The 56197-nt window shown below is 51.0% G+C and carries 54 protein-coding genes, 7 tRNA genes and 1 riboswitch; of the genes, 26 read left to right on the plus strand and 35 right to left on the minus strand.

Annotated elements, in window-relative coordinates; translation table 11 throughout:
• Positions 1 to 234 precede the first annotated feature (234 nt).
• Genes ilvC through ACO0LK_RS13965 form a run of 3 tightly spaced genes read right to left on the minus strand, consistent with a single transcriptional unit; the run spans position 235 to position 3517 of the window.
• Complete coding sequence (gene ilvC / locus ACO0LK_RS13955; RefSeq protein WP_110253979.1) at positions 235 to 1251, minus strand: ketol-acid reductoisomerase; 1017 nt, start codon at positions 1249 to 1251, stop codon at positions 235 to 237.
• A 59-nt stretch (positions 1252 to 1310) separates the two neighbouring features.
• The gene (gene ilvN, locus ACO0LK_RS13960) at positions 1311 to 1802 is read right to left on the minus strand and encodes an acetolactate synthase small subunit (protein ID WP_162059361.1); all 492 of its coding nucleotides are present in this window, start codon (positions 1800 to 1802) and stop codon (positions 1311 to 1313) included.
• Positions 1802 to 3517, minus strand: coding sequence for an acetolactate synthase 3 catalytic subunit (locus ACO0LK_RS13965; RefSeq protein ID WP_186949033.1), 1716 nt, complete (start codon positions 3515 to 3517; stop codon positions 1802 to 1804). Before ACO0LK_RS13965 ends, ilvN begins: the two co-directional genes overlap by 1 nt.
• 542 nt (positions 3518 to 4059) lie before the next feature.
• Here ACO0LK_RS13965 and ACO0LK_RS13970 point away from each other — a divergent pair.
• From ACO0LK_RS13970 to rarD, 11 genes are all read left to right on the plus strand, one after another.
• Entirely contained in the window at positions 4060 to 4632 is a 573-nt protein-coding gene (locus ACO0LK_RS13970) for an RNA polymerase sigma factor (RefSeq protein ID WP_186949032.1), read from the plus strand.
• Positions 4629 to 5045: a DUF3619 family protein gene (locus ACO0LK_RS13975; protein WP_422975993.1), complete on the plus strand. Its 417-nt coding sequence runs from the start codon at positions 4629 to 4631 to the stop codon at positions 5043 to 5045. Before ACO0LK_RS13970 ends, ACO0LK_RS13975 begins: the two co-directional genes overlap by 4 nt.
• A gap of 2 nt (positions 5046 to 5047) precedes the next feature.
• A complete protein-coding gene (locus ACO0LK_RS13980; RefSeq protein ID WP_422975995.1) occupies positions 5048 to 5794 on the plus strand; it encodes a DUF3106 domain-containing protein in 747 nt (248 codons plus the stop codon).
• 4 nt (positions 5795 to 5798) lie between these two features.
• Complete coding sequence (locus ACO0LK_RS13985; RefSeq protein ID WP_422975997.1) at positions 5799 to 6317, plus strand: RDD family protein; 519 nt, start codon at positions 5799 to 5801, stop codon at positions 6315 to 6317.
• Between the two features lie 62 nt (positions 6318 to 6379).
• Positions 6380 to 7051: a TetR/AcrR family transcriptional regulator gene (locus tag ACO0LK_RS13990; RefSeq protein ID WP_186949030.1), complete on the plus strand. Its 672-nt coding sequence runs from the start codon at positions 6380 to 6382 to the stop codon at positions 7049 to 7051.
• A gap of 8 nt (positions 7052 to 7059) precedes the next feature.
• Positions 7060 to 7641, plus strand: a complete 582-nt coding sequence (locus tag ACO0LK_RS13995) for a TIGR00730 family Rossman fold protein (RefSeq protein WP_422975999.1) — start codon at positions 7060 to 7062, stop codon at positions 7639 to 7641.
• Between the two features lie 119 nt (positions 7642 to 7760).
• Complete coding sequence (locus tag ACO0LK_RS14000; RefSeq protein ID WP_422976001.1) at positions 7761 to 7970, plus strand: DUF3460 family protein; 210 nt, start codon at positions 7761 to 7763, stop codon at positions 7968 to 7970.
• A gap of 54 nt (positions 7971 to 8024) precedes the next feature.
• Entirely contained in the window at positions 8025 to 8882 is an 858-nt protein-coding gene (locus tag ACO0LK_RS14005) for a segregation and condensation protein A (RefSeq protein ID WP_186949027.1), read from the plus strand.
• A 77-nt stretch (positions 8883 to 8959) separates the two neighbouring features.
• Entirely contained in the window at positions 8960 to 9799 is an 840-nt protein-coding gene (gene panC / locus ACO0LK_RS14010) for a pantoate--beta-alanine ligase (protein ID WP_422976003.1), read from the plus strand.
• Positions 9799 to 10719, plus strand: coding sequence for a cobalamin-binding protein (locus ACO0LK_RS14015; protein ID WP_422976005.1), 921 nt, complete (start codon positions 9799 to 9801; stop codon positions 10717 to 10719). The genes panC and ACO0LK_RS14015 overlap by 1 nt, the downstream gene beginning before the upstream one ends.
• A gap of 105 nt (positions 10720 to 10824) precedes the next feature.
• The gene (rarD, locus tag ACO0LK_RS14020; RefSeq protein WP_422976007.1) at positions 10825 to 11721 is read left to right on the plus strand and encodes an EamA family transporter RarD; all 897 of its coding nucleotides are present in this window, start codon (positions 10825 to 10827) and stop codon (positions 11719 to 11721) included.
• A 73-nt stretch (positions 11722 to 11794) separates the two neighbouring features.
• On the opposite strand, the gene ACO0LK_RS14025 is transcribed toward rarD, so the two are convergent.
• Complete coding sequence (locus tag ACO0LK_RS14025) at positions 11795 to 12313, minus strand: hypothetical protein (RefSeq protein WP_422976009.1); 519 nt, start codon at positions 12311 to 12313, stop codon at positions 11795 to 11797.
• Positions 12314 to 12504: 191 nt separating this feature from the next.
• Positions 12505 to 12604, plus strand: a riboswitch (TPP riboswitch).
• Positions 12605 to 12671: 67 nt separating this feature from the next.
• On the opposite strand from ACO0LK_RS14025, the gene ACO0LK_RS14030 reads away from it, so the two are divergent.
• Together ACO0LK_RS14030 and ACO0LK_RS14035 are read left to right on the plus strand one after the other, a co-directional pair.
• Complete coding sequence (locus ACO0LK_RS14030; protein WP_422976011.1) at positions 12672 to 14792, plus strand: TonB-dependent siderophore receptor; 2121 nt, start codon at positions 12672 to 12674, stop codon at positions 14790 to 14792.
• A gap of 151 nt (positions 14793 to 14943) precedes the next feature.
• Positions 14944 to 15453: a hypothetical protein gene (locus ACO0LK_RS14035; RefSeq protein WP_422976013.1), complete on the plus strand. Its 510-nt coding sequence runs from the start codon at positions 14944 to 14946 to the stop codon at positions 15451 to 15453.
• 87 nt (positions 15454 to 15540) lie between these two features.
• On the opposite strand, the gene ACO0LK_RS14040 is transcribed toward ACO0LK_RS14035, so the two are convergent.
• The 8 genes from ACO0LK_RS14040 to ACO0LK_RS14075 all read right to left on the minus strand — a co-directional run bounded on the left by ACO0LK_RS14040 (position 15541) and on the right by ACO0LK_RS14075 (position 22156).
• Positions 15541 to 16998, minus strand: a complete 1458-nt coding sequence (locus ACO0LK_RS14040) for a Ppx/GppA family phosphatase (RefSeq protein WP_422976015.1) — start codon at positions 16996 to 16998, stop codon at positions 15541 to 15543.
• A 144-nt stretch (positions 16999 to 17142) separates the two neighbouring features.
• The gene (locus tag ACO0LK_RS14045; protein WP_186949020.1) at positions 17143 to 18015 is read right to left on the minus strand and encodes a class I SAM-dependent methyltransferase; all 873 of its coding nucleotides are present in this window, start codon (positions 18013 to 18015) and stop codon (positions 17143 to 17145) included.
• 253 nt (positions 18016 to 18268) lie between these two features.
• Positions 18269 to 18344 (minus strand) — tRNA-Lys (locus ACO0LK_RS14050).
• 55 nt (positions 18345 to 18399) lie between these two features.
• Positions 18400 to 18475 (minus strand) — tRNA-Lys (locus ACO0LK_RS14055).
• Between the two features lie 79 nt (positions 18476 to 18554).
• Positions 18555 to 19316: a tol-pal system protein YbgF gene (ybgF, locus tag ACO0LK_RS14060; RefSeq protein WP_186949016.1), complete on the minus strand. Its 762-nt coding sequence runs from the start codon at positions 19314 to 19316 to the stop codon at positions 18555 to 18557.
• Between the two features lie 103 nt (positions 19317 to 19419).
• On the minus strand, positions 19420 to 19950 hold the full coding sequence (gene pal / locus ACO0LK_RS14065; RefSeq protein WP_186949015.1) for a peptidoglycan-associated lipoprotein Pal: 531 nt from the start codon (positions 19948 to 19950) through the stop codon (positions 19420 to 19422).
• Positions 19951 to 19993: 43 nt separating this feature from the next.
• Entirely contained in the window at positions 19994 to 21280 is a 1287-nt protein-coding gene (gene tolB, locus ACO0LK_RS14070; protein ID WP_186949014.1) for a Tol-Pal system beta propeller repeat protein TolB, read from the minus strand.
• Positions 21281 to 21286: 6 nt separating this feature from the next.
• On the minus strand, positions 21287 to 22156 hold the full coding sequence (locus ACO0LK_RS14075) for a TonB C-terminal domain-containing protein (RefSeq protein WP_422976018.1): 870 nt from the start codon (positions 22154 to 22156) through the stop codon (positions 21287 to 21289).
• A gap of 232 nt (positions 22157 to 22388) precedes the next feature.
• On the opposite strand from ACO0LK_RS14075, the gene ACO0LK_RS14080 reads away from it, so the two are divergent.
• Positions 22389 to 22793: a hypothetical protein gene (locus ACO0LK_RS14080; protein WP_422976020.1), complete on the plus strand. Its 405-nt coding sequence runs from the start codon at positions 22389 to 22391 to the stop codon at positions 22791 to 22793.
• Positions 22794 to 22860: 67 nt separating this feature from the next.
• A complete protein-coding gene (locus ACO0LK_RS14085) occupies positions 22861 to 23367 on the plus strand; it encodes a GNAT family N-acetyltransferase (RefSeq protein ID WP_422976022.1) in 507 nt (168 codons plus the stop codon).
• An 80-nt stretch (positions 23368 to 23447) separates the two neighbouring features.
• On the opposite strand, the gene ACO0LK_RS14090 is transcribed toward ACO0LK_RS14085, so the two are convergent.
• Genes ACO0LK_RS14090 through ACO0LK_RS14115 form a run of 6 tightly spaced genes read right to left on the minus strand, consistent with a single transcriptional unit; the run spans position 23448 to position 28753 of the window.
• Positions 23448 to 23945 (minus strand): lipocalin-like domain-containing protein, encoded by a 498-nt coding sequence (locus ACO0LK_RS14090; protein ID WP_422976024.1) that lies wholly within the window; start codon positions 23943 to 23945, stop codon positions 23448 to 23450.
• Between the two features lie 33 nt (positions 23946 to 23978).
• Positions 23979 to 24203 carry a hypothetical protein gene (locus ACO0LK_RS14095; RefSeq protein WP_186949009.1) on the minus strand — a complete coding sequence of 75 codons (225 nt, stop codon included), beginning with the start codon at positions 24201 to 24203 and terminating at the stop codon, positions 23979 to 23981.
• Positions 24200 to 25462 (minus strand): PQQ-dependent sugar dehydrogenase, encoded by a 1263-nt coding sequence (locus ACO0LK_RS14100; RefSeq protein ID WP_422976026.1) that lies wholly within the window; start codon positions 25460 to 25462, stop codon positions 24200 to 24202. Before ACO0LK_RS14100 ends, ACO0LK_RS14095 begins: the two co-directional genes overlap by 4 nt.
• Before the next feature lie 9 nt (positions 25463 to 25471).
• On the minus strand, positions 25472 to 26011 hold the full coding sequence (locus ACO0LK_RS14105; RefSeq protein WP_422976028.1) for a manganese efflux pump MntP family protein: 540 nt from the start codon (positions 26009 to 26011) through the stop codon (positions 25472 to 25474).
• Between the two features lie 7 nt (positions 26012 to 26018).
• The gene (locus tag ACO0LK_RS14110) at positions 26019 to 27701 is read right to left on the minus strand and encodes a PQQ-binding-like beta-propeller repeat protein (RefSeq protein ID WP_422976030.1); all 1683 of its coding nucleotides are present in this window, start codon (positions 27699 to 27701) and stop codon (positions 26019 to 26021) included.
• A gap of 17 nt (positions 27702 to 27718) precedes the next feature.
• A complete protein-coding gene (locus ACO0LK_RS14115; protein ID WP_422976032.1) occupies positions 27719 to 28753 on the minus strand; it encodes a ferritin-like domain-containing protein in 1035 nt (344 codons plus the stop codon).
• 684 nt (positions 28754 to 29437) lie between these two features.
• Here ACO0LK_RS14115 and ACO0LK_RS14120 point away from each other — a divergent pair.
• A complete protein-coding gene (locus ACO0LK_RS14120) occupies positions 29438 to 30238 on the plus strand; it encodes a MipA/OmpV family protein (RefSeq protein WP_422976034.1) in 801 nt (266 codons plus the stop codon).
• A gap of 275 nt (positions 30239 to 30513) precedes the next feature.
• Here ACO0LK_RS14120 and ACO0LK_RS14125 read toward each other — a convergent pair whose 3' ends face one another.
• From ACO0LK_RS14125 to ACO0LK_RS14140, 4 genes are all read right to left on the minus strand, one after another.
• Complete coding sequence (locus ACO0LK_RS14125; protein ID WP_422976036.1) at positions 30514 to 31455, minus strand: DMT family transporter; 942 nt, start codon at positions 31453 to 31455, stop codon at positions 30514 to 30516.
• Between the two features lie 103 nt (positions 31456 to 31558).
• Positions 31559 to 32398: an AraC family ligand binding domain-containing protein gene (locus ACO0LK_RS14130; protein ID WP_422976257.1), complete on the minus strand. Its 840-nt coding sequence runs from the start codon at positions 32396 to 32398 to the stop codon at positions 31559 to 31561.
• Between the two features lie 80 nt (positions 32399 to 32478).
• On the minus strand, positions 32479 to 32913 hold the full coding sequence (gene rnhA, locus ACO0LK_RS14135) for a ribonuclease HI (protein WP_422976038.1): 435 nt from the start codon (positions 32911 to 32913) through the stop codon (positions 32479 to 32481).
• Positions 32906 to 33679: a class I SAM-dependent methyltransferase gene (locus tag ACO0LK_RS14140; RefSeq protein ID WP_186949000.1), complete on the minus strand. Its 774-nt coding sequence runs from the start codon at positions 33677 to 33679 to the stop codon at positions 32906 to 32908. The genes rnhA and ACO0LK_RS14140 overlap by 8 nt, the downstream gene beginning before the upstream one ends.
• Positions 33680 to 33687: 8 nt before the next feature.
• Between ACO0LK_RS14140 and gloB the strand changes: the two genes are divergently transcribed.
• The 3 genes from gloB (at position 33688) to ACO0LK_RS14155 (ending at position 36398) form a co-directional block, all read left to right on the plus strand.
• Positions 33688 to 34470, plus strand: coding sequence for a hydroxyacylglutathione hydrolase (gloB, locus tag ACO0LK_RS14145; protein WP_422976040.1), 783 nt, complete (start codon positions 33688 to 33690; stop codon positions 34468 to 34470).
• Between the two features lie 17 nt (positions 34471 to 34487).
• Positions 34488 to 35708: an elongation factor P maturation arginine rhamnosyltransferase EarP gene (gene earP / locus ACO0LK_RS14150; RefSeq protein ID WP_422976042.1), complete on the plus strand. Its 1221-nt coding sequence runs from the start codon at positions 34488 to 34490 to the stop codon at positions 35706 to 35708.
• Between the two features lie 114 nt (positions 35709 to 35822).
• The gene (locus ACO0LK_RS14155; RefSeq protein WP_186948997.1) at positions 35823 to 36398 is read left to right on the plus strand and encodes an elongation factor P; all 576 of its coding nucleotides are present in this window, start codon (positions 35823 to 35825) and stop codon (positions 36396 to 36398) included.
• 97 nt (positions 36399 to 36495) lie between these two features.
• Here ACO0LK_RS14155 and ACO0LK_RS14160 read toward each other — a convergent pair whose 3' ends face one another.
• The 3 genes from ACO0LK_RS14160 to ACO0LK_RS14170 are packed head-to-tail and all read right to left on the minus strand — an operon-like array spanning position 36496 to position 39041.
• Positions 36496 to 37308: a MetQ/NlpA family ABC transporter substrate-binding protein gene (locus ACO0LK_RS14160; RefSeq protein ID WP_422976045.1), complete on the minus strand. Its 813-nt coding sequence runs from the start codon at positions 37306 to 37308 to the stop codon at positions 36496 to 36498.
• Between the two features lie 30 nt (positions 37309 to 37338).
• A complete protein-coding gene (locus ACO0LK_RS14165; RefSeq protein ID WP_186948995.1) occupies positions 37339 to 37998 on the minus strand; it encodes a methionine ABC transporter permease in 660 nt (219 codons plus the stop codon).
• The gene (locus tag ACO0LK_RS14170) at positions 37998 to 39041 is read right to left on the minus strand and encodes a methionine ABC transporter ATP-binding protein (RefSeq protein WP_422976047.1); all 1044 of its coding nucleotides are present in this window, start codon (positions 39039 to 39041) and stop codon (positions 37998 to 38000) included. Before ACO0LK_RS14170 ends, ACO0LK_RS14165 begins: the two co-directional genes overlap by 1 nt.
• 128 nt (positions 39042 to 39169) lie before the next feature.
• Between ACO0LK_RS14170 and ACO0LK_RS14175 the strand changes: the two genes are divergently transcribed.
• Positions 39170 to 39604 carry a hypothetical protein gene (locus ACO0LK_RS14175; RefSeq protein WP_422976049.1) on the plus strand — a complete coding sequence of 145 codons (435 nt, stop codon included), beginning with the start codon at positions 39170 to 39172 and terminating at the stop codon, positions 39602 to 39604.
• 158 nt (positions 39605 to 39762) lie between these two features.
• On the opposite strand, the gene ACO0LK_RS14180 is transcribed toward ACO0LK_RS14175, so the two are convergent.
• Together ACO0LK_RS14180 and ACO0LK_RS14185 are read right to left on the minus strand one after the other, a co-directional pair.
• Complete coding sequence (locus ACO0LK_RS14180; protein ID WP_422976051.1) at positions 39763 to 41016, minus strand: DUF1501 domain-containing protein; 1254 nt, start codon at positions 41014 to 41016, stop codon at positions 39763 to 39765.
• A 64-nt stretch (positions 41017 to 41080) separates the two neighbouring features.
• Positions 41081 to 42682: a DUF1800 domain-containing protein gene (locus tag ACO0LK_RS14185; protein ID WP_422976053.1), complete on the minus strand. Its 1602-nt coding sequence runs from the start codon at positions 42680 to 42682 to the stop codon at positions 41081 to 41083.
• A gap of 352 nt (positions 42683 to 43034) precedes the next feature.
• Between ACO0LK_RS14185 and ACO0LK_RS14190 the strand changes: the two genes are divergently transcribed.
• Positions 43035 to 44612: an ABC transporter substrate-binding protein gene (locus ACO0LK_RS14190; protein ID WP_422976055.1), complete on the plus strand. Its 1578-nt coding sequence runs from the start codon at positions 43035 to 43037 to the stop codon at positions 44610 to 44612.
• Positions 44613 to 44735: 123 nt separating this feature from the next.
• Here the strand turns inward: ACO0LK_RS14190 and ACO0LK_RS14195 are convergent, their stop codons facing one another.
• On the minus strand, positions 44736 to 46295 hold the full coding sequence (locus tag ACO0LK_RS14195) for a thioredoxin family protein (protein ID WP_422976057.1): 1560 nt from the start codon (positions 46293 to 46295) through the stop codon (positions 44736 to 44738).
• Positions 46296 to 46545: 250 nt separating this feature from the next.
• On the opposite strand from ACO0LK_RS14195, the gene ACO0LK_RS14200 reads away from it, so the two are divergent.
• Positions 46546 to 47601 carry a sulfate ABC transporter substrate-binding protein gene (locus ACO0LK_RS14200; RefSeq protein ID WP_186948989.1) on the plus strand — a complete coding sequence of 352 codons (1056 nt, stop codon included), beginning with the start codon at positions 46546 to 46548 and terminating at the stop codon, positions 47599 to 47601.
• Between the two features lie 149 nt (positions 47602 to 47750).
• On the opposite strand, the gene ACO0LK_RS14205 is transcribed toward ACO0LK_RS14200, so the two are convergent.
• The 4 genes from ACO0LK_RS14205 to gltX form a co-directional block, all read right to left on the minus strand.
• Positions 47751 to 47826: transfer RNA gene (locus ACO0LK_RS14205), tRNA-Glu, on the minus strand.
• A gap of 60 nt (positions 47827 to 47886) precedes the next feature.
• Positions 47887 to 47962 (minus strand) — tRNA-Glu (locus ACO0LK_RS14210).
• Between the two features lie 31 nt (positions 47963 to 47993).
• Positions 47994 to 48069, minus strand: a tRNA-Ala gene (locus tag ACO0LK_RS14215).
• A gap of 65 nt (positions 48070 to 48134) precedes the next feature.
• Positions 48135 to 49529, minus strand: a complete 1395-nt coding sequence (gene gltX, locus ACO0LK_RS14220; RefSeq protein WP_422976059.1) for a glutamate--tRNA ligase — start codon at positions 49527 to 49529, stop codon at positions 48135 to 48137.
• Between the two features lie 209 nt (positions 49530 to 49738).
• Here gltX and ACO0LK_RS14225 point away from each other — a divergent pair, with 209 nt between their 5' ends.
• From ACO0LK_RS14225 to ACO0LK_RS14235, 3 genes are all read left to right on the plus strand, one after another.
• Positions 49739 to 50623, plus strand: coding sequence for a pseudouridine synthase (locus ACO0LK_RS14225; RefSeq protein WP_422976061.1), 885 nt, complete (start codon positions 49739 to 49741; stop codon positions 50621 to 50623).
• A gap of 83 nt (positions 50624 to 50706) precedes the next feature.
• Positions 50707 to 50783: transfer RNA gene (locus ACO0LK_RS14230), tRNA-Pro, on the plus strand.
• Between the two features lie 142 nt (positions 50784 to 50925).
• Positions 50926 to 51002 (plus strand) — tRNA-Pro (locus ACO0LK_RS14235).
• Between the two features lie 66 nt (positions 51003 to 51068).
• Here the strand turns inward: ACO0LK_RS14235 and ribD are convergent.
• Both ribD and apbC read right to left on the minus strand, forming a co-directional pair.
• The gene (gene ribD, locus ACO0LK_RS14240) at positions 51069 to 52196 is read right to left on the minus strand and encodes a bifunctional diaminohydroxyphosphoribosylaminopyrimidine deaminase/5-amino-6-(5-phosphoribosylamino)uracil reductase RibD (protein ID WP_422976063.1); all 1128 of its coding nucleotides are present in this window, start codon (positions 52194 to 52196) and stop codon (positions 51069 to 51071) included.
• 13 nt (positions 52197 to 52209) lie between these two features.
• Positions 52210 to 53298, minus strand: a complete 1089-nt coding sequence (apbC, locus tag ACO0LK_RS14245; RefSeq protein ID WP_186948986.1) for an iron-sulfur cluster carrier protein ApbC — start codon at positions 53296 to 53298, stop codon at positions 52210 to 52212.
• 181 nt (positions 53299 to 53479) lie between these two features.
• Here apbC and ACO0LK_RS14250 point away from each other — a divergent pair, with 181 nt between their 5' ends.
• Positions 53480 to 54172 carry a methylamine utilization protein gene (locus ACO0LK_RS14250; RefSeq protein ID WP_422976066.1) on the plus strand — a complete coding sequence of 231 codons (693 nt, stop codon included), beginning with the start codon at positions 53480 to 53482 and terminating at the stop codon, positions 54170 to 54172.
• A gap of 55 nt (positions 54173 to 54227) precedes the next feature.
• Here ACO0LK_RS14250 and ACO0LK_RS14255 read toward each other — a convergent pair whose 3' ends face one another.
• Positions 54228 to 55799, minus strand: coding sequence for a phage tail sheath C-terminal domain-containing protein (locus tag ACO0LK_RS14255; RefSeq protein ID WP_422976068.1), 1572 nt, complete (start codon positions 55797 to 55799; stop codon positions 54228 to 54230).
• Positions 55800 to 56197: the final 398 nt, after the last annotated feature.

Genomic DNA, 56197 nt, shown 5'->3' on the forward strand with positions numbered 1-56197 from the left:
AAAAGTCGTCCAAGTGGACGACTTTTAGCCTTCGAGCTGCGTGCGCCTACCAGCGCACGCTGGATGATGCCCGGCGATCTCAGCAATTAGTTTTTGCTTTGATCAACCAGTTTGTTTTTAGCGATCCATGCGCACTTGAAGGCGTAAAAAAAGTCGTCCAAGTGGACGACTTTTAGCCTTCGAGCTGCGTGCGCCTACCAGCGCACGCTGGATGATGCCCGGCGATCTCAGCAATTAGTTTTTGCTTTGATCAACCAGTTTGTTTTTAGCGATCCAAGGCATCATGGCACGCAATTTCGCGCCCACTTCTTCGATCTGATGTTCGGAAGTCAAACGACGACGGGAGATCAGTGTCGGTGCGCCAGCTTTGTTTTCCAGGATGAAGCTCTTCGCGTATTCACCAGTCTGAATATCTTTCAGGCATTGGCGCATGGCGTTTTTGGTGTCTTCTGTAACGACTTTAGGGCCAGTCACATATTCGCCGTATTCTGCATTGTTGGAGATCGAGTAATTCATGTTGGCGATACCGCCTTCATAGATCAAATCAACGATCAGTTTCAGTTCATGCAGACATTCGAAGTAAGCCATTTCTGGTGCATAGCCAGCTTCAACCAGGGTTTCGAAACCGGCCTTGATCAGCTCAACCGCACCACCGCACAGAACTGCTTGTTCACCGAACAAATCAGTCTCTGTTTCTTCACGGAAGTTGGTTTCGATGATACCAGCACGGCCGCCGCCGTTAGCCATCGCATAAGACAAGGCGATGTCACGGGCAGAACCGGATTTGTCCTGATACACAGCGATCAGGTGAGGCACGCCGCCACCCTGGCTGTAAGTACCGCGCACTGTATGGCCAGGTGCTTTCGGAGCGATCATGATCACGTCCAGATCGGCGCGTGGTACGACTTGACCGTAATGCACATTGAAGCCGTGAGCGAATGCCAACACTGCGCCTTGTTTGGCGTGAGGGGCAACGTTTTCAGCGTACACCTGAGCGATGTTTTCATCTGGCAGCAAGATCATGATGACGTCAGCTGCTTTGACTGCGTCGTTGACTTCAGCCACGTTCAGGCCGGCGTTTTTTGCCTTGTCCCAGGATGCGCCGCCTTTACGCAGGGCGACAGTTACTTTACAGCCGGAATCATTCAAGTTCTGTGCATGGGCATGACCTTGAGAACCGTAGCCGATGATAGCAACGTTTTTGCCTTTGATCAGGGAGAGATCACAATCTTTGTCGTAGAAAACTTTCATTTTGTATCCTAATAATTAAATATTTTTGTAAGAGAATGGCGTATGCCTGAAACTATTTTTTAAACCTTGAGGATGCGTTCGCCGCGTCCTATGCCTGAACCACCGGTACGTACCGTTTCCAGAATTGCCGTGCGGTCGATGGAATCAATGAAAGCGTCCAACTTACCTTTGTTACCGGTCAATTCTATGGTGTAGGTCTTTTCGGTGACATCAATGATGCGGCCACGGAAAATATCTGCGGTGCGCTTCATTTCTTCGCGCTCCTTGCCGACCGCTCTTACCTTGATCAGCATCAGTTCACGTTCTATGTGCGCGCCCTCAGTCAGGTCCACCACCTTGACTACCTCGATCAGGCGGTTCAAGTGCTTGGTGATCTGTTCGATGATGTCATCGGAACCGGAAGTCACGATCGTCATACGCGACAGGGTCGCATCTTCAGTCGGCGCAACGGTCAGGGTTTCAATGTTGTAACCACGGGCAGAAAACAGACCGACCACACGTGACAAGGCACCGGCTTCATTTTCGAGAAGGATGGAAATAATATGTCTCATCACAGATCCTCCGAACCCAGCAACATTTCAGTCAAGCCCTTGCCTGCCTTGACCATAGGCCAGACATTTTCGGTTTGATCAGTAATGAAATTCATGAACACCAGTCTGTCTTTCATGGCAAAAGCTTCGCGCACTGCGCCATCGACATCTGCCGGGTTTTCTATCTTCATGCCGACGTGACCATAGGCTTCCACCAGCTTGGTAAAATCAGGCAGGGAATCCATATACGATTCAGAATAGCGTGAACCATAATCAATCTGCTGCCACTGCCTGACCATGCCAAGGAAGCGGTTGTTCAACAAAATGATTTTTGGTGTCAGGTGGTATTGCTTGCAGGTTGCCAGTTCCTGTATGCACATCTGTATCGAGGCTTCGCCAGTGATACAGGCAACAGTTGCATCCGGATTCGCCATCTGCACCCCCATGGCATACGGCAAGCCGACACCCATGGTACCCAGGCCACCGGAATTGATCCAGCGACGTGGCTTGTCGAAGCGATAGTATTGCGCAGCCCACATCTGATGCTGACCAACGTCAGAAGTTACAAAGGCATCGCCCTTGGTCACTTCCCAGACTTTTTCAACAACTGACTGCGGTTTGATGACTTCAGTAGAAGTCGGGTATTTCAGGCAATCGCGACCACGCCATTCATTGACCTGCTTCCACCAGGCGGCCAGCGCCTTGGGATCAGGACGCGTCTCCACTGCACTCAGTTGTGACAGCATTTCCTGCAACACGTCTTTGACATTACCCACGATAGGAATATCAACCTTGACGCGCTTGGAAATCGACGATGGATCAATATCAATATGAATGATCTTGCGCGGATGTGACGCGAAATGTTTCGGGTTGCCGATCACACGGTCGTCAAAACGCGCACCAATGGCGATCAGCACGTCACAGTGCTGCATGGCCATATTGGCTTCGTAGGTGCCATGCATGCCTGGCATGCCGACGAATTTTTCATCGCTGGCACGGTAGGCGCCCAGACCCATCAGGGTATTGGTGCACGGAAAACCGAGTGTATCGACCAGTTTATTCAGTTCCGGTGCTGCATGCGCGAGAATTACGCCGCCACCGGTATAAATCATGGGACGTTCAGCCTGCAACAGCAGTTGCACAGCCTTGCGAATTTGACCTGCATGCCCTTTGTCGACTGGCTTGTAAGAGCGCATTTCGACTTCTTTAGGGTAGCTGTAGGTAGTTTTGTGCATGCTGATATCTTTGGGGATATCCACCAGCACAGGGCCCGGACGACCTGTCGTCGCAATATAGAATGCCTTCTTGACGGTTTCGGCCAGGTCTCTGACGTCTTTCACCAAAAAGTTATGCTTTACGCAGGGACGGGTAATACCAACAGTGTCGCATTCCTGGAAGGCATCCTGGCCGATAACGGCACTGGGAACCTGACCTGAAATGATCACCATGGGAATCGAATCCATATAAGCAGTTGCCAGACCAGTCACCGCATTGGTAACACCAGGTCCGGAAGTGACCAGAGCCACGCCGACTTTATTGGAGGAACGGGAATAAGCATCGGCAGCGTGTACCGCAGCCTGCTCGTGACGCACCAGGATATGTTGAAACTTGTCCTGATTGAAAATCGCATCATAGATATAGAGTACAGCACCGCCCGGATATCCGAATACGTGCTCAACACCCTCTTCGGCCAGACACTTGACAAGTATCTCTGCGCCTGTAAATTCTGAACTCATAAATTGTGTCCTTTCAAGGTCCATAGGAGATTGATCGGATGTTCTTTCCTGGCGAAATCGACATGTAAATACCGGAAAGCTGAGATCCCTTTACGTGCGGTCACATTCCCCTTTACACATCCGTTGGATATGGTACCAGGCAAGGCTTAGTGCACTCGTTCAATCAGTATTAAGGCTTTACAACGACAGACTTCTCACGCTTGTGGCATGGGTCAGAACAAACAGCTTCTTAAAGCGAACTCGTCGGTGTCAGCATTGTGGGCTGTTCCAGACAAGCATTTTGTGCTCCGAGATTTTGGAGCGGACTCACACGGTACTGTGTTGCAGCATTTTGGTCAAGGGAAATTCACCGTAAAAAGCAAGTTAACAGGATAAATAGGATTGTCAGAAAAACCATTTTCAACGAAATACAGGACATAAACGCGTATTTTTGCTAGCATGTGCGCAATTTTGAGCGCTGGCATCTTCCTAAAAAAGTCCAATCAGATCAGGAACTGGCGCCTGCTTAACAAATGCAACTACCTGCAACATAACTGCCAACGATGGCCACAGACAAAGAATTATCCAGCTTTTTGGAAGGTGTAGAGCGTCGTGCTTTCAAGCATGCCGTGTACACCGTCCGCAATGAGGAATCTGCTTTAGACATTGTTCAGGAAGCAATGATCAAACTCGCGGAAAAATACGGTGACAAGCCTGCCGCAGAATTGCCCATGCTGTTTCAGCGCATACTCCAGAACACCATACTGGATTTTTTCCGCAGGGAAAAAGTGCGCAATACCTGGGTCAGCCTGTTTTCCAGCATCACCCCGGCCAATAACCAGGATGATGACAATTTTGACTTATTGGAAAGCTATGCGGCAGAAGATGGCACGGAAGCATCAGAATCCAGTGCAGACAAGATAGAACGTGAGCAAGTTCTTAATATAATTGACGAAGAAATAAAAAAGCTTCCTGCGCGTCAACGGGAAGCCTTCCTCATGCGTTATTGGGAAGACATGGATGTAGCGGAGACCGCCGCTGCAATGGGTTGCTCAGAAGGCAGCGTCAAAACACACTGCTCCAGGGCAACACACGCATTGGCCGTCACACTAAAGGCTAAAGGAATACACCTATGAATTATTCAAAAGAAGCGAAAGACCTTGAGTTTGCTTACAAGGTAAGACGGGCGCTGAATGAATCAGCCGAAAGTCTCCCTGCGCCAACTCTGGATAGGTTAGCACAGGCCCGCAAAATGGCCATGGCACGCAAGAAACAGGAAGCACCTGTTGCCGTATTGGCATTTAAGGGCGTATTGGCCGGTAATTCCGGTTTTTCCTTCCAGGGGCCTGGTTCCTGGATGGGCAAGCTGGGTATCGCCCTGCCACTGCTGGTACTAGTGGCTGGACTGATAGGCATTTATGAATATGAACAACAGCAAAACATCAATGAACTGGCAGATATTGACACGGCCGTCCTGGTTGATGAATTGCCGCCAGCCGCTTATGTTGATACCGGATTCACTGCCTATCTGAACAAAACGGAGGAATAGGCGTGACGTTGCACCTGATACGAGATTTGTTGTGCCTGTCTGTTGTACTTTTCTCATTATCACCGGCTTTTGCCGGTGGTAGCGCTGCGCCTGCGCCACAAACCAATGCCAAGCCAGCCAATGGCCTCGCAACTTCCAGCTATGCCAAACCTTTATGGGTAGAACTCAGCCCTGCGCAAAAGCTGGCATTGGCACCGCTCAACCCAGAATGGGACAGAATGTCCGAACTGGGCAAGAAAAAATGGCTGGAAATCGCCAATCGCTATGCGACCATGAAGCCGGATGAGCAAGCCAGGTTGCAAGAACGCATGCGCGGCTGGGTCAAACTGACGCCAGAGCAACGCATGGCCGCACGCGAAAATTTTGCAAAATCCAACCAGCTCAAGCCAGAACACAAGTCTGCCCAGTGGCAGCAATACCAGCAACTGAGTGAAGAAGAGAAAAAACGCCTCGCCTCGGAAAACGAGAAAAAGAAAAGCGTCACCAATCTTCCGGCTGATGCGGTGAAAAATCCAAAAATTCTGGCGCCCATCAAAATAGGCCCAAAACCTGCTACCGCAGCAACAGGGACTACCGCTACGGCTGCCGCAGTCAAAACCACGCCGCCAGTAGCTGCGCCGTTGGCAGTACAGCCTGCCAGCGCTTCGTTACCTGCCATTTCACCTGCCGTACCTGCCCCGGCATCTGCCGCGACAGTGACAGACGCTGCCCCTGCCAGCGCCGCTGCATCTCAGGGCCCTGCCAAATAAATCTGTGAATTCTGAACTTACTGCCCCGCCATTACGTCGCCGCCTGATTTGCATGGTCTATGAAGGAATGCTGTTGTTTGGCATTGTTTTTGTCTCTGACTGGATTTTTGATGTGCTGACACAAAGCCGGCATGCGCTGGTATTACGTCACGCGCGCCAGGGCTGGCTGTTTCTGGTCATTGGCGCCTATTTCGTCTTTTGCTGGTGCCGCAGTGGCCAGACTCTGGCAATGCAGACCTGGCGTATCAAGGCAGTAGATCTGGATGGCGGCAAGTTGCCCTTGGTAAAAGCCATCGTGCGTTATTGCCTGTCATGGATGTGGTTTTTGCCTGCCATGGCACTGAATTATCAGCTGGGCCTGAAAGAATGGCCCATGGTTCTGGTCATCGCTGCCGGCGTCGTCGGCTGGGCCATGACAGCACGGCTGGACAAACACGGACAGTTTCTGCACGACAAACTTGCCAAGACGCGATTGATCCACATTCCTTCCGAAAATGAACTCAAAGCGAGTTCTGACGCCTGATCTGCTTTTGATGTTGGCTTTTCAATGTTATTCTTATGAAATAATTTATCGAGAAGAATGACATGCAACACAAAGCTCCTCGTCGCACCAGGGAACGCATACTGGAATTATCCCTGCGCCTTTTCAATGAATTCGGTGAGCCGAACATCACTACGACAGTCATTGCGGAGGAAATGAATATTTCCCCCGGCAATCTGTATTACCATTTTCGCAACAAAGATGATATCGTCAATTCCATCTTTACCCAGTTCGAAATGGAAATCAATAAGAAGCTGTCCTTCCCTGAAGGCCGCAAGGCGAATATTCAGGACATCTGGACCTATCTGCACCTGACGTTTGAACTGGTATGGCGGTATCGTTTTTTTTATCGCGACCTCAATGACCTGCTGTCCAGAAACCGCAAGCTGGAACTGAATTTCAAGCAGATCCTGACGCACAAGATCAAGGTTGCCACCGAGTTGTGCAACGGCTTGCGCACGGATGGCGAGTTTGAAGCCAGTGATATGGATATCGATGCCCTGGCCACCAACATGGTCGTGGTAGCCACTTACTGGCTGTCGTATGAATATGTACGTAATCCGCGCAAGTACACCGAATTGCAGACCATGTCTGACTCGCTGGCGCGCGGCTGCTATCAGGTGATCGTATTGATCAGCCCTTACCTGCGTGGCGAAACCAAGAATGTATTTGAAAAATTGTCGCAGGATTATCTGCGCAAGATGAATCCCGCATGACATCAGGTATGAAAGCAATCTGCGTTTATTGTGGCTCTTCGCCCGGCATCACGACGGAGTATGCCGCTGGTGCCCGTCAACTGGCGGCACAACTGGTCAGCCAGCAACTGCGTCTGGTCTACGGCGGTGGCAATGTCGGCCTGATGGGCATCATTGCCGATGAGGTGCTGCGCCTGGGTGGACAGGTCACAGGCGTCATCCCCAAGGCATTGATGGACAAGGAAGTCGGCCATACCGGCCTGACTGACTTGCATATCGTCAGCAATATGCATGAACGCAAGGCCATGATGGCAGAGCTGTCAGATGCCTTTATTGCCATGCCGGGCGGCATAGGTACCTTCGAAGAACTGTTTGAAGTGCTGACCTGGTCACAACTGGGTTTTCATGAAAAACCGGTTGGTTTATACAATATCAATGGTTTCTACCAGAAGCTGCATGATTTCTTGCTGCATACGGTAGAACAAGGCTTCCTGCGGGCAGCACACTTGGATTTGTTGTATATCGACAGTGATGCTGCCAGCCTTTTGCAAAAATTTACCCAATATCGCCCTGTCCATATCAAAAAATGGCTGGATGTCAAAGACCTGTAAGCTGCCCGGTATGATCTGCAGCCTGTTCTGAACGCTTACTCCATAGGCAAAAGCCGTTTTCCGGCCAAAACCGGAGTAAAATGCGACTTTACCCGACCTTTTCGTGTTTATTTCAAATTATGAAATTTTCCAAGCAATTCCCGTTATACGAATCCGAAGCAACTCAGTTCATCAAAGACCTGAAAAAAACCAACCCTGCGCTGGAACAAAGCCAGCGTGATGGTCGTGCCCTGCTGTGGGATAAAAAACCGGTCGACCTCGATACCCAAAAGCGCCAGCTTGAATCACGCATCAATCAGCAAGCTTACGTTTATCAAAACAAGGGCTAACACCGCCCAATACCACCCGATATCGCCCACATCAGCCTGTAGACAGAGAAGCCTGTGACAGCCACCAATGCGTTGCCGCCAACCGAGTTGCCACTGGTTGGTGCCGTTGACAGCACACCTGATGTTGTCGATGGGTTGGCCTTTGCCAAATTATATGGCGAACCGCTATTCAAGCTTCCTACCGATCTGTACATCCCGCCGGATGCACTGGAAATTTTTCTGGAAGCATTTGAAGGCCCGCTGGATTTGCTGCTGTATCTGATACGCAAGCAAAACTTCAACATACTCGATATTCCGATGGCGCAAGTCACCTTGCAATATCTGCAGTATGTAGATCAGATACGCAAACACAATCTGGAACTGGCCGCAGAATACCTGCTGATGGCCGCTATGCTGATTGAAATCAAATCACGCATGCTGCTACCATCGAATAAAAGTGCCGATAGCGATGAAGCCGACGATCCACGAGCCGAACTGGTACGCCGCCTGCTTGAATATGAGCAAATGAAACTGGCAGCCTATGACCTGAATGCCGTGCCACAGTTGGGGCGCGACTTTTTGCATGCACAGGTTTTCGTCGAACAAAATACGATCCTGCACTGGCCGCATGTAGAGATTGCCGATTTGCAGTCCGCCTGGGCCGATGTACTGAAACGGGCGACGCTGGTGGCACATCATAAAATCAGCCGGGAAGAATTATCTGTGCGCGAACACATGACCGGCATTTTGCGCAAACTGCAGTCCGCCAAATTTGTAGAATTCTCTGACCTGTTCGACCCCAGCCGGGGTGCGCCTGTGCTGGTCGTCAATTTTGTCGCCCTGCTTGAACTGGCCAAGGAAACGCTGATAGAAATTACCCAGGCCGAAGCCTTTGCACCGATTTATGTGCGCCTGGCCTATTCGCCAGCCTGATTGACAAATCACGATACGTCTTGACACCTTATCCATTGGCACCGACCACAACCAATTTATTACTATAGAGCTGCACCATGAAAATCGTTTCCTCCATTGAAGAGTTGCGCGACCAGTTAAGCGGACAATTGCGTACTGCATTTGTACCGACCATGGGCAATCTGCATGAAGGGCATTTATCCCTGATGCGCCTGGCAAAAAAACATGGCGACCCAGTCGTCGCATCAATCTTCGTCAACCGCCTGCAGTTTGGTCCGAATGAAGATTTCGACAAATACCCGCGCACCTTCCAGGCTGACGTAGACAAGCTGGAAAAAGAAGGCGTGTATGTACTATTTGCACCCACTGAAAAAGATTTGTATCCAGAACCGCAAGAATACCGCGTGCGCCCACCGGATGATCTGGGCAATATCCTGGAAGGTGAATTCCGTCCCGGCTTTTTTACCGGCGTCACCACCGTGGTACTGAAGCTGTTTTCGTGTGTGCAGCCACGGGTTGCCGTGTTTGGCAAAAAGGATTATCAACAGTTGATGATCGTGCGTAATATGAGCAAGCAGTTTGCCCTGCCAACCGAAATCATTGCCGCAGAAACTTACCGCGCAGACGATGGCCTGGCGCTGTCTTCGCGCAATATGTATCTGTCAGCCACAGAACGCGCTGAAGCACCAGTCCTGTACCAGACCCTGAATGAAGTCGCTGCTGAAGTACGCGCCGGCCATCTCGACATGTTTGAGCTGGAACGTCAAGCCATGGCCAGACTGGCTGCACGCAACTGGAAACCGGATTACATTTCCATCCGCAAGCGCGCTGATTTGCAACCGCCATCTGCCGGTGACATTGCCCAAAATGCGCAACTGGTCGTGGTGGCAGCGGCCAAACTGGGCGGCACACGCCTGATCGATAATCTGGAAATTTGATGCGCGTACTGCAAGCCGCAAAACCGGCACTGAAACGCTTGTGCAGTGCCGGCATGCTCTCGCTGTCACTTGCCGGTGTCTGTGCGACAGGCACAGTCCAGGCTGCTATCACGGTACTGGATGATGCGCAGCGCCAAGTGACATTGGCCAAACCTGCACAACGCATCATCAGCCTGGCGCCGCACATTACCGAATTATTATTTGAAGCTGGTGCGGCCAGGCAGATCGTTGCCGTCACCGATTACAGTGACTATCCTGAAGCTGCAAAAAAACTGCCTTCAATAGGAAATATTTTCGCGCTGGACCTGGAACGCCTGCTGGCCCTGAAACCCGATCTGGTGATTATCTGGGGAACCGGCAATGCCAAAATACTGGCCAACAAATTGCGCAGCAATAACGTCACCGTTTTTGAAAGCGAACCGCATGATTTTGAAATGGTGGCGACGTCGATAGAACGGCTGGCAATCCTGGCAGGCACCGATGCTACAGGCCAGGCAGCGGCACAGAAATTCCGCCAGCGCCTGGACAATCTGCGTAAAACCTATGCCCTGCCCGCCTCTGCCACGCCAGTCAGCGTGTTTTATCAGATGGTGCGCAGGCCATTGATGACACTCAATGATGATCACATGGTGTCCGATGCCATACGCCTGTGCGGTGGCAGAAATGTGTTTGGCAAATTAAAGGAACTCAGTTCCACCATCACCATCGAAGCCGTGCTGGCAGCCAATCCCGACATGATGCTGACCACAGGCGAGAATGCAGATGCGCTGGCCGACTGGCGACAGTTTCCCATCCTGACAGCCGTCAAAAAGAATAATTTCTACGCTGTAAAAGGTGACTGGCTCAATCGCGCAGGTCCGCGCATACTGGATGGCACCGAAGCACTGTGCAAGCACCTGGCAACAGCCAGATCAAAATAAGACGAATAGAACTACGCAAAATCGCATCAGAAGCAGGCATTTTGCTTTAAGGCGATAATAGCGGTCTCGCCTGTTCCGTCAGGCTTTTTATTTTGATTGGCAGCGATGCGTAAAGGTATCTTGTTTGCAGGCTCCGCCTATTTGCTGTGGGGCCTGTTCCCCATCTATTTCAAAGCCCTGCATGAAGTGCCTGCCCTGGAAATTCTGCTGAACCGCATGGTATGGTCATTGCTGTTTTTGCTTGGCGTACTGACCTGGCGTAAGCAATGGTCATGGATCAGCGAGGCGGTGCGCCAACCCAGGTTGATAGCTGGTTTTGCCATCAGCGCGCTACTGCTGTCTGCCAACTGGTTTGTGTATATCTGGGCCGTCAACCATGGCCATATCATTGATGCCAGCCTTGGCTACTTTATTACACCGCTGGTGAATATCCTGATCGGCTCTGTCTGGCTGCGTGAACGCCTGCGCCCTGTGCAATGGCTGTCGGTTGCACTGGCAGCCTGTGGCGTAGCCTGGCTGACCTGGCAGGCAGGACATTTGCCGTGGATAGGCCTGATCCTGGCTGCTTCTTTTGGTACCTATGGCCTGTTACGTAAAACCTCGTCCCTGGGTGCGCTGGAAGGCTTGTCACTGGAAACTGCCCTGCTCTTCCCGTTTGCCCTTGGCTACCTGATTTGGATGAGCATGCATGGCCAGAATGCCTTCATCAGCGGTGATATCGATATCAAAATGCTGATCCTGCTCAGCGGCCCCATCACCGCCATCCCACTGCTGTTGTTTGCTGCCGGTGCACGCCGCATACCCATGACCACGCTCGGGTTGCTACAGTACATGTCACCACTGGTGCAGTTGCTGCTTGGCGTATGGTTGTATCACGAGCCTTTTGACTCCAGCAGAATGCTCGGCTTTGTTGCCATCTGGGCTGCGCTGCTTGTGTATTCTTGCGAGGGTCTTTGGCGCAACTTCAGGTCAGTTGAAAGTACGGGCAAACAAGCTACCTGAGCGACCTAATCTACCTGAGCTGCCCAGGCTCGCAATTAAAGAGATTGCACAGCGCTCATGCAAAAGCGCGAAATCAATGTGTCATGCCTAATTTGATACGCAAGGGAAATTGCATTTTGCATGGTGTTCCCTTGCACAAACCTGGCTTATATCGTTCATGTATCAATGCGGTGGCTACCAGGTTTGTCATCCGTTCATCCGGTGATTTCATCACACCAACGGCATTCGGCGTCCCGTCCGCATTGACTTCAACGAAGACCGACAAATCCCCTTGTAGATGAAGCACATCCTGCGCATTCGAAATTGCCCTGAGAATTTCTTTGGTGCCTTTTAGCGGATACGGTGGCTCATCCGCTTCATCCAGATGTTCATACAATGAACGAACCCTGGCTTTTTGCTCGCCAGTCAACTCGGCATAAGGCTTATTGATTGGCACTCTAATACCAGTTACTGCATTTTGCCGGATACGCGAACCAGTTGAGTCATCTTCGCGCTTCAGTGTGTATTCCGGCGCCGATGCGCCTTCTTGCGCAAAAACTGACGTGACATTGAGCAGGCAAAAACTTAAAAACAAGCGCTGGAAATTGGACATAGGCATATAAGACTAACGTGGCTAAATTTGAATAAGAGGCTGCATGAACAAGTATTATTTGCAAATTGTACATGCAACTGTTTCAACAATTCTGTGATGATGTTATTTACATCATATCCAAGTTTTGCCATGCGCCGTACCAACATTCAAATTGTGTTACAAATCTTGTGGCCGCTTTCATGGTAAAGTACGGGCTTCGCTAGGGGTCCTGGAAGCAAATGTTTCCGGGTGAGAGAGTCCCTTCTACCTGATCTGGATAATGCCAGCGAAGGGAAGCGCAAAGTCCCGTCCGTCCGTTTCTTTGTTTGCTCCCGCGCTGTCATCCACAACGCATTAAAGCGCAAATAAAGAGCAAACCATGTCTGATACCCCATTTCGCCCTGCCCTGCTGGCATTTTCCATTGCCCAGGCATTTGTATTATTGCCCCATGCAGAGGCTCAGACGACAGAAAAGCCTCTGCCTGAAGTCGTAGTCACCGGCAACAAGACTTCCGAAGGCAAAGCAGAACGCAGCAAGGCATCCGGCTTCATCGAAACGGCTCTAGTGGATACACCATTCTCGGTGAATGTGATGACCAGCAGTCAGATGCAGGATTTGCGCGTGCGCCAGACCACGGATGCAATGAAATTCGATGCCAGCGTGAATGACGCCTACAACGCCATCGGCTATGCCGAACAATTCTCGATACGCGGTTTTGCCCTGGATAATTCATCCAGCTATCGCAAGGACGGTTTTGCCATTCCAGGTGATGCCGCCATCCCGCTGGAAAACAAGGAACGCATAGAAATACTCAAGGGCATTGCCGGTTTCCAGGCTGGCTTTGCCACGCCGGGTGGCATCATCAACTATGTGACCAAACGCCCGACCAGCGCACCATTGCGCTCGGTCAGCCTGGAAATCAGTGAACGCGGCACGCTGTATGGCGCGGCAGATATCAGCGACAATTCCAGCGACCGCCAGTTTGGTTTCCGTATCAACGCGGCAGGCGAACGTTTGCGCTCATACGTCAAGGGTGCGGATGGTGAGCGCCAGTTTGTGTCTGCTGCGTTTGACTGGCATATCACACCACAGGCACTGTTGCAGATCGATGCAGATTATCAGCATAAATCGCAATTGTCCGTTCCAGGATTTCAATTATTCAATGGCACGGATTTACCCCGTGGCGTACCGGCAGACCTGATGCTGAATGCACAGCCATGGGCCAGACCTGTGGATACCCGCAACAGCAATCTGGGCTTGCGTTTTGAATACCAGATCAACAAGGACTGGCAAGCCAGCCTGTCTGCCAACAAGCATGAATTCAAACGCGATGATTACACAGCCTTCCCATACGGTTGTGGCGCAGCAAATCTCTACCCCGGCTATTGCGCAAATGGTGACTATGATGTGTATGACTACCAGAGTGTGAATGAATCCAAATCACTGTGGGGTACGCGCGCACAATTGAATGGTAAATTCAGCCTTGCCGGCATGCAGCATGAGCTGGCTGTCGGCCTCAGCAATTCACAGCGCAAAGATTATTTTGGTGACTATGTGTATGACTATGCGGGCAGCAGCAATTTGTTCCGCCCTGTGGCAGTAGCGCCATCCACCAATAAAACCGGCCCGGCTTTACTGCGTCGTACTGACAAGGAATGGTCTGCCTTTGTACAGGACATCATCAGCCTGCAAGACAATCTGAAACTGCATCTGGGTCTGCGTCATCTGAATATTTCACGCACTCAGTTTGATAATCCTGGCTATGACCAGAACAAGTTTCTGTCGACGGCAGCGCTGGTATTCAAACCCGTGCAACAGGTTTCTGTCTACGGCAGTTTTGCTCAAGGGCAGGAACATGGCGGCATCGCCCCTTTCGGTACCAGCAATGAAAACAAAATGCTGAACCCAGGCAAATCCACACAAATTGAATTCGGTGTGAAGGCAGATGTGCAGCGTGATCTGAGTCTGTCTGCAGCCATCTTCCGCATCAAGAAGCCGCTGGAATATACCAATAGCAGCAATACCTATGTCAGCAATGGCGAAGCCCTGCATACAGGTCTGGAACTGTCTGCACAAGGCAAGCTGACTTCGCAACTGAATCTGGGAGCCAGCCTGACTGCGCTGGATGCCAAACAGCAAAACACCGGCATCAGCAGCCTGGACAACAAACGTGTCATGAACGTGCCACGCTTCAAATCTACTGTTTATGCCGATTATGCAGTAGCAGAAGTCAAAGGTTTGAATGTCAATGCAAGCTGGCAATATGCCAGCAGCAAAGTTTTCAGTCCGGACAATAGCGTCACGGTACCCGGTTACCATGTCGTCAATCTGGGCGCACGCTATGCGACACAAATCGGTAATACGGCAACGACCCTGCGCTTTAACATCGACAATGCGCTGGACAAGTTTTACTGGCGCGATGTGACCCAGTCTTTGGGTGGTTATTTGTTCCCTGGTGCACCACGTACTTACAAAGTGTCAGCACAATTCGATTTCTGATACAGCTTGCCCCATGCAAAAAGCGATGCCAGATTGATCTGGCATCGCTTTTTTATTGCCTTTGGTACTGCTATTCAATACTTTAAAAGCAATGCGTGGCCTCACACAGAAGCTATGGCACTATCAAGCTGAGCTTTCCAATGGAGCAGGCATGATGAATACGTTCAAGTATATTTTTGCTATCGCAAGCGCCCTGCTGGTCAATCTTGCGAGCGCGGAAGAAGTTTTAAAATGCCACGCCACTTTTCCTGATTTTGGCGATGGCAAACGTCAGTTTGAAATACAGATCGACAAATTGACCGATGGCGCACTGGCAGGAAAAATTGATGGCAAGGCAGGCAATCAAGACATCAGGATGAAAGTGTATGCAATATCCAGCGACCTTGACTTTGATACCGATCCGAATTCGGCAGCCCATGGCAAACTCAATGAGGCGGAAATCTCACTTATCCATATCTACAAACTGCAACACGACCCCTATGTGGGAAGCAGGACCATCATTTCATTCTCGCTAAAAGCAGTCAGCAAGATCCACTTTTATGACCTGGTGGGCGGAAAACCAAACAAGTTTGGCGGCACAGTATTATTTGAAGCCTATGACAAATCCGGCAAATTATTGGGACGCGTATTCAGATCATTGATGGTGGCTGACTGCACTTGATAACCTTTAATCGCATTTGACAGAATGGCGTCCTTGCCCGGGCAACATCACAGGGCAAGGATTTGCCAATATGGCAGACGAAAAAATTTACACGTTCGCCCTGACCAGGAAATCTATTCCTATCTCACGCCAGCACTCAATCTCTTTTTGCAGCCAGTAGGCAACGGTAGGATGCACGCTAACCCAGTCACGTTTCATTTCCAGCTCTACCCTGCCCTTCATCTTCAGGCGGATATCTTCAAAATCGATTTCTGCACGTGAATGCATGAGCATGACCGACAAACGCAGCGCCAACACAGCCTTGGCAAAATCCACATCTGCAAGACCATCACCGATCTTGCGCAGGTTACCTTTCTGACTCAGGATCAGCTTGCTCATCACCCTTTGTTCACGCGTGGTAAAGCCTGCCATATCAGCATTTTCTATCATGTAAGCGCCATGCTTGTGATAGCCGGTATGCGATATCACCATGCCGACTTCATGCAGCATCGCACTCCATTGCAACAGTCGGGTATAGGTTTCCGAAGAAGGTTTCAATTGCAGGTAGAGCGACTTCGCCATATCTGCCACCCGATCGGCACGTGATACATCACTGTGGAATAACTTGGCGATCGATTGCACTGACAGTTCACGACGGTCACGCTTGGTGGCACGCAGGTACAAATCCCACATTACGCCCATACGCAGACCGGCTTCTACCGGCAGCAAGACAGCAATATTAAATTCCGTCATCAAGCCTATCAGTATCGCCAGGCCACCCACGACCATGGCAACGCGTTCAGGCTTAATGCCACTCAATTCCAGTTTATCTATCTGCCCGGTCTGCACGCAATATTGCTTGAGCAGATTAAGGTTTTTCAGCGTCAATGTGCCATCACCCAGGCCACCCTTGCTGATCGCATCTGAAATCGCCCGCATGGTGCCAGATGACCCATAGGCCTTGCGCCAGTGATGTGGCTGATATGGCGGAGCAGAATCTTCAAACATGGAACGAGCAGACAGGATTGCCGCTTCAAAAGCTGCATCCGTCAGACGTCCATCCGGGAAAAAACTGGCACTATGCCTGACCGTACCAATGCTGAAAGATTCCACTTTGATGATCTCATGGCCATGCCCCAGTATCACTTCGGTAGAACCGCCACCAATATCCAGCACCAGCCTGCGCTCACCAGGAATCGCCACGGCATTCGAGACACCCATATAGATCAGACGGCCTTCTTCTTCGCCGGATATCACTTCGATGGGGCAGCCTATTGCGGCTTCTGCCAGCGGCAATAATTGCGCGGCATTTTTTGCAATACGTATGGTATTGGTAGCGACAACGCGCAGATTTTCTACCGGATACGTGTCCAGAATTTCACGAAAGCGTGCCAGGCAGGAAATGGCTTTTTGCATCGCCTCTGGCGTCAGATTGCCATTCTTGTCCAAGCCCGCAGCAAGACGTATCGGGTCGCGGGCGCTTTTAACGACTTTAATGACATCACCCTCATGTCGGGCAATGTGCATGCGAAAACTGTTGGAACCCAAGTCAACGGCGGCCAGCATGTTTTCTATCCTTTACTGATGATAATGATGATTGAACTGAATTAAGCATAAATGATATTAATCATTTTTTATGACCTGACAGTGACCAGCTTGTAACATGCCACAACTAGAACTCATTTCATAAATAGGAATGAGTTCCAGCCACTAATGCACAAAGAAACGTCTTTCCATGGCTTCCAGGCCTGTGGTTTTCAGGACCTCAGCAAGACGCTCTGCCGGCCGCCTTGCCGGCAGGTTTTTATATTCGGCCACGATCAATTCGTTTTTCATGGAATGTTCCCATCCTACCAGTTCCGTGACCCTGACCTGATAACCGTGCGCTTCCAGTTGCAGGCAACGCAGCACGTTGGTGATCTGGCTGCCAAATTCACGTGTGTGAATCGGGTGACGCCACATTTCTGACAACGGGTTATTCCGCACCGCTTCACCCTTGGCTTTACGCAGCTCGGATGCCACTTCGGCCTGGCAACAAGGCACCAGCACCATGAACTGTGCCTTCTTCTTCAGCGCAAACTGTATGGCATCATCGGTTGCCGTATCACAGGCATGTAATGCAGTAACGATATCAATTTTTTCAGGCAGGGCATCCGATGTAATTGAATCGGCAACCGACAGATTCAGAAAAGACATGCCAGGAAAATCCAGTCTTTGCGCCAGCTCGGTCGAACGCTGCACCAGTTCATCCCTGGTTTCTATGCCATAAATCCTGGCCTTGCTTTGCGCCTGTGCTGATTTAAAAAACAGGTCATACAAAATAAACCCCAGATAAGACTTGCCTGCACCATGGTCCACCAGGCTGATGTCTGCATGGTCTTGCTGCAGTTTTAGCAACAGCGGTTCAATAAACTGATACAGGTGATACACCTGCTTGAGCTTGCGGCGACTATCCTGATTCATCTTGCCGTCACGCGTCAATATATGCAGCTCTTTCAGTAATTCCAGAGACTGACCAGGACGTATTTCATGCTTCTCTTGTTTATCTTGCACTTCTGCCACTTTACTACCGGTCTTTTTCATGGTGATCTACTCGTAACTTATACATCCAATATACATTCAGCATAAGGCCATGATAATTCCACAGCCAGCAAAAGAAAACCCGGCAGCCTGCGCCATGTGTCGCATGGAGGTGAATACCGAAGCAAACGATGATGTAACAGCATTTTTAATGAATGGGCAGCACTCGTCAGACTACAGCCATTGCTTCAGTATTACAGATATCTGCGCAGTAAAACAAAAAAGGACTCAGGTATGACACCTGAGTCCTTTGTTTTGGTAGGCCGTGCGGGATTCGAACCTGCGACCAACGGATTAAAAGTCCGCTGCTCTACCAGCTGAGCTAACGACCCAAAACTGCTAAAAAAGATAAAGACTTAGTGATGCGACCTAAGTCTTTGGTATTCGTGGTAGGCCGTGCGGGATTCGAACCTGCGACCAACGGATTAAAAGTCCGCTGCTCTACCAGCTGAGCTAACGACCCGAAGACCGAGATTATAGTATGTTCAGGCTACCCTGTCAACGCTGCTGGCAGATTATCGCCCTTGGGCCTGCCGTTGACACTACTTCATGGCTGACAAACGGTTCTTGGCAGCCTGTGCGGCTTCGGTTTCGGGGTACTGAGCAATCAGGCTTTCCAGCACTTTCTTGGCTGCTGCCTTTTCTTTCAGTTCCATGTGGCAGGAGGCGATATTGAGCATGGCTTCCGGTGCCTTGGGATGGTCAGGATAAGCCTTCACCAGTTGCTGCATGGCTGCGATGGTATTGCGGAAATCACGCTGGGTGTAGTACGAATTACCCAGCCAGTACTGGGCAGAACCGGCATAGGCCGATTGCGGATAGTTCACCAGGAAGCTGGAAAATGCGTTTGCTGCATTTTTATAATCTGCCCCCTTGAACAGGGTCATGGCGGCATCAAAGGCGCGCTGCTCATTGACATCCACGGTTGCTTCCTTGCCATCCACGGTCATGCGCTTGGGTTCAAGCTTGCGTACACGATTGTCCAGGTCGACATAAAAATCCTGCTGGCGGCGCTGGGTATTGGCGAGGTCATTGCTGAGCACTTCAATTTGCCCACGCAGTTTGGCAATTTCTGCCCGCAGTTGTTCATTCTCATTGGCCAGTTCAAGCGCGGTGCTTTTGTCAGCCTTGGTTTCCAGCTTGGCATCAAGCTTGTTGCTGACGGCATCGACCTTGTTGCGCAAATCCAGTATGGCCTTGCGTGCTTCATCATCATCAAAAATGCCGGCTGAGGCGACAGAAGGTGCCAGTGCAATGGCGATAGCCGCTGCAATGAAAGAAGTGCGTATGGAATTGAGTTTCATGGCGATCTGCAAAAAAATGGAAACACGCCGGAGCAGCTATGGCAGCTATCCGGCGTTGAACGCAAATGAAGACCATACATTGCCAGGTCTTCAAACACGAAGATTACTTGTAGATGATGTCTGAACGACGGTTTTCAGCCCAGGAAGCTTCGTCGCTGCCAGTTGCTTTTGGCTTTTCCTTGCCCAAAGAAACAGCTTCGATTTGTGCTTCTGACACACCCAGCAGGCTCAGGGCTTTACGTACTGCTTCAGCACGTTTTTGGCCGAGTGCCAGATTGTATTCGCGGCCGCCACGTTCATCAGTATTACCTTGAATCAGGATGCCACGGTTTTTATTGGCAACCAGATACTTGGCATGCGCTTCGATAACAGGCTTGAATTCATCTTTGACGGTGTAACTGTCATAGTCAAAATACACGCTGCGTTTTGCCAGTGCACCTTGTGTCAGCGGATCAACTGTTGTTGTCACTGTTTTGACGGAGTTAGGATCAGCCTGGGTAGTCTGGACAACAACCGGTGCTTTTTCTTCCACTTTTGCTTTATCTTCCAGAGGGACTTTGGAAGCGCAGGCACTCATCAGAACGACGCTGGAAATCAGCATGGCCAGAGTCTTGGATTGGGATGTGAAACGCATTTTCTCTCCTGATTAAATAAATGAATACCGAAATAAATACTGCTTACTTCATGAAAGGACCCCAGGTGGGCTCCCGAATATCTCCGGCCTGAACCGTCAATTTCTGCTTCACCTTGCCATCTACCGACACCACAGCGAGCGAGCCGCGACGGCCTGATTCTGTGGCGTACATGATGTAACGGCCATTGGGTGAAAAACTCGGTGACTCGTCTTTGGTGGTGTCGGACAATCGCTGCTCCTGACCACTGGCCAAATCCATGACGTAGAGCTGGAATTTTCCATCACGACGTGAAATATAAGCCAAAGTCTTGCCATCCGGGGATATTCTTGGTGTGATATTGTAAGTGCCGCTAAAGGTTACCCTTTTTGCTTCGCCACCTGCAGTACTGATGCGGTAAATCTGCGGACCGCCACTACGGTCACTCAGGAAATAAATCGATTGTCCGTCAGCAGAAAATTGCGGCTCGGTATCAATGCCGGAACTGCTGGTCAGCTTTTGCAGGTTACTGCCATTCGCACTGACGGTAAAAATCTGGGTCTGGCCATCGCGCGAGAGCGCCACCGCCAGCTTGCTGCCATCAGCCGACCAGGAAGGTGCAGAGTTGCTGCCCTTGAAGTTGGCAATGATGGTACGTTCGCCGGTAATCAGGTTTTGCACCCAGATGACAGGCTTGCGTGATTCAAAAGAAACATAGGCCACCTTGGTGCCGTCTGGCGACCATGAAGGTGAAATGATGGGTTCAGCAGAACGCAGGGCGATCTTGGTGCCTTCGCCATCAGCATCGGCAATTTCCAGGCGGTATTCAGAGCCAGCTTTGGTGACATAAGCAATGCGGGTAGAAAATACACCACGCACACCGGTCAGCTTTTCATAAATATCATCGGCAATACGATGGGCTGTAAGGCGGATATTGCCAGGTGGTGCGGATACTGAAAAGCCAGCCAGCGCAGCCGATTTCAGGGTATCAAACAATTTGTAACGCACATCGAAACGGCCATCGCTCAGGCTTTGTACACTGCCAACGACCAGAGCGTCGGCCCCTTTGGATTTCCAGTCACCAAAATTGATGGCGGCGTTTTCATTCAGCACGACATTGGTATCAATCAGCCTGAAATAACCACTGCGGTTCAGGTCATCCTTGATGATACTGGTCACTTGCTGGGGCGTCAGGGCTTCATCGGTAAAGCCGGCAATGGCAATCGGAATCTGGTTGGAACCGACACCAGACACTTCTACCCGTATTTGTGCATGCACGGGTGCCAGAACGCTCAAACTGCTTACTGCGGCCAGCACGGCGGACACTGCAATTTTTTTCAACATGGACATCATTGGTATTTATTCTTCCTTCATACGATAAACCAGCTCAAGGCTGGGAGGCACTTCGCCCGACTTGTCACGAGGAAAAGGAGCAGACTTTTCTATGCCTTTTGCCACTGCTTCGTCAAAGCTGGGTATACCCGATGATTTAAGTTTGCGTATTGCACCACGGAGTGAACCATCTGGCAATAGGTCTATGTGATATTCGACTGTAGGATTACCGGCCGTGCTGTCAATTGCACTGAAATTGGTGTTGGAACGAACCTTGGCGGCAATTTTTGCAATATAACTGGGGTCGCCGCGATTATTTCCTGTCGATTTGGCAACAACACCTGAGCCACCGCTACCCGTATTGGCCGCCTGACTGGTCATGCGCTGCATTTGTTCTTTGAACAATTTATCGCTGGCAAGCTTATCCTTGGCCAGTTGTTTCTTTTTGTCGGCATCTTCCAACGCCAGTTTCTCTGCCTTGCGTTTTTGCTCGGCCAGTTTTTCCTGTTGCTCTTCCTTGCGTTTTTTCTCAGCCAGTTCGCGTTGCAGTTCTTCTTCTTTTTTCTTTTCCAGCAACTTGCGCTTTTTTTCCTGGGCGATCGCGATTTCCGGGTCTTCCTGCCTGACTTCTTCCTTCAAAGGAACCGGTTCTTTGGGTTTTTCTTCAACAACCGGCGGGGGATCCGGCTGGATAACAGGTTTGGGGGCTGCTTCACGGGTGGTCAGATCCCACACTTCGGCCTCAACCGCTGTGCTTTCCTTGTTTTGCCAGCGTATGCCTACCCACAGAAAGCCAATCAAAAGAATATGCACGAGTGCAGCCAATACGATGGACCGCAACTGACCTGACTGATGCCGGTGATAACCTGGATACGCTTGCTTGGAAACCTGATTCATAGTCGATGAGACTTCATTTGCCTGACTTGGTTCCGGGAATTGTTCGCCATATCAGTAACAAAGTGCCAATCAAATTGTTGTAACAGCTGAAATTATAAACTGCAAAGTGCATTTTCCCTCAAGACTTGACGAGTTCACTCATAACAAAAAGCCAATCCGTGTAGAATTTAATCGCCGCTTGCCCCATTTTGCGGTAACTCGCCCCATGCAGACACCTCATTTTAAATACATCATGTCCAGCTTACCCATACCCGGCGCAGTCATTTACGCAAAGAACCTGAGCAAACTCAGTCATTTTTATGAGCAAATCATGCAGTTTGGCATAAGCCATGCCGATGACACGTATTCTATCCTTGCATTGTCTCACTTCCAGCTGGTGATACACGCCATACCAGCGCATATTGCCGATACTTTTGACATCAAAACCCCACCTGAGCGCAGAGAAGATACTGCCATCAAACTGGTCTTGCCCGTCAGCGATATCGGCCTTGCACGGGAAACTGCCGCCCGTCTGGGCGGACAAATTGATGCGTCTGAACATGAATGGGAATTTCAGCAGTGCCGCATCTGCGACGGTTACGACCCGGAAGGCAATGTATTCCAGATCAGGGCATTTTTACCCCGGCACGGGAAATAAACAATACAGCCGCCCACCAAGCTAGCGGATAAATCACAGAAAACGTGTTACCTGGACCTGATTTGACATGGAATTCAAAAACGTAGCGGTAACAGAAGTCGATACCTTGCTGGAGATGCTCATTGATTTGGGCCATAGCGACGGCGTGAAAGAAATACGCACCGACCGGGATGCGCTACTCGGCGCGCTGTTTGGCCCTGAACCGGCAGCCATGGCAAAGTTTGTTCTGCTACAGCAGAATATCGTCGGCTTTGTCATTTATTCGTGGAAATGGGGTACCTTCACTGGTGTCCGTGACATGTATATGCAAGCCATCTACATACATCCAGATTACCGGCGCCAGGGGCTTGCACTGGGCATAATGCAACATCTGGCCGGTATTGCCCAGGCACATGCTTGCAGCAGAATAGAATGGCTCACTGTCAAAGACAAAGCCATGAGCAGGCAATTTTACGATTCCATCGGTGCCACAGAGGCAAGCCATATGGTGGTGCGCCGTTTGCAGGGTGAGGCGCTGAGCAGACTGGCAAGCAGCCCTGCGGGTTCTGCACTATCCACGCAATCTACAACATAAAACGCCCCTGAAAATCAATGAACGCCCTGCCCTTGCTGGCACCAAAACATGCAGGCAAGAGCAGGATTGGCGGCGTCACTTCAGGTCAGCCGCTTCAGGCGTCGCAAGTACTGGCCTGGCGTGCCTACATTCAGGTAATCATGGCCGTCGAACAGGAAAGTGCGCTTTTGCACGGTAGCTGTGTAGGCCCGCATGACATCAGAAAACACATTCATGACTATCGTGCCGCCAAGATGCGGGTGATTGGTATCCATCTCGACGGTATAGGTACCAAAATAGGCATACGGGCTGGCAGTGGCAAAGCTGTCGATCAACAATGAATGCGGTACCTCCCACGGTTTGGCCGGCGTCAGCCATGACGACTGCGGTGCCCCGCTAAAGGGATCTGCCGGAATCGGCAGTGGCGGATTTTGCGAAATCATCAGGCTGAAATGCCCGCTTTTGTCATACACCCAGTAACCAGCAGATGGATTACCCCAAGGGTAGGTTTTTTTGGTCGGGTCGTTCGGGTCATCGCCGATATCCCAGGCTTCTACCATTTCCCAGGTGCCGATAATGGAATGCGCATTCAGACTCATGATGTCTCTCTTTCTTACCGTATTGGAAATAAACTATTTAGGAAAACCCTGATTGATCCATGCCTGAAACATGGCAACCTGTGCCGTGGTCAGAGGGGGATATGGCGGTGGCGGCATGCCACCTTGAATCTGCGTCAACACCATGTCGGCATTGGCCTTGACCTGTTCATAATCCGTCAAGTCCAGCCGCCACATCATGGACGCGCGAAATTGATTGAACAACGGGGCAATATCTTTTCCAAAAGAAACCATGCTCATGATCTCAGCTCCATAAAATCAACAGGTATTTTCCAGACACCGCCGCTACCGGCGCGCGTCACAATGTCTTTTTTTGCAGTAAATTCAAAATCGCCAAAGTCCACCACATAGACAAACGCAGCATCAGCAGAAAACGCTACATCGATGGGGCGGTACCATGGCAGTTGCGGTAAAGGATGCAGGCTCCAGTCACGGGTATTCACCCGTACCAGATTACGCCCGACACGCGGGCCGGGTGGCCCTGTCATGGGGCGTTCATCACCAAACTGCGCCACCAGCAAATCTCCGGCATATGACAGACTGTCTGGTATCAGTGCCATCTTGACGGCGCAGGCATTCACATCAAATGCCAGCAGCGGCGATTCTGGCGGCGGCAGTTCTGCATGGTTGGTCAACACAAATTCCTGCGCCACACCATCCGGGCTGCGATAAACCGGTGAGCTGACAGGTTTTCCACCCAGATAGTCTGGCCAGCCATACCAGGCACCCTGTTTGATCTCGAACAGAAAATCAGGGCAGTTCCAGACCGGACGCACACCACGCACATCGGTTCCCTGCTCGGTCGCGATCAAACGGCCATCCGGCAAGAACAGCAAGCCATAGGCATTGCGTATGCCCCAGGCCACCAGTTCCAGCTCACTGCCATCCAGATTGCAACGCATGACACTGGCCGTGCAGGGCAATTGTGCCGCCATGCGGGTATCCGCGGCATGCACCTGACCATAGCGGGCAAAGGCACTGGTGGACACCAGTCGCCCTTCCGGATCGGTAATGCTCGCCACCTGTCCACTCAGGCTGATGTCATAACCGGGAATATCCGCCGCATGTTTGATTTCACGCAGCCATGCAAGATCATTCGAATCGGTACCTATGATGCCGCTATTGGTCATGGCCCCCTGACCAAAATAGATTTTATGATCCGGTCCGATTGCCACCATGTTGGTATGGTAGTTGCCAAACCCAGGCAAATCATCCAGCAAGGTATGGTGCTGACCGGTTGCCAGGTCCAGGCGGCTGATACGCCCCGGAAAACCGCCTTCAGAAATGATGAGGCTATTGTCATGCCAGACCAGGCCATTCACCGGTTGTCGCAAATCCTTGAGCAACTCGGCGACGCTGCCATCTTCATTGACACGTAACACTCGCCCGCCCTTGGGGGCATGGTCAAACGGCAAACCCGACTCTGCCACATAGACCTGGCCATCCGGCGCCAGCGCCAGACTGGTAGGAAAATTAAGCTCGGTAACAAATGCGCGCATGGTCATCAATCAGTCTGCGATCATCATGCGCACGGCAAGAAAGCACAGGTAAGCACCAGCGAGCATTTCTATGCGCCGTGGCATAAACCGGCGCAACCAGTTGGCCAGGTACAATCCTGAACAAGCCATGGCCGCACTGATCACCCCCACCACAATGGCAGAAGTGAGTACCGGTGCACTGGAAAAACTGATGCCGGCACCGGCAATCACGTTGTCAAAGCTCAGTGACAAGGGCAGCAGAAACAGCACGGCTTTGTGATTCACAAAATCCGGCAAGGCCTTTGCCTCATTGCGAAAAGCCAGCCACAAGATCACCACCCCGCAGGCCAACATCACCAGCGGTGCCAGGCCATTGGCCAAGGGACCGATCTGCGCAAGAAAAGTACGCCCCAGCAGCAGGCCGAGTATCGCACCACCCAGTTCGCAGATACAAAACCCCAGTGCCAGCAGATGCAGGCGCCGGCGCTGCATGGGCATCAGACCGATGGAAGAACCTACCTGCAAATTGTCCAGGCCAGCGACAACACCAAATAAAATGACTTCAAGCATCATAGCCTCACTTGTCTTTCAAACCGTAGATACGCAGCACGCCGCCCTGTTTGCCAAATACCAGTGCACCAGCCACCATGTAGTTACCGGCCACCGCAGGCCCCAGGCAATAGCCATAACCGCCATTCATGCCGCCGGTCTGGTCGCCCAGCTGATCTTGCCACAGCATTTTTCCGGTATAGGCATCAAAGGCATACACCGCCACTTTGGAGGTGGAAAAGAACACCAGGTCATTCACCACCACCGGTGAACTGAGGCCGGATTCGCCGGGTGTCCGGTACATAGGTGGCTGTGCTTCGATATACAGTCGTGGATCGCTGTCATCCATGGCCCAAGCATCTTCCAGGGTTTCCCAGTCGAGCGCCCGCAGGAAGGGAGTGGTGCGGTAATCAATACCAGCTTCAACATTGTGATAATTATTGCCACCGACACCCATGAACAGACGCCCCAGTTTTGTATGCACGGCTGCCGTGCTATAGGTGCCGGAATAGTTTTCCTGATCTTCTTCATCCGACGCCTGATTCGGCACATAAGGATCAAGACGCTGGTCATTCGGTGATACGTGCGGGTCAACAGTCGGGATCTGGCTGCCGTCATTGTAATAAGGCAGTAACTGGCACCAGTTCAGCAATTTCAATGTAGCTGCATCAAGCCTGAAGAAGCCGCCATTCTTGCAACCGGCAGTCACCACGCGCTGGCCATTGATGGTCATCAGGGTGGGTGATCCGCCAAAGTCAACATCAACGTCAGAGGAACGATAACTGCTTTCAGGTGGCGGCTGGAAAAAACCACGGAACGTGCCCGTCGCGGCATCCAGCGACAGGATGCCGTTGGAAAACCCTTTGCTGGGCAAGGCACTGTCCGGCACCGGATTGCCGGTGGCACAATACAGGCGATCCAGTCGCTCATCATAGGCAATGGATGACCACACAGAGGCCCCGCGTATGGCCGGATTGTTCGGCCCCATTGAATACATGGCAGGCAAGCTGCCAGACACCGATTCGGGCGGTAATACATTCGGCAAATTGGGTACGCCTTCTTCATACTGGCAGGTGCAATAGATCCATTGCACCTGCCCGCTCAGTGCATCCAGCGCATACACAAAGCCAAAGCAGCCAGGGTTTTCACCCTCGCCCATGCCAACAAACACCAGGCCGTTAGTGCCATCCTGCGAAGCAACCACAGGGGACGACCAGCCCGCAGCAGGGACACCAGCACTGACATCACCGAGGTTGGAGGTGGGCTGATTATGATCCGGGTCAGCATGGCGCAGATCAACCACCCAGTTGAGACTGAGATCAGTCGCATTCAGGCAATAAAACTTGCCGTTGAAAGCACTGAAATACACATTGTTGTTCCATATCGCAGGTGTACAGCCCATGCCCATGAAGCCGTGGGTGTCGCCCTCTTTTGGATCTATCGGCCATTCATAATGGGCCACTGTCTTGCCGCTGGCCAGTTCAATTTTCATGAACTTGCCACCGTTTGCACCAGGTAATTCATGGTTGTTGGCCAGACCGACATACAGATAGCCGTCCACGATGGCAGGCACTGACAATACCGGGCCAGGAATCGGTACATCATGCAGCAGCGCAAAGCGCTCCAGGCTGTCACGATTGATGTCGCTGCCCTGTACCTCGCCGGTATGGGCAGTGTCACCATGAAACATCCACCAGTTAGTTTGCGTCATCGATGTTCTCCAAAAAATCAGGCGGGAATATAGTCAAAGGTCGGACCGGCAGTCTGGCCGGGTACCACTTCCTGGGTCATCAGCAGTTGCGCCTGCTCACGCAGTGCCTGCATGGACAGCAGGGCCAGCGCCAGCCGGTCTGGCTGACCATTGAATACGGCATGCAGCTTGCGCAGCATGTCTGAATAGGTGGCATTGAAAGTCAGGTTCAGGTCGGCAATGCGCGGCTGGTGTGTATAGTTCAGTCTTTGCGGATTGCTGATAACGGGGTAGATACCACCGGCATCAAATTCTATGCGGTGGCCTTCGAATACCCATGCCGGTTTGCCTGGCTGTGGATCAGGGTTGGCAACGAGTTTCCTGCCATAATAAATTTCGGCATATTTGTAATAGTGGGCCAATTGATGTTCCGGATCGATAGGACTGACATCGCTGCCCTCGCCCTGCTCGACGATCATATCAATGGCTGCCAGCGCACTGGCTTCGTCCGTGACACCCTTGTACTGCAATTCGGGAAAACCCGTGACCAGCTGTTTTTCCGGCTTGCCGGTAAAAATATTGCCAAGCTTGCCGAGTGCCGTGATTTCTTTCTGTATATGCTGATAGAACTGCCCTATCGTCATGCCATCAGGTGGTGGATCAACGCCATCCACCGTTTTTGCCGGCTCCTCTATCACCATAAACACATCATGTACCAATTGTTTCGACATGGCCGCCAGCGGCACGATCAGGCTGTCTTCCACAGCACCAGGCAAATGACCAGGGTAATGGGGAATAAAACGCGGATGGTCGATTTTCGGGTGGCCACCTATCGCATTGAGGACATTACAGTCCAGCGCCATATGCAGCATTTCCTGCTTAACGATGGACTTGATGAGATAGGCAATTTCCAGGTTCTGATCAGTCTTGATCGAATACAGGGCATACAGATACGGCGGTATGGTCGAATGCTCTAACTCTATGGCTGTTTGCAATGAATGTTTGAGCGCTTTCAGGCGACCTTCAAAGCTATTGTCATGACATTCAATCAGTGCATGTTTGAGGCGAATCATGAATTCTCCTTGCTGGGATCAGTGCTGACGGTTATTTCATTTACGTTATTTCATTTGCGGGTCATGGATCGCAAGCCTGGTGCGCGCTTGCAATGCCTTGTAGTGATTTGTTGTGACTTGTAATGGCTTGACTATCTGTGACTGACAGCAGCCACTGGCGCTGCTGTCTGGTATATGGGTGGCATATGGGTGATACATCGTCATCTCCCTATTGGTGCTATTGGTGCTATTGGTACTATTGGTACTATTGGTACTGCGATGATGTGGCAACGGCGATTAAAATACGGCTTGCATTTTATGGTCTTATTATCATCAGCCAAGATTGCAATATATGCAAGGCATTAACATATAAATAAGAAAAAATTAACAATTATGTGCCATTTATGCAATTGCATATTTGGACTGACCTGCTCCTTCAAACAAGCTCCCCCCTGGCAACGAGATGCGCGCCACATGAACAGTACGCCAAAAAGTTCACCAACCAGTCACAAATCATTGAAATTTCGGCATGAAGTACCGAATTTCAGTACTTCATGTGCAGCAAGACTAAGCCTGTGATTTTCAAATGGCGCTGGCATTCATTCTTTGCGAGACTTCGCTTCGAACTCTCCGCCGGAGAGCTTTAAGCGGCAAACAGGCCGCTATGAATATAAGCACTTTGCGTATCTCGATTAAAGGAACACCATGAACACCATTTTCAAACTCAGTGCCATTGCTCTTTCCAGTTTTATGGCCATGTCATTTTCTGCCCATGCAGAAGACAAGACTGCACCTGAAGCAGAATCTCAGGCAGTCGTTGGTGCTGGCGTATTTTACGGACCTGAATATGTAGGCGCGAAGAAGAACCGCTTCGGCCCTGCACTTTTTGGCGAATACAAAAACAAGAATGGCTTTTTTGCGAGCACCACACGGGGCGTCGGTTTTGCCACGAAGGTCGATGACTTCAATTTAAGTGCCGCAGTCGGTTACCGTGCAGGCCGTGAAGATTCACGTAATTCAAATTCTCTGTTCAGTTCTGATGATCTGAAAGGCATGGGCGACATCAAGGGTTCTGCCACTGCCAACCTGCACGCAGGTACCAATATCGCTGGCCTGATCAATGCCACCGTGGATGCCAACCTGGCTTTGTCCCATCGCGAAAACGGCAATATGTATCGCTTTGGATTGTCCGCACCGCTGATGCAAACCAATACCGACAAAGTGGAAATTGGTGCATCGCTTAATTATGGCGACGCCAAATACAACCAGACTTACTTTGGCGTGACACCTACGCAAAGCGCCAATTCCGGCTACAAGGCATTTACCGCCAAAGCCGGCTTCTCACAAGCCACCAGCAGTGTCGCATGGACACATGTGATTGACAAAAACTGGTCAGTACGTACGGCCGCTGGCGTATCACAGGTATTGGGCGACGCAGGCGACAGCCCTCTGACCAAAAAGAAAACCAATCCACTCGTCATCACCACGGTGAATTACGCGTTCTGATTTCTCTCTTTGTTTTACTTGTAGGAACCTGTTTACGATCTGTAGCGAGCGAGCGTCAGCGGGGTAAGGGTCACTAAGCGCAGCGCAAAAAGCGGAATGTACTTAAGTACATGAGCATTTTGAGCAGCACATGAGCCCCGATCACGCTCGCGCAGTAAGATCGTAAGCAGGTTCTAAGTGTGTTTGATAGCGGAACTGTGTCCTCCCTCACAGTTCCGCTTTTTTTTGCGTGGTAACTGCAATAATATCTACTGCCTATTCCGACTCATTCCGACTCATTCCGGCTTGTTGCGCAAGGCCGTCATGACGCCGGCAATTAACAAGGCGATGCCCAGCAAGGTCACAGGTTCAGGAAATTGTCGCTTCAGGATAAACGCATACGTCAGGGCTGCCAGGGTTTCAAAGACGATCAATTGTCCGGCCAGATTGGTGGGCAATAACTGGCTGGCCTTATTCCAGCACAGGGTACCTATCCAGGATGCAAACAAGCCTATGATCAGCATGAGGCCTATGAAGTACTGCGGGCGCGGGCCAAACGGCATGGCAAAATCCACCTGCGTTGCATTCATTCCGCCCCACAATAGCAAATAACCCAGCACAGCCAGTGGCAAGGTTGCCACTCCCTGCGCGCTGGCCCATATACGTGGATGACGGTCTGGATGATGACGCAGCCAGTCTGCATTGCGCAAGGGATACCAGGTCCAGCAAGCTACGGCAATGATGGCCAGACCGGCACCGCTCAGATAGGTCAGCAAATCGGCACGATTGGCCGTTTTCAAGGCAGTGACTTCTGCCTGATTGACGCAAGCAACGCCTATTGCGATCATTAGCAAAGACGGCAACATGCGGCGCCATGCAATGCGGCCATCACGTTCGACATTACGGTAATTGGCGGTGATGGCGATCACTACCGGCAAGGTACCTATCAGCATGGTAGGCAAAGGTGCACCGGCACGCTGTATGGCGCTGGCCAGGCACAGGTAATACAAGAGATTGCCGATAGCTGCCAGCTTCAGTGCTTCCAGCCAGTCAGCCCTGGTCAGCAGGCGCAATTGCCGGCGGTCCAGCCAGGCCAAAGGCAGGGTGATCAGGCCAAAAGCCAGATACCGCCCCACCGATTGCAAGGCCGCCGGATATTCAGGCAATAACAGAGGCCCGATAAATACCAGCCCCCACATCAAACCCGCTGCCAACGCATAAAAAATACCTGCCCACATTTCTGGCCTTTCGCAAATAAAGCCAGCTTATAAGTTAGGCCTTATTCTGTCTTGTACCAGATTGCGGTTGTCCGACAGTTTTGCGGAATACGGCCAGGCAGGACTACATGCCCTGACTTCGCACCTGCTGCTGATAACGTGCCGGCGTGACACCATAGCGACGCACAAATGCCTTGTTCAGGTGGGATTGGTCGCTTAAACCGGTCGCTGCTGCTACCTGGGCTGGCGGCAAGCCTTTGCCAAGCAGGCATTTGGCTTCGAACAGGCGCAAGGCCATCAGCATTTGCTGGGGTGTTGCATGGTACTGGGTTTTGAAACTGCGCAAGAAATGGAAAGGGCTCAAGCCCGCCACCAGGGCCAGTTTGTCCAGGCTAAGGGTTTCTGCCAGGTTGGCACGCATATACTCCAGCACATCGGCAAAGCGCTGTCTGGCTTCTGTGGCACGCGGTTTGTCGACACAGGCGTGCTGACGAAACCCGTTCAATAATTCAAACATCAGGCTGTCAAAACTCAGTTCATCTTCTGCCTGCCATAACTGCTCCAGCAGATAACTGAGCTTGCGCGCACTCAGCGCATCATGGGCCACGGCATCGCGAAACCACCAGCCATGTTCACCACTTATTTCTTCGAGCGCTTGCGGGTCTATATACAACATGCGATAGCGCCAGCCTGTTGCCGTTTCTGCCCTGCCGGTATGCAGTTCATCCGGGTTCATCATCACCACGGTGTCCTTGGGGGCCAGGTGATCACTGCCAGCGTAACGGAATCTTTCCACACCAGATTCTATCGCCCCCAGGCCAAAGGCTTCGTGCGTATGTGGTTCAAATGCATGGGCAACGATGTGAGCCCGGTATAGCTCTACGCCTGGCCGGTGGGCGACATGCTTGAATTCGGCCCGGTCAGATACATGTTCAAACACTTGCGGCACACCAGGAAACACCATGCCCGCATGTGCGACCTGGCCATCAGGTCGTTCCAACTGGGTATCGGTGTTTATTACTGTTGGTAGCATGATGGCTAAGGCTACAAGACGGTTTCAACGCCACGATTGGCTAGCTGGTCAGCGCGCTCATTGCCGGGGTGTCCAGTATGGCCGCGCACCCAGCGCCAGTCTATTTCGTGGATGTTGCGCGCTTCATCCAGTTGCTGCCACAGATCGACATTCTTGACCGGGGCCTTGGAAGCCGTTTTCCATCCCTTGGCTTTCCAGCCGGTAATCCATTCGGTAATGCCTTTCAGGACATACTGGCTGTCAGTATGCAGGGTGATCTGGCAAGGGCGTTTTAAGGCGCCCAGAGCTTGTATCACAGCCATCAATTCCATACGGTTATTCGTGGTGTCTTTCTCGCCACCGAATAATTCTTTTTTCTTGTCGCCAGCCACCAGCAAAGCACCCCAGCCACCAATGCCCGGGTTTCCCTTGCAGGCACCATCCGTATATATATCTATTTTATCCATGTTTATTTTTTGATTTGTTGGCGACCGGCAACGCGTGCCCGGCAGCTATGCGTTTCTGTTTCCAAGCGGGGCCGATCAGGTGCATGCCCTTGACGCGCTTTACCGCCTGCAACATATACACGGCCCCCAGGTAAGGCCACCAGCGCTGACCAGCCTTTTCCATAAAGCGACAGCGCTGCAACCATTTTTCCGATTTGAAAGGGGGCGCATAACAACCAAAGTCGCTGCTGCCAATTTCCATATCCAATAATTTCAACCAGTCCTTGAGCCGCGGATGGCTGATGAATTCACCTTCCGTGGGCAAGAAATAATTCTTGCTCAAACGTCCGCTGGCCTGTCTTGCGCCCCACAAACTGTTGCGATTGAAGCCGCTGATGATGACCCGGCCTTCGGGTATCAATACCCTTTCCACTTCACGCAATATCTGATGTGGTTCAGCGGCAAATTCCAGCACATGCGGCAACACCACCAGATCGATACTTTGCGATTCAAAAGGCAATTCGGCAAAATCATGCACCACGACCGTAGGCCGGTTTTGTTTGGGCGCAGCCGGGTCGGGCAAGCGCGAATCGGTCAGCCAGCGGTGCGGCATGCGGCTGGCTGCCAGCGCATCGATTTGCGGCAAACCGATTTGCAGCGCATTATAGCCAAAGATATCCACCGTCAGCGTATCGAGCAGATTTTGCTCCCACTCACGGATATACAGGCCGGCAGGCAACTCTAACCAGGCACCCAGGTCTATAATGTTTTTTTCCAAAGCTTCCATGCGCGTTTATGAAGAATTCCCTGAGTATATTGACTGTCCCTGCCTTTGACGACAATTATCTGTGGATCATCCACAATGGCCAGCATGCTGCCGTCGTTGATCCGGGTGATGCCAAACCGATATTGCAGGCTTTACAAGAGCACTGTCTCATATTGTCCGCTATTTTACTCACTCATCACCATGCTGATCATATCGGTGGTGTGGCGAGTCTGCTGGAACACTATCAGGTGCCGGTGTTTGGACCAAGCAAAGATAAAATTGCGCTGGTCACGCAGAAACTGAAGCAGGACGACATGCTCACCGTACCAGAGCTCGGGCTGGAACTGCGCGTGCTTGATGTGCCTGGTCATACCCTGGGCCACATCGCTTATTATGCACCCTTGCAGCACTGGCTGTTTTGCGGCGATACGCTGTTTGCCGGCGGTTGCGGGCGTCTGTTTGAAGGCACACCAGCACAGATGCTGCAATCCCTGGATCAGTTGGCAGCCTTGCCAGATGACACCGCCGTGTATTGCGCGCATGAGTACACGATGTCAAATTTGCGCTTTGCCAAAGAGGTGGAACCAGGCAATCAAAACCTGCTGGAACGCATACTCAAAGAAAAAGCCAGACGTGACCAGGGTATCCCGACCGTTCCCAGCAATATTGCACTGGAAAAGCAAACCAACCCCTTTTTGCGCTGCCGCGAAAGCACAATCGTCGTGCGCTTGCTGGAGAGTGGAAAAATCAGTGCAAGCGGAGATGACGTCAGTCACTTTGCCGCCTTGCGTGAATGGAAGAATCATTTCTGAACGAATAACAAAAGAAAATGCAATCAGAAGAACAACAGGTCCACAATCACAGCATTGATCTGCCAATCAAAACCGCCACTACACTGGCCCTGTTCTGCAAAGTCATAGACAATTTTGGTGATATCGGCATTTGCTGGCGGCTGGCGCAACAACTGGAGCGTGAACACGGTATTGCAGTCACACTGTGGGTCGATGATTTAATCAGCTTTCGCCGCATCTGCCCGGATGTTGTCATTGATCAGGCGCAACAAGATATTGCCAATGTAAATGTACGTCACTGGCGCAACCAGGACGGTATGTTCAGCGCGTCTGATGTGGCAGATATTGTCATTGAATTTTTTGCCTGCGATATACCGCCAGGATATATCCGTGCCATGGCAGAATGCACACCCAGACCCGTGTGGCTGAACCTGGAAGGCCTGACTGCAGAGGAATGGGTGGAAGGCTGCCATACCCTGCCATCGCCCCACCCTTCCCTGTCTTTGACCAAACATTTTTTCTTTCCCGGCTTCAATCACAAAACCGGTGGCCTGTTGCGTGAATCAAGCCTGGATCAGGACAGGCCGGCCTTTCAGGCAAGCCCGGTTGAGATGGAAAATTTCCTTGCGGGTTTAGGCGTGACGCCAGCCGAAATGGCCGCTACCAGAATCTCCCTGTTTTGTTATCCGCACGCTCCAGTGGCAGGATTATTTAAAGAATGGCAAAACAATGCTCAGGCAATCACCTGCCTGGTACCTGATGGCGTTGCCACAGAAGCCGTTACCGCCTTCCTGGGGCAAGCCGCCACAGTCGGCAGCACAGCCACCCATGGCGCACTGACAGTCAGGGTATTGCCTTTTATTCCGCAGGCAGATTACGACAGGCTGTTATGGGCGTGCGACCTCAATTTCGTGCGCGGTGAAGATTCTTTTGTCCGGGCACAGTGGGCAAACAAGGCCTTTATCTGGCACATCTACCCGCAAGACAAAAACCTGCATCATGTCAAACTGAATGCCTTTCTAAAAACCTGCAGTTCTTGCACTCCCAGCCTGGCAGCCTTTGCCCGGGCATGGAATGATGCCAGCATGGAAACGGTGGACTGGTCACAATTATGGCCAGCCTTGCAGGCGGATATGCCCCAAATTGCTGATTTATCCACCGAATGGCAACAAAAAATGCGCGAAAATGGTGATCTGGCGTCAAATTTGCTGAAGTTTGTGGCATCAGTTCTGCAGGCAAGGCAAAAAGATGCAGTATAATGTTGGGTTAATTTTTAACCTGTTTTAAATCTCAATCAAACGTGGGCTTGCGGTGCTTTTTGCCAGTGGGCGACAGATGATTTTTATGCAACCTACTTTTTACGTATACTCGCTATGAAATTTGCAAAAGAAATTCGTGTTGGCAACATTATTATGGTTGATAGCAAACCTATGATCGTGTTGCGTTCTGACGTCAACGGTTCCAGCCGTACAGGTTTCACTTACAAGTGGAAAATGAAAAACCTGTTGACTAACAGCCCACAAGAAAACGTCTTCCGTGGCGACGACAAGTTTGACGTAGTTGTATTGGACAAAAAGCCAGTTACTTATTCTTACTTCGCTGACCCGCTGTTCGTATTCATGGATCAAGAATACAACCAGTATGAAATCGAAGCCGAAAACATGGGCGACTCCATCAACTACCTGAAAGACGGTATGGAATGTGAAGCCGTGTTCTATGATGGCAAAGCAATCTCCGTTGAATTGCCAACGACAATCGTTCGTCAGGTTATCTATTCTGAGCCTGCAGTCAAAGGCAATACTTCCGGTAACGTACTGAAAGAAGCCAAGATCGAAAATGCAATTGAAGAAAATTGCCATATCGTTCAAGTGCCCCTGTTCGTCAGCCAGGACGACATGATCGAGATCGATACACGCACTAACGAATACAAAAAAGTCGTACGTAACTAATACGTAAAGACGCATAAAAAAAACGCTGCTTTTTCAAGCAGCGTTTTTTTTCACCTTGAATTCAACTTGCACAGTGCTAGCGAGCGAAAACCCTGGATCAGAATGCAGGAACAACTGCGCCTTTATATTTCTCTTCGATAAATTTTTTGACTTCTGGCGAGTTCAGCGCAGCAACCAGTTTCTTGAATGCCGGGCTGTTTTTATTGTCTTCACGTGCCACCAGCAAATTGGCATAAGGTGAATTGGCATCTTCTATAAACAGCGAGTCTTTCACAGGATTCAGTTTGGCTTCTATCGCATAATTGGTATTGATCAATGCCAGATCAACTTGCCCCAGCACGCGTGGCAATGTCGCCGCTTCCAGTTCCTTGAATTTCAGCTTTTTAGGATTTTCAACAATATCCTTTTGCGTGGCTGAGATGTTTTTCGGATCCTTCAGTTTCAACAAACCCTGCTTGGCCAGCAACAACAGTGCGCGACCAGAATTCGATGGATCATTCGGGATAGCGACCGTAGCACCGTCAGGCAAATCGGCCAGCTTCTTGTATTTGCTGGAATATGCAGCGAATGGTTCTACATGTACTTTGGCGATAGGCACTTCGATATCGTTCTTGTGGCTTTTCTTGAATTCATTCAGATAAGGCTGATGCAAAAAGAAATTACCATCCAGGTGCTTTTCATTGACCTGTACTGCTGGCTGTATGTAGTCAGTGAAGACTTTTATTTTCAAATCCACGCCTTCTTTAGCGAGTTGCGGTTTGATAAATTCCAGTATCTCTGCATGCGGTACCGGACTGGCTGCGATGTTCAAGGTTTCCAGCGCCAATACGGATGCGGGAGCCAACAAGACAGCAGTTGCCAGGCCACCGGCCAGAGCGAAGCTAAGACGGCGTTTCAAATTTAAAGACATATAAACTCCATTTAAAGAATAGAAAAATACTTACTTCCGGGTGAACTTCAACACCAGTTTGTCGCCAACAAATTGCAGCAACTGCACCAGCACAATCAAAATAAATACCGTGACCACCATGACTTCGGTTTGAAAACGTTGATAGCCGTAACGCAATGCCAGATCGCCCAGGCCACCGCCACCAATCACACCTGACATGGCTGCGTATGACACCAGGGCAATCGTCGTCACCGTGGCGGCGGCCAGCAAACCAGGCAAGGCTTCTGGCAACAAGGCATGCCAGATGATTTGCCAGGTTCTGGCCCCCATGGCCTGGCAGGCCTCGATAATTCCCTTATCCACTTCACGCAAAACGTTTTCCACCAGACGTGCAAAAAATGGGGTTGTGCCGATCACCAGCGGTGGTATCGTGCCCGGCACACCCAGTGATGTTCCCATCAACAACAACGTGAAAGGAATCAGCACTATCAGCAAAATGATGAAAGGAATAGAGCGCAAGACATTCACCACGACAGATAACACCGCGTAGAAAACACCCTGTTCCAGCAATTGTTTTTTACCAGTCAAAAACAGCAGCACACCCAAAGGCAAACCCAGCAACACTGTGAACAACAAAGAAGCACCTGTCATGGTCAGCGTATCCAGCGTCGCCACCGCCATATCGGCCCAGTCGATTTGAGAGAAATCCATCAATGCACCTCTGCCGCAGCACTGATACTGATCCTTGCCACCCTGACGCCGGCATTCACCAGCAACTGTTCAACCCTGTCTGACTGTTCTTGCGTACTGCGCAACTCGACCAGCAATTGCCCATACGGCGTATTTTTGATGCGTCCTATCACGCCTTGTAAGATGGCGATATCAACCCCGGTTTGTACGGCGATACGGGTGATGATGGGTTCATGTGTACTTGATCCGACATAGCTCAGGCGCAGTAAATGGCGATCCAGATCTTGATCTTGATCTTTACGCTCCAGCACCGATAAATCCAGCGCCTGGTTTTCTGCCACCAGGCTTTGCGTCACCGCATGCTGTGGATGCAAAAAGACATCAACCACTGCGCCGGTTTCGACAATTTCACCCGCATCAATCACCGCCACCTCATCACAGATCGTGCGTATCACCTGCATCTCATGCGTGATCAATACGATGGTCAGCCCCAGCTTTTGATTAATATCCAGCAGCAGGCGCAAGATGGCTTGCGTGGTTTCCGGGTCCAGTGCCGAAGTCGCCTCGTCACACAATAAAAGTTGTGGATAATTGGCCAGTGCACGGGCTATGCCCACACGCTGCTTTTGCCCGCCAGATAATTGCGCAGGATATTTGCGGCCCTGATCTTTCAAGCCCACCAGCTCCAATAATTCTTCTACTCTTGCCTGTATGGTGTCGCTGGTATATTCCCCCGTGAGCTTGAGCGGGAAAGCAATATTTTCCGTGACAGTTTTTGCATGCAGCAAGTTGAAATGCTGGAACACCATCCCGATACGCTGACGCAAACCATGCAAGCGCTGACGATCAAACGCGGTGATATCCTCACCCTCTATCCATACTTTGCCGCTGCTTGGTCGTTCCAGCAGATTCAGGGTGCGCAACAGGCTGCTTTTACCTGCACCTGAACGTCCTATAATGCCGAAAATTTGTCCTTTTTGAATGTCAAGATTGATATTGTGGAGAGCCCTGACTGCATGGCCATTTGCCTTGTAATATTTGCCTAATTGCTCGATACGTAACACTGAATTCCCAACCAAAAGATATAGCCGATGGAGAACACTGTATCGAAAGGAAATGCGCTTTTCCAATCATATAAACAAACTTGTATATACAAGCCTGACGCATAAAGACAGAAGGAAAAATCATAAACTTGCCACGCATCAAGTTTATTTCAGGCAAGAAAAGTGAATTTGTGTTTAAATCGCTTGTATATTCCAGACATGACTACTATGTTGGAAAGAGATTCTTCAGACGCTCCATGCGAGCAAAGCGAGTTAATATTATGGTTACTTCAGTTACTTCTTCCAGTTCGGCGCAAAACCAGCAACTTATCCAGCAAGCTGCTGACGCACGTGCAAAACAAAATAGCGAGACGATAGGTGCTGCGGCTGATCGCGATTCCGGCACCGCCGATGCGATTGCAGATCAAAAAAGAGTTACGGATGCGCAAGCTGAACAACAGGCGCAGGCAGTCAACAAGCAAAATAGCGCGAAACAAGCCGAATCAAAGCCGCCAGAACAGCCTAAGCCCGTCGTCAATACCAGTGGACAGGTAACTGGTACGACAATCAATACGACAGCCTGATCCAGATATACCTCGATCTATCCGGGCATAGCAGGACATACCAGGACATACCAGGACATACAAAGAAGCCACTCTGAACAAATCTCAGAGTGGCTTTTTATTGGCGTCAGCAAGAACAAGACCAACACCTGCAAATCTATCGCTACAGGACTTCGCTGTTATGCTTTATTCTGGAATAAATTGAAGCTGGTCCTGGCAGAAGCCTGCTCAGGGAATACCTTGATCAATTGATTATCCGACAAGCCCATGTGACGCTCGCATACCTGCGCCAGCACGGAACGAAAATCCGTGGTCACCGGCACATCACGGCCTTCATACAACTGGTCACTACCCAGACCGCGCCAGTCGCCATAAACTTTGCCGCCTGCGACCTTGCCCCCCATGACCCACATGACATTGCCATGTCCATGATCGGTACCGCCATTGCCATTCTGTTTGGCAGTGCGGCCGAATTCTGACATGACAACTATCGTGGTGTCGTCAAACATGGGGCCCAGGCGTTTGGCAAGATTGGCCAGGCCCAGCCCCAGTGGTGACAGACGGTTGGCCAACTGACCTTTACCAACACCCTGGTTGGCATGGGTATCCCAGCCGCCCAATGCCATGAAGACCATCTGGATTTTGGGATCATTACGCATCAGCGTGGCAATACGGGTGCTGTCATCAGGAAAGCCATTGGGCAAAGGTGCACCACCGTTGGCTGCCTGCTGTTCTTTTTCCATCGAAGCGCCCATCATTTCCTGGTGGGCCTCCTGGGCATCGCTAAAGGTTTTCGCGTACTTATCGTTTTCCTTGTACATCTGTTCAAAGGCAGCACCGACCTTGGGGCGGTCGAGCACGTTGGCCTTGGTGCCAGCCGCGCCGCTGGCAATATTACTGGCAGCGATACTGCCTGACAGAATACGCGGCATGACCGCGCCCACACTGACAGCGCGGGTAGGCGTTGTATTGCCTGGCAGCGCGCCCAGCAAGCGGTTCATCCAGCCATCTGCTGTGCCTTTACGACCGGGCGTACCGGATTCCAGATAATCCTGGGCATCAAAATGTGAACGGGTAAAATCTGGTGAACCACTCGCATGCACGAAGGCCAATTTCTTTTGTTGCCATAGTTCCTGCATATCAGCCAGTGCGGGATGCAGGCCAAAATAACCGTCCAGATCAATCGCACCATCGGTTTGCCCGGGGCGGGCCAGCGCAATATTTGGGCGCAGTCGCGCATAATTTGCATCGCCGTAAGGGGCCACCACATTCAGGCCATCGACCGCACCACGTAACATGATGACGATCAGCTTGTTTTTTGTTGCGGCTTCTGTGGCACCGCTACCTGCACTTGCGGCCCATACACCATGACCGACAGGAATCAGCAAGCCAGCTCCGGCTGCCATGGAATATAAAAAATTTCTGCGTTTCATTTTATTCTCTTCATTCTGGTGGTGCACATCGTTCAATCACAACCGTCTGCTTGCCAGCCGCTTTTCAATGCTGCATAAAATCCGGGCTGCCCAGGATCAGGGCTGCACGTAAAGCCTCCTGATTGCCATTCACTATTTCTATGGTGCGGCCAGACAAGCCTGCGCCCATGGTCTGAATGAGGGCTGCTGCACTCACCGCAGGCATCACTGCTGGCCGGTCTGATTTTTCTTCAGCCTGTTTTGCCAACTGTTTCTTACCCATTTTTTCGCCCTCTTCAATGTCCTTGTCGAATGGCAGGCGTCCAGTCGCAAGAGCAGTGGCAAAGTTGATGCGACGTGTAATGGCATCCGGGTTCATCCAGGCATCCTGGGTATTTTTATAACCATCTGGCGTCTGGCTACCGTACAGGGGCATACCCAGTTGCGCCAGCACACCCAGCACGGGCCGGACATTTTGCACTGGTACATCACTGGCACGGATGGCAGATATGACGTATTGGTACGGGGTTTTATATTTCATTCCCATATTGTGCGGATCATGAAACTCGGCACTGGCAAACAGGCTTTGCAGCACCGCACGGATGTCGCCATGGGTATCCAGATAACGTTTGGTCAGCATGTCCACCAGTGCCGGTGCAGGTTTGTCGGCGACAAAATACTGTGCCAGCTTGAAACTCAGGTGATGGGCAGTAGCCGGGTGCATGGCCAGAACATCCAGCGCAAATTCTGCTTCTGCCTGGCCACGTGGTGCGATGGTTTTTCCTAGCCATTGCTTGGTGCCATTATCATGCCTGTCAGCATCGAAATAAAAATTCTGATTATTCCTGAGCATGGCACGCGGATCAAATGTCCAGCCTGTCAGCATGCGTGCCAGTTCCGTCACATCTTTCTGGGTATAACCACCATCCACGCCCAGGGTATGCAGCTCCATAATTTCACGGGCATAATTTTCATTCAAACCATTCGACTTGCCTTTCTGTCCTGCCGCCTTGGCCTGGCGGCCATTTGCATGAAAATCGGCCGAGGTGGACAGCCAGTTATCAAGATAAAACAACATCGCAGGGTGCTTGGCCGTTGCCCCCAGCAAATCACGGAAATTGCCAAAGACATAGGGCCGAATAGCATCACGCTCATAACTGGCAACCAGTGCACGGTCCAGGCCCTTGCCATTGAAAACATTGAAATGATTGAACCAGAAATCCAGCATCACCTCTTCCAGCTGGTGTGAGCTTTCTATCGCCCGATACAACCTGGCTTGCGCGGTTTGTTCAATGATGCGGCCTACCAGTTCACGACGCTTCTTTTGCGCTGCATCAGACCCATCGTTGGTGTCTTTCAAGGCTTTTTGATAATCAAACAATACAGATCCTGCACTCTGTCCCATGACATCAAGGGATTTCAGTTTTGTTTGCAAACCTTCTGGCAAAGGCAGAGATTGCGGATTCAATTGTTGCTCGATATAACTGTCCACACCCATTTTCTTTACCCGCTCTATGTCACCGGGGCGCGGGCCAAAAGCCAGGCGGTTTAATACATGGACCACTTCTGCATCCGTTGACATGGCAGCGGCCGCAGAGGCCGCAGTAGCAGCGGAGCCCGGCACGGAACAGATACTTGCAGTAATTGCCAATAGCAGCGAGCCAGAAATTTTTGCCAGGTTTTTCATATATTTTTATACCCGTTATTGAGACCGTGGAAACTGTGGAAGTATTTACTCAGAAGAAAAATGTCTTTGCTTATCTGTTTTTCTTATGTCCTCAATATAGAGGCATGGGAAGTGCTTTCACAAGTAACGATATGTAAATCAAATGCGGCAAAACTGTTGATTGTTACAGACGTGCAAGCGTCCGCCCTGCACCCTCATTTGCATCGTGTCGCTCTTGTAGAAAATGCTTCCATTTGTAAATTCGCCTTATCAAAAAAACTAGAATATGTTTCATATATACAAATGCAATCCCCGCTCTGATGAAATGTTCAGGCAATGGTAAGCTTGCGCTATTAAAGCTTGAAGGTTGCCCATGTTTTCTATTTCAAAAAAATTGTTTGTCCCTGCTCTGCTTGCCGTTTCAATCGGTGTTGCTTTACCAAGCTTCAGTCATGCTGCCAATCTCAAAATTGGTTTGGCGGCAGATGTCAATTCCCTGGACCCGCATTATTTCAACAGTGGCCCCAACAATGCCATGGCTTCGCATCTGTTTGAAGCACTGGTCAGCGTCGATTCTGACGGTCGTATCGCACCTGGACTGGCCTTATCCTGGAAGGCCATCAACCCCACCACCTGGGAATTCAAATTACGCCACGGTGTAAAATTTCATGATGGCAGCGAGATGACGGCGGAGGATGTCGTGTTTTCTCTCGACCGGCCTGCGCAGATAAAGAATAGCCCCGGCCCCTATACCAGCTTCACCAAGCAGATTATCGGCAAGCAGATTGTTGACCCGTATACCCTGCGCCTGAAGACAGCAACAGCGTATGGTCCACTGCCGTTGGACATGAGTTCCATCTTCATCGTTTCAAAGAAAGCCGCGTTGCAGGCCAGCACTGACGATTTCAACAGCGGCAAGGCAGCCATCGGTACTGGCCCCTACAAGTTCGCCAGCTTCAAACGTGGTGATGCCGTCGAACTGACAAAAAATGATGCCTACTGGGGTGAAAAATCAGCCTGGGACAAAGTCACTTTCCGTATCATCAGCGCAGGTGCACCGCGCATGGCAGCCCTGTTGTCTGGCGATGTCGATGTCATAGAAAGCATACCTCCGGCAGATTTGGGCAAACTGAAGAGCAATCCAAAATTCAAACTGGAACAAAAGATTTCCTGGCGTACCGTGTTCTGGCAACTGGACCACCAATCCAGAGTATCGCCTTACATTACCGACAAGGCTGGCAAACCTCTGGCGAACAATCCGCTGAAGGATATACGCGTGCGCAAGGCGATTGCCAAGGCCATCAACCGCAATGCATTGACTGAACGCATACTCGAAGGATTGGCTGTACCGGCATCCAACCTGGTCGCCCCTGGTGTGTTTGGCTATAACGACAGTTTGAAGGTCGAAGCCTATGACCCGGAAGGTGCCAAGAAATTGCTGGCTGAGGCTGGCTATCCAAATGGTTTTGCCATCACCCTGCACGGACCGAATAACCGCTATATCAATGATGAACAGATCGTACAGACGGTAGCGCAATTCCTGAGCAAGGTGGGCATACAGGCCAAGGTAGAGACACAACCACTGGCAGTGTATTTCCCGAAAGCGGCCAAGGGTGATTACAGCATGGCTCTGCTGGGCTGGGGTTCGCTGGCCGGTGATTTCGCGCTGCGTACCATTTTGGGCACGACCAATGCCGAAAACGGCTGGGGTAGCTGGAACTGGGGCAAATACAGCAATCGTGCGCTGGATGAAGCGATAGAGTCATCGCTGGCAGCCGTCGAAGCCGACAAGCATGAAGCCTTTGCCAAAAAAGCGGCAGCCATCGCCTTGCAAGACTATGCCGTGATCCCGCTGCATCATCAATACGCCAGTTGGGCTTTGCGCAAGGGCCTGCACTACAAGGCCAGGGCGGATGAATTTACTTTTGCGCATCAGTTCAAACCTGATTAATCAAGCATGACTGATCGCGCTTTAATATCCAGCCACAAATAAGAAATCCCGCGATTGCTGTCGCGGGATTTTTTTATTCCAGTCCAATTCAAGTTCCGTTACCTGAACTGAATTAATAACCGATCAGGATTTCAGCAATACGCCCTGGCACACTGCCTTTTGCGGATCAGTCGCGGGCAGCTTGCCGCAGATACCATCGAGTTGCGAGCGGGCTTTCTGGTAGGCGACCTGATGCTTACCCTCTTTATTCCAGTCTATGAGTTTCTTACCCATCTTTTCCAGATAAGCACGATTGCGCTCATAGAAGGCATTGTCCACTTTCGCTGCTTCACCAAATACGCTTTGTATAGCCTTGGTTATACGCGCATCATCATTCGGTGCCAGATCCACCAGATTGCTGACGTAGTTGGAACCCCATTGCAAGCGGGTAGCCGGGCCTTTGGCAGCGTCATACGCCTGCTCATACCAGTTTGCTGCCGCCACCTTGTCGCCGCGTTTTTTGGCATTCGAACCAAGGGTGGACATGAAATAGTAAGGCGAATGTGAACGCTTGAGTTCGGCCTTCAGCAAGGCATCAGCATCGTCAAGCAAACCTGCATCTCCCAGTGCGTGGGCAGCAGCATTGACGACGGACTGACGCTCATACGCATCGGTAGTCGCCTGTTCGATCAGGCCTACACGCTTTTGTACATCTTTTTGCAAAGCTGCCTCTGGCTTGGCATTGTCCAGACTGGCCAGGGCCACCTGGGCACCGACAGCGCCCAGCCGGTCGGTCTTGGACAGCGTCGCATCATCGGCCAGTTTGACCAGCGCTACATTCCAGGCACGTACCAGCTTGTTGCGTGAATCTGATTTGGCCGTGGTCAGAAATTCAGTTATTTCCCCTGCCCCATAGGACAACAAATCCATATTGTCGCGCGCTGTGCTGACATTTGAAATGGCTTTCAGGATTTTCTCGCTAGCCTGTGCCTTGTCTATCGCTGGCAGGGCCTGACCAGGCTTGGCCGTGGCCGCCGCATAAATGCCACGCAGATACAAGCGTGTCGCATGCAGACCGGCAGGGCTCAGTTCAGACAGTTTCAGCAAAGTAGCGGGCAGGTCTTTACCAGCGATCAGTTTCTGTTCAGGGTCATCCCATGAATAATCTGCCAGCAAGCTCCAGTCTTCATTCTTCAAGGTCTTGCCACCAGCCAGCGCCAGCTTCAGGGTGTCTTGCACCGACAGGCTGGTGTTCAGGGCCAGCGTCAATACCTGCAAGTAACGTTCTGAATCCACTTCGCCTGGCAGGCGGGTGATTTCTGTTCCATCCGGCTTGAACAGAATCATGGTTGGGTAACCACGTACCTTAAATTGCGCCGCAAATTTTTGTGCCCCCGGCGTATCCCCATCCAGATAGACGGGGATGAAATGACGTGATTTGTCGATAAATTCCTGACGGTTGAAGATGGTCGCCTTGACCTGGTTACAAGGCGGGCACCAGATAGCGCCCCAGTACAGAAACAGGGGTTTGTTGCTGGCCTTGGCCTGGGCAAACGCTGCATCGACATTATTGTCTTTGCGCCAATCAATACCATTTTGTGCAGCATGCGCAGATGCGGATGCCTTGGCGTCAGCAGCCAATACGGGCAGGCTTGCGAAGCTGGTAGCCAGCAAAGTTGCCATCAGAGAGGGGATCATCTTCATAGGATTTGACCAGGAATAAATATATCAAGCAATCAGTGTAACAAAATTAAGCGTCGCTTTGCACCAACAACATGTTGCTCTGCCAGACTGATTTTGCGCAAGCTTATGCGGTTTATGCTTGCCAAAGGCCAACAAGGGCCCCTGATATACATTTTTCAAATAAGCAAACAGAAATATCGTCGTTCCCAAGGTCGTCATTTTTGCGCAAGATGGGACTATCCCAACACTGGCAAAAATACAGGAGTAATACATGACAAGAATCAAGCATATCCAGCAACTCATCGAAAAACGGCAAAGTCTGCGCCGCAAAAGCATCAGCGTTGCACTGCTGATTGCAGGCATAGGCCTGTTTGCCACCTATACATCGGCACAGGCAGCCAATAGCATCCTGAACGCTTCGTATGACGTCACCAGGGAATTGTTCAAGGATATCAATCCGGCCTTTGTCGCCGACTGGAAAAAGAAAACCGGCGAAACCGTCAGTGTCAATCAGTCACATGGTGGCTCCAGCAAACAGGCACGCTCTGTGATCGATGGGCTGGAAGCTTCAGTCGTTACCATGAATCAGGCAAATGATATTGATATCCTGGCAGACAAGGGTTTGCTGCCGCAAGACTGGGCCAAACAATTCCCGAACAATGCTGCGCCTTTTTATTCCACCATGGTGTTCCTGACACGCAAGGGCAACCCCAAGCACATCGCCAACTGGGATGACCTTGGCAAGCCGGGCCTGAAAGTCATCATCCCCAATCCCAAGACATCCGGCAATGGCCGCTACAGCTATCTTGCCGCATGGGGATCCGTGATTAAAAATGGCGGCACCGAAGCACAAGCCCGACAACTGGTAGAAAATTTATTCAAGAATGTGCCGGTACTTGATGGCGGTGGACGCGGTGCCACCACCACTTTTACCCAGCGTGAAATTGGCGATGTACTGGTAACGTTTGAAAATGAAGTGCAACTGGTGCGTCAGGAATTTGGTGACAACTTTGAAGTGGTGTATCCCAAGATTTCCATCCTGGCAGAATCCCCGGTCGCCGTAGTAGACAAGGTGGCTGACAAACTGGGCACGCGCAAAATCGCTACCGGTTATTTGCAATTCCTGTACACCGAAGCTGGCCAGGACCTGATCGCCAAACATTATCTGCGCCCACGTTCAGAAATCGCAGCAAAAAAATATGCAGCGTCGTTCAAGCCTGTGAGCCTGTTTACCGTGGATGAAGTATTCGGCGGCTGGAAACAGGCGCAGAAAAAACATTTTGATGATGGCGGTGAGTTTGACAAGATTTATCAAACCAAGAAATAAGCTGTGCTGTAACTAACTGCTTTCCGTTCTGGCATGGACTGAACGGAAAGTGGATTTTACGGACATAATCCGGCACAAATAAAACCTGCAACAGAAAAGCAAAAAGCCTTGATTTCTCAAGGCTTTTTATTCTCTTCAAAAGAGCTTACTGGCGTCCCCAAGGGGATTCGAACCCCTGTACTCACCGTGAAAGGGTGATGTCCTAGGCCTCTAGACGATGGGGACAAAATCTGTCCGTATTACTGACCTTAACTTGTTGTCCACAATGAACTTTATGAAGTTTATTGGCGTCCCCAAGGGGATTCGAACCCCTGTACTCACCGTGAAAGGGTGATGTCCTAGGCCTCTAGACGATGGGGACAACAAGTTATGTTCTGCTGCTGCGCATCTTTTGGTGGAGGTAAGCGGGATCGAACCGCTGACCTCTTGCATGCCATGCAAGCGCTCTCCCAGCTGAGCTATACCCCCGACGCTGCAGAACAGAAACGAGATTATAGGGGAAGCTTCATAAGATGTAAAGCCCCCCACCCTCACTAAACTGCAATAAGGCTTAAACGCTGCAAAACAACTTCACGGCCAAACAGCTCTATCACCGCGTCAATGGATGGTGTTTGCAATTGACCTGTCAGCAGCAAGCGCAAAGGCATGGCCAGTTGCGGCATCTTCAACGAGAAATCAGCCAGGGTTTGTTTCATGACGGCAGACAGGGCCGCCTTATTCCACTCCACGGTTTTGCACAGTTCAGCGTATTGACGCAAGGCGGGCAATACGGCTTCTGTCACGTGCTGTTTCATCAGCGCCGGGTCTGCGGCTGGCTGGCGATAAAACAGCATGGCTGCCTGCCCCAGTTCTACTGTGGTATTGGCACGTTCTTTCAAGAGTGCGATCACCGCTGTCAATGGCGGCGCATTGTCGAACTGTGCACCGTCATTCAGCATTTGCGGCTTGATCAAATCAGCCAGACGTTGATTGTCGGCTGCCTTGATGTAATGATTATTGACCCAGGCAAGTTTTTCAGGATTGAACTGGGCAGCAGAACCAGACAAATGATTTAAATCGAACCAGCTGCACATCTGTTCCATGGAAAAGATTTCGTCATCACCATGACTCCAGCCCAGACGCGCCAGGTAGTTCAACATGGCTTCAGGCAGATAGCCTTGCAGTGGATAGTCCATCACACTGACAGCGCCATGACGTTTGGACAGCTTTTGTCCATCCGCCCCCAGGATCATCGGTAAATGACCATAATGCGGCAGAGTCGCGCCCAGCGCATTGAGAATATTGATCTGGCGCGGTGTGTTATTGACATGATCATCACCCCGGATAACGTGGGTGATTTGCATGTCCCAGTCATCGACTGCGACGCAGAAATTGTAAGTTGGCGTGCCATCCGGACGGGCAATGACCAGGTCATCGAGCTCACGATTGGCGATGGTGATTTGTCCTTTGACGACATCCAGCCAACTGACTTCGCCATCCAGTGGATTTTTAAAGCGGATGACGGGTTTGCGGTCAGCCGGTATTGCTGGTAGGGTTTTGCCAGCTTCCGGACGCCAGGTACCGTCATAGCGCGGTTTGTCGCCGGCAGCACGCTGACGTTCACGCATGGCTTCGACTTCTTCTGGCGACGAATAGCAGTGGTACGCAGTACCTTTGGCCAGCATGTCGGCCAGGACTTCACTGTATCTGTCCATGCGTTTCATCTGGTAGAACGGACCTTCATCATGCTGCAGGCCCAGCCAGTTCATGCCATCCAGAATTGCCTGGACGGCTTCCGGGGTGGAACGTTCAAGATCCGTATCTTCAATACGCAGCACAAAGGTGCCACCGAAATGACGGGCAAATGCCCAGCTGAACAAGGCAGTGCGGGCACCGCCAACATGAAGATAGCCGGTAGGGCTGGGAGCAAAACGGGTGCGTACAGTCATGAGATCACTAGCATGCATCCCACCGCCAATTGAAGACAGGCAGGCAAGACGCTTTAATGGTTAAAATCAGCATTTTACCGTTTTAACTTAGTGGGCGGATAGCTTTCGACACTGCCTACTGCCGGAATCAAGCCCGCGGCCAGAGCGACAGACTGCCTGCATGGTAGTATGGCGCTGAAAATCAGTCCGTTTAAGAGTAGATCACCCTCATGCAAGCCCCACTTCCCGTACGCGATGGCATCGCCCCCAGTTATATCTGGATACCTGAAGGCCATTGGGACAATGTCTTCCATTTTTTGCAAGCGTACTTTCCCGATATTACCGCCAGCACCTGGCAGGCACGCCTGGGAAAACACGAAGTCGCCGATCAGCACGGTACAGTCTTGCATGCAGGCAGCAGCGTCAAACGTGGCATGTGTATTTTTTACTACCGCGAGCTGGGACATGAAACCCATATCCCGTTTTATGAAGACATCCTGTTCAAGGATGCGCATTTGCTGGTAGTGGACAAGCCGCATTTTCTGCCTGTGATTCCGTCTGGACGGTTTCTACAGGAAACCCTGCTGGTCAGGCTGAAGAAAAGCACCGGACTGATGGATCTCAGCCCCATACACAGGCTGGACCGGGAAACGGCAGGGGTAATGCTGTTTTCTCATAATCCGGTAACACGCGGTCAATACCAATCTTTGTTCCAGAGCAAAAGCATGGCAAAGACTTACCATGCCGTTGCTGCCCATTTACCTGAACTGACATTCCCGTTGCGTCATTACAGCCGCATGGAAGAAGCAGAAAAGTTTTTCGTCATGCGCGAAGCAGAAGGTAGCCCGAACTCAGAAACCCTGATCAATATCAAGGAAAGACGCGGCGAATATAGCCTTTATCAATTACAACCCGTGACAGGTAGAAAACACCAATTGCGCCTGCATATGAGCAGCCTGGGTGCGCCCATACTGAACGATGCCTTCTATCCCATTGCCCTGCCCTGCAAGGCGGATGATTTTTCTGCGCCTTTGCAACTACTGGCCAAATCCATCTGTTTTGATGATCCATTGACGGGCCAGCAACGTTATTTTGAAAGTAAGAAATCATTATGAATGCCTGCCGAATGCCTGTCATAGAGGGCGACACTGGCAAACGAGTTGACAGCAAGCCTCTGAAGCGGTAATATTGCGGTCTTCGGAGTGTAGCGCAGCCCGGTAGCGCACCTGCTTTGGGAGCAGGGGGTCCAAGGTTCGAATCCTTGTACTCCGACCAGATTCCAGGGATCGTCACAGACGGTCCCTTTTATTTCAGTAAATTCGTTTCAGTAGATTCGTTTCAGCAGATTCAGATCCTGGCTGTTTAAAATTTGAATAGCGTTGAATAGCCTGAAATAAAAAATGACAGACCAGTTTTTCGGAGTGTAGCGCAGCCCGGTAGCGCACCTGCTTTGGGAGCAGGGGGTCCAAGGTTCGAATCCTTGTACTCCGACCAGTTAAAAAGGATCGTTGATTATTCAACGATCCTTTTTTCTTTTCCGTGCCGACCAGCTATTCAGATTTACCTGAAACGGGCCAGCACCCGCACATCATCGCCCACCAGGCTGACTGCATGAAACTGCAAAACCCTGGCCTGATCCACATGCGTCAATTCAGGTAAATGAAATAAACCAGCTCCACTACCCAGGAGCTTGGGTGCCAGATACAACAATAATTCATTGACGCAAGTTTGCTGCATCAATGCGCCATTCAGTGTTGCCCCCGCCTCCACATGCAATTCATTGATTTGCCTGCGACCCAGTTCTTGCATCAGGGCAGGTAAATTGACCTGTTGACGCGAAACTTGTTGATTCGAATCCGGCAAGCATATTACTTCTGCCCCTGCCTGTTCCAGTTGCGCCTGCTTTTCAGCATCTGGCACAGCACATACGATCAAGGCACCGCCTTGCAAAACTTTAGCGTGTGGCGAGATGCGTAACTGCGAATCGACGATGATTTTTTGCGGCTGACGTGGCGTGTTCACACCCCGCACATTCAGCATGGGATCATCTGCCAGCACCGTGCCTATGCCAGTCAAAATCGCATCTGCCCTCGCCCGCCATTGATGACCGTCCTGCCTTGCTGCTGGTCCGGTGATCCACTGGCTTTGGCCGTTTGGCAAAGCCGTGAAGCCATCCAGGCTACCAGCAACTTTCATCCTGACCCAGGGCTTGCCAGTTTCCATGCGCTGGAAAAAACCTATATTCAATTCACGCGCCTGCAAGGCAAGATCAGGAAACAAATCACATTCCACGACCACACCCGCTTCCCGCAAGATACTTAAACCGCGCCCTGCCACTTGCGGATTGGCATCCTGCATGGCAGCCACCACGCGTGCAATACCTGCATCGCGCAAACCATTCGCGCAAGGTGGCGTGCGGCCAAAATGGCTGCATGGTTCCAGCGTGACATAGGCGGTGGCACCTCGCACATCACGGCCATTTGCGGCGGCATCGCGCAGGGCCTGCACTTCTGCATGCGCCTGCCCGACGGGCTGGGTCCAGCCCTGCCCCAGCACCTGGCCATCGCGGACAATCACACAACCCACTTTGGGATTGGGCGAAGTTTCTATGGTAGCGCGGCCAGCCAGCGCCAGCGCCTGTTGCATGTACCCATAATCGGCCTGTTGATCCGCGCTCAGGTGATCCATACTCAGATGTGCCTCAAGTATTTTGTATGGTGATGGTGGGGAATTTGCTTGTCATGTCCTTGGCCTTTTCAGCAACCTTGATGGCGACTTTGCGGGCGATGTCTTTATACAGACCGGCAATTTGCCCTTCAGGCTCAGCAATCACTGTTGGCGTACCTGAATCAGCTTGCTGGCGTATGGCCATCGTCAAAGGCAGTCCACCGAGAAAATCGACGCCAAAATCAGCACACATTTTCTGGCCACCGCCTTCACCAAAGATATGTTCGGCATGGCCGCAATTCGAGCAGATATGGATGCTCATATTCTCGACGATGCCCAAAATAGGGATGCCGACTTTTTCAAACATCTTCAAGCCCTTGCGTGCATCCAGCAAGGCAATGTCTTGCGGCGTGGTAACGATGACAGCACCAGTGACCGGTACTTTTTGCGACAGGGTCAGTTGCACGTCGCCGGTACCTGGCGGCATGTCCACGATCAGATAATCCAGATCGCGCCAGTTGGTCTGCTCCAGCAATTGTTGCAAGGCCTGGGTGACGATGGGGCCACGCCAGACCATGGGCTCATCCGGGTCTATCATGAAACCGATGGACGATACCTGCAGGCCATGATTTTCCAGCGGCTCCATGGTTTTGCCATCGACGGTTTCAGGGCGACCAGAAATACCCATCATCATCGGTTGTGAGGGGCCATAAATATCGGCATCCAGAATACCTACTGAAGCGCCTTCGGCAGCCAGCGCCAGGGCAAGATTGACAGCGGTTGTCGATTTACCGACCCCGCCCTTGCCGGATGCGACTGCAATAATATTCTTCACATTCGGCATCAGCTTGATACCGCGCTGTACGGAATGGGCAACGATTTTTGAAGTCACATTGACGGCAAGCTTGCCCACGCCAGGCAACGCCGCAAGGGCTGCCACAACGGCAGCATGTATCAATTCGAACTGACTTTTGGCGGGATAGCCAAGTTCGACATCAAGACTGATGTCGGCGCCTTCTATCTTGATATTTTTTGCAGATTTACTCGCAATCAGGTCTTTATTTGTGTTCGGGTCTATCACTTTTGCCAATACGGCTTTTATGTCATCAACTGTAATACTCATGCAATTCTCCATAGATATCCCGCAAGTCTAGCGCAATTTGCGCGCCAGGGCTGCCATAGCTGCATACAGGCTTGTTGTCAGTAGACATATTGAAGCGGCGCAAGCTTCCCCGCAGGACCAAGTTCGAGCATAATGAGTTCGCTACTATTTTGTTTTTCCACAAGAAAATCAGGAGATATTGATGCAAGCACTAGCCGTACACCCATCCCGCAACAAGTTCTGCCTGTTGTTATCTGCGCTGGGATTGCTCAGTTGTTCCCTGACGGCCCACGCCGGCCTGCTGGTGGGACACCTGACTGACAAGAATGCACAGTCCGTCGCCAATGCCGTCCTGTTTGCAACGCCACTGGATACCCCGGTGCCTGCAAAAAAAGCTGGTGACACCAGCATCGTTGCACAAGAAAATTATGCGTTCAGCCCTTACCTGACGGTGGTACGCAGCGGTAGCCTGATACGCTTCCCCAACAAGGATAATCACGAGCATCACCTGAAATCATTTTCGCCGGCAAAAACCTTTGAACTGCGCGTGAACAGCAAGAAAGAAGAGCCAGCCCCCATCCTTTTCGACAAAGCTGGCGAAGTGGCGCTGGTCTGTCATTTCCATGACTGGATGCGCGGTTTTATTTATGTCGTCGATACGCTGTATTTCGCCAAGACGGATGCATCAGGCAGTGCCGTCATCAACAATTTTCCGGCAGGCAAGTATGAAGTCAAGGCGTGGGCACCTAATATGCTGGGCGAACCCCTGACGCAAACGGTGCAGGTGGCCAGCGATGGTCCCAGCAATATCAAGTTCCAGTTCAATTTCGTACCCAAGGCACCACCGGCACCGCGCAACCTGAGCAAGGGCACAGCGACCTTCGGTTACGATTAAAACCATGCTGCATTGATCATCAGCCTGCAACAAACCGGGGCTGATGACCAAGCTACTAAGCCGGGGCCAGCACTTGCTGCTCATACTCCAGAATGATAAATTCAGCTGGCATAGTCAAGGCTACCTTTATTGATACACGCATCATGCCTTGCAGTATGTCTTCAGTTGTCATGCTGCTGCCCATCCCCATAATGACGCTAAATGCTTCAGCAGGTGAAGACCCCACGAGGCAGCCAGCCTTCCATTGCGCAGTAAGGAAACTGTTGATACTGGCAGTCACGGCAGACCAGGTCGAATGATCATTTGCAGAGAACGCATAGGATTTCAATGCCGTCCTGATCGATTTATCCAGCATGATGACAATGCGTTTGAAATTGAGATAACGCCAGTCATCACTATTGCCAGCCATAGTGCGTGCACCCCAGATCAGCATGCCAAAATTCGGGAAAACACGAATCGCATTCACAGCAAGCCCATTCAACGGCACGTTTATTTTCGCTTGCTGGCTATCATCAAGCATTACAGCAGGCGAGATCGCATTGATGATGGATGTATTCGCCGGCGCATGAAAAACACCGCTGGTGGCATCATTACGCGTATACACACCTGCCAGGGCAGATGAAGGTGGCAGCAGATTGACGCTGGTTGCCAGGTTTTGCATGGTTTGCCGGTACAGGGGTGACGCCGCCTGCAAGCCTAGATGGCGCTGCCTGACCGTAGCCGGATCGGCGGCCTGGGCCAAGGTGTCAACCAGGGTAGTCAGATATGCCTGCAATTTATCTGCCGGCTGCAACGCAAACAGTTCCAGCGCTTCGGTAGCCAGGTCAGCGCTAAATTGCGGCAGGCTGGCTGCCGATATCCAGGTATAGTCAATGGAACTGACACTCACTACATTGGTGTTAAGCCATGGATAATAACTGACGCCGTACTGGTTAAAGTCTTCCCCCAGGCCTGCCACTTTATAAAATCCGCCATTACCGGTACCACCCGTGATCGGGTCTTTGCTGCTGCCGTCAGAGGGTAAATAACCATTCAGCACATCCAGGATATACACCAGGTTCTGCGTTTCACTACATAGTCTCAAGGCAGTCTGTGACACACTCGCCCAGTCATCCAGCGCCAGGTACACGGCATCCGGCAAGACTAGGGTATCCGGTTCAGGCAAGCCTGCCAGCCCGGCAAGTGCTGCGGTATACGCCTCTTTTGAAAAAACACTTCCATTACTGATTACATCGGCATAAGTACCCAGAGAAAGGACATAGCAAGTGCCACCGCCATTGCTGAAAAACATCTGCAAACCCGGATACAGCAAAAAAGCTGGCGTAGCTGCGTTCACAGCATAAGGAGGATATGCCTGGGTCAGGCTGACATAGTCATATTCAACCTGTGCGGCTCCGCCAAATATGCGCGCATATTCTTCCAGCGAAGTGATGGAAATAGGCTGACCCACGATACTCTTCCCATCTTCAGTGGCAGTCTGTGTGTAGCCAATAAACAGAGGTATGCCGGTAGCAGCCTGCACTACGTGGCCGGTAAAGCTGGCGACATCAGCGCTATATTCCGCTGTATGTTCAGCGGTATGTTCAGTGGCAAACACGACGCCTGGCGTGGTTTCTTGTATCGACATGAATCCTTACTCCGGTAAGCATGCAGCACGCCATGGTCAGCAATGTCGTATTTGCATAAGTAAAAAACAATCTTATTTAATCACAGAATCTCACAGTCATCTGAACTAATTGACAAGTATTGATGCAATAAATCAGTCTGGAACGAGTATTTGGCAAGCTGCTTGCTGAGCCGACGACCGACAAACCTGCAATGACCGACAGCTTTCTAAGGCAAAAATGGTACCGCTATCCATATCAGTATTTATCTATAAGTGAATCCGGGCAACGGCTAACCAAGCCATGGCCCCATCCTTGCAAAGACCATCAAAGAATATCGGTTGCTTTTTTTTGCAAAGTGACATTCCCCTGCTTCCCATACGCTCATTTTTTAACAAAATAATGATTGATCTTTCCAAAT

The organism is Undibacterium sp. Ji49W, from assembly GCF_049340205.1.
In the GTDB taxonomy this organism is placed as follows: domain Bacteria; phylum Pseudomonadota; class Gammaproteobacteria; order Burkholderiales; family Burkholderiaceae_D; genus Undibacterium.

What these genes read in the sequence shown, in the direction of transcription:
- ACO0LK_RS14040 (WP_422976015.1), bottom strand. Translation starts at nt 16,998, where the DNA reads ATGCTGGCCGCCGTTGACTTGGGTTCCAACAGTTTTCGCATGCACATT.
- apbC (WP_186948986.1), bottom strand. Translation starts at nt 53,298, where the DNA reads ATGAGTATTACAGTTGATGACATAAAAGCCGTATTGGCAAAAGTGATA.
- ACO0LK_RS14195 (WP_422976057.1), bottom strand. Translation starts at nt 46,295, where the DNA reads ATGAAGATGATCCCCTCTCTGATGGCAACTTTGCTGGCTACCAGCTTC.
- ACO0LK_RS14035 (WP_422976013.1), top strand. Translation starts at nt 14,944, where the DNA reads ATGATGAATACGTTCAAGTATATTTTTGCTATCGCAAGCGCCCTGCTG.
- ACO0LK_RS13990 (WP_186949030.1), top strand. Translation starts at nt 6,380, where the DNA reads ATGCAACACAAAGCTCCTCGTCGCACCAGGGAACGCATACTGGAATTA.
- rnhA (WP_422976038.1), bottom strand. Translation starts at nt 32,913, where the DNA reads ATGGATAAAATAGATATATATACGGATGGTGCCTGCAAGGGAAACCCG.
- ACO0LK_RS14030 (WP_422976011.1), top strand. Translation starts at nt 12,672, where the DNA reads ATGTCTGATACCCCATTTCGCCCTGCCCTGCTGGCATTTTCCATTGCC.
- earP (WP_422976042.1), top strand. Translation starts at nt 34,488, where the DNA reads ATGCAATCAGAAGAACAACAGGTCCACAATCACAGCATTGATCTGCCA.
- ACO0LK_RS14200 (WP_186948989.1), top strand. Translation starts at nt 46,546, where the DNA reads ATGACAAGAATCAAGCATATCCAGCAACTCATCGAAAAACGGCAAAGT.
- ilvC (WP_110253979.1), bottom strand. Translation starts at nt 1,251, where the DNA reads ATGAAAGTTTTCTACGACAAAGATTGTGATCTCTCCCTGATCAAAGGC.
- ribD (WP_422976063.1), bottom strand. Translation starts at nt 52,196, where the DNA reads ATGGATCACCTGAGCGCGGATCAACAGGCCGATTATGGGTACATGCAA.
- ACO0LK_RS14125 (WP_422976036.1), bottom strand. Translation starts at nt 31,455, where the DNA reads ATGTGGGCAGGTATTTTTTATGCGTTGGCAGCGGGTTTGATGTGGGGG.
- ACO0LK_RS14075 (WP_422976018.1), bottom strand. Translation starts at nt 22,156, where the DNA reads ATGAATCAGGTTTCCAAGCAAGCGTATCCAGGTTATCACCGGCATCAG.
- ACO0LK_RS14185 (WP_422976053.1), bottom strand. Translation starts at nt 42,682, where the DNA reads ATGAAAAACCTGGCAAAAATTTCTGGCTCGCTGCTATTGGCAATTACT.
- ACO0LK_RS14155 (WP_186948997.1), top strand. Translation starts at nt 35,823, where the DNA reads ATGAAATTTGCAAAAGAAATTCGTGTTGGCAACATTATTATGGTTGAT.
- ACO0LK_RS14090 (WP_422976024.1), bottom strand. Translation starts at nt 23,945, where the DNA reads ATGAGTCTGAATGCGCATTCCATTATCGGCACCTGGGAAATGGTAGAA.
- ACO0LK_RS13970 (WP_186949032.1), top strand. Translation starts at nt 4,060, where the DNA reads ATGGCCACAGACAAAGAATTATCCAGCTTTTTGGAAGGTGTAGAGCGT.
- ACO0LK_RS14080 (WP_422976020.1), top strand. Translation starts at nt 22,389, where the DNA reads ATGTCCAGCTTACCCATACCCGGCGCAGTCATTTACGCAAAGAACCTG.
- ACO0LK_RS14225 (WP_422976061.1), top strand. Translation starts at nt 49,739, where the DNA reads ATGCAAGCCCCACTTCCCGTACGCGATGGCATCGCCCCCAGTTATATC.
- ACO0LK_RS14085 (WP_422976022.1), top strand. Translation starts at nt 22,861, where the DNA reads ATGGAATTCAAAAACGTAGCGGTAACAGAAGTCGATACCTTGCTGGAG.
- ACO0LK_RS14190 (WP_422976055.1), top strand. Translation starts at nt 43,035, where the DNA reads ATGTTTTCTATTTCAAAAAAATTGTTTGTCCCTGCTCTGCTTGCCGTT.
- gloB (WP_422976040.1), top strand. Translation starts at nt 33,688, where the DNA reads ATGAAGAATTCCCTGAGTATATTGACTGTCCCTGCCTTTGACGACAAT.
- ACO0LK_RS14180 (WP_422976051.1), bottom strand. Translation starts at nt 41,016, where the DNA reads ATGAAACGCAGAAATTTTTTATATTCCATGGCAGCCGGAGCTGGCTTG.
- ACO0LK_RS14115 (WP_422976032.1), bottom strand. Translation starts at nt 28,753, where the DNA reads ATGATTCGCCTCAAACATGCACTGATTGAATGTCATGACAATAGCTTT.
- tolB (WP_186949014.1), bottom strand. Translation starts at nt 21,280, where the DNA reads ATGATGTCCATGTTGAAAAAAATTGCAGTGTCCGCCGTGCTGGCCGCA.
- ACO0LK_RS13965 (WP_186949033.1), bottom strand. Translation starts at nt 3,517, where the DNA reads ATGAGTTCAGAATTTACAGGCGCAGAGATACTTGTCAAGTGTCTGGCC.
- ACO0LK_RS14165 (WP_186948995.1), bottom strand. Translation starts at nt 37,998, where the DNA reads ATGGATTTCTCTCAAATCGACTGGGCCGATATGGCGGTGGCGACGCTG.
- ACO0LK_RS14100 (WP_422976026.1), bottom strand. Translation starts at nt 25,462, where the DNA reads ATGCGCGCATTTGTTACCGAGCTTAATTTTCCTACCAGTCTGGCGCTG.
- ACO0LK_RS14255 (WP_422976068.1), bottom strand. Translation starts at nt 55,799, where the DNA reads ATGTCGATACAAGAAACCACGCCAGGCGTCGTGTTTGCCACTGAACAT.
- ybgF (WP_186949016.1), bottom strand. Translation starts at nt 19,316, where the DNA reads ATGAAACTCAATTCCATACGCACTTCTTTCATTGCAGCGGCTATCGCC.
- ACO0LK_RS13975 (WP_422975993.1), top strand. Translation starts at nt 4,629, where the DNA reads ATGAATTATTCAAAAGAAGCGAAAGACCTTGAGTTTGCTTACAAGGTA.
- ACO0LK_RS14160 (WP_422976045.1), bottom strand. Translation starts at nt 37,308, where the DNA reads ATGTCTTTAAATTTGAAACGCCGTCTTAGCTTCGCTCTGGCCGGTGGC.
- ACO0LK_RS14095 (WP_186949009.1), bottom strand. Translation starts at nt 24,203, where the DNA reads ATGAGCATGGTTTCTTTTGGAAAAGATATTGCCCCGTTGTTCAATCAA.
- ACO0LK_RS14120 (WP_422976034.1), top strand. Translation starts at nt 29,438, where the DNA reads ATGAACACCATTTTCAAACTCAGTGCCATTGCTCTTTCCAGTTTTATG.
- panC (WP_422976003.1), top strand. Translation starts at nt 8,960, where the DNA reads ATGAAAATCGTTTCCTCCATTGAAGAGTTGCGCGACCAGTTAAGCGGA.
- ACO0LK_RS14110 (WP_422976030.1), bottom strand. Translation starts at nt 27,701, where the DNA reads ATGACGCAAACTAACTGGTGGATGTTTCATGGTGACACTGCCCATACC.
- ACO0LK_RS14130 (WP_422976257.1), bottom strand. Translation starts at nt 32,398, where the DNA reads ATGGTGTTTCCTGGTGTGCCGCAAGTGTTTGAACATGTATCTGACCGG.
- pal (WP_186949015.1), bottom strand. Translation starts at nt 19,950, where the DNA reads ATGCGTTTCACATCCCAATCCAAGACTCTGGCCATGCTGATTTCCAGC.
- ACO0LK_RS14015 (WP_422976005.1), top strand. Translation starts at nt 9,799, where the DNA reads ATGCGCGTACTGCAAGCCGCAAAACCGGCACTGAAACGCTTGTGCAGT.
- ACO0LK_RS14105 (WP_422976028.1), bottom strand. Translation starts at nt 26,011, where the DNA reads ATGCTTGAAGTCATTTTATTTGGTGTTGTCGCTGGCCTGGACAATTTG.
- ACO0LK_RS14045 (WP_186949020.1), bottom strand. Translation starts at nt 18,015, where the DNA reads ATGAAAAAGACCGGTAGTAAAGTGGCAGAAGTGCAAGATAAACAAGAG.
- ACO0LK_RS14000 (WP_422976001.1), top strand. Translation starts at nt 7,761, where the DNA reads ATGAAATTTTCCAAGCAATTCCCGTTATACGAATCCGAAGCAACTCAG.
- ACO0LK_RS14140 (WP_186949000.1), bottom strand. Translation starts at nt 33,679, where the DNA reads ATGGAAGCTTTGGAAAAAAACATTATAGACCTGGGTGCCTGGTTAGAG.
- ACO0LK_RS14250 (WP_422976066.1), top strand. Translation starts at nt 53,480, where the DNA reads ATGCAAGCACTAGCCGTACACCCATCCCGCAACAAGTTCTGCCTGTTG.
- ilvN (WP_162059361.1), bottom strand. Translation starts at nt 1,802, where the DNA reads ATGAGACATATTATTTCCATCCTTCTCGAAAATGAAGCCGGTGCCTTG.
- ACO0LK_RS13995 (WP_422975999.1), top strand. Translation starts at nt 7,060, where the DNA reads ATGAAAGCAATCTGCGTTTATTGTGGCTCTTCGCCCGGCATCACGACG.
- ACO0LK_RS14025 (WP_422976009.1), bottom strand. Translation starts at nt 12,313, where the DNA reads ATGTCCAATTTCCAGCGCTTGTTTTTAAGTTTTTGCCTGCTCAATGTC.
- gltX (WP_422976059.1), bottom strand. Translation starts at nt 49,529, where the DNA reads ATGACTGTACGCACCCGTTTTGCTCCCAGCCCTACCGGCTATCTTCAT.
- rarD (WP_422976007.1), top strand. Translation starts at nt 10,825, where the DNA reads ATGCGTAAAGGTATCTTGTTTGCAGGCTCCGCCTATTTGCTGTGGGGC.